The sequence below is a fragment of the Mesorhizobium sp. M0664 genome, from assembly GCF_040320565.1.
GTDB lineage: Bacteria > Pseudomonadota > Alphaproteobacteria > Rhizobiales > Rhizobiaceae > Mesorhizobium.
Window position 1 is genome coordinate 1 of sequence record NZ_JAMYPW010000022.1, and the last position, 57,671, is coordinate 57,671.

Consider the following 57,671-nt stretch of genomic DNA (forward strand, 5'->3'; position numbering starts at 1 on the left):
ACCTCCATCGAGGTGGATGTTGAATCAGCACAAAACGCACCCGTCACATCACAATCGATTCATCGATCACAGGACGTGCTCTAGCCTGCCGGCAGCGCAACCGACCTGCGGGTAATCATGAGTTCAAATGCCGACCTGATCGTCACCAATGCCCGTGTGCTGACCATGGACGAAGGCAATCCGACAGCCGAAGCGGTGGCGATAAAGGACGGCAACATCCTGGCGGTTGGCGATCGCCGGACGATCGAGGCGCTGAAAGGGCCGGCCACGAAGATCATCGATGCGCAAGGCGGTTCGGTGGTGCCGGGCTTCATCGAAGCACATATGCACCTTTTCGGCGGCGCCGCCGAACTGGACAATCTGCACCTTCAGGGCGTGCATGGCTTCGATGCGCTGAGCGACGCGATCCGCGCCTACGCTGCGGCACGGCCGAACGCCAAATTGCTGCTTGGGGCCGGCGTCGACTATACCATCCTTTCCAAGGAAGAGCCGGTCACCCGCCATCATCTCGACCGCATCATCGCCGACCGGCCGTTCGCCATGTCGGCTTCCGATCACCACACGATGTGGGCCAACACCAAGGCGCTGAAGCTGGCCGGCATCCTGCACGGCAAGCAACTCGGCCCCGGCAACGAGATCGTCATGGGCGCCGACGGCCTCGCGGCCGGCGAATTGCGTGAGGGCGAGGCGTTTGGGCCGATCCTCGAGCTTTCCGGGCAGAACCGCGTGCGGCTCGGCCTTGCGACAGGCGGCGAGCCCGAACCGTACCCCTCCGCAGCCGAAGTCGCGGCCGATCGCGACCTGATGCATCGCGGTCTGGAATGGTGCGCCCGCCACGGCATCACCTCGATCCAGAACATGGACGGCAATCTCTACCAGCTCGAACTGCTTGCCGGTTTGGAGCAGGAAGGGCGGCTGCTCTGCCGCACCAAGATACCTTTTCATTTCAAGAACTTCATGACGCTCGACAAGCTGGAAAAGGCATCGAGCATGGCCAACTCCTATCGATCGGAATGGCTGTCGTCCGGCATGGTCAAGATGTTTTACGACGGCGTGCTGGAAGGCTGGACCGCGGTCATGGTCGACGACTATGCCGACCGGCCGGGCTGGCGCGGTGAGCCGCTGTTCACGCCAGAGCATTTCGCCGAGGTGGCAGTGGAGGCCGACCGGCGCGGCCTGCAGATCGCCGTGCATTCGATAGGCGACGGCGCTGTGCGCGCGGTCCTCGACGGTTACGAGGCGGCGCGGCGGAAGAACGGCAGGCGCGACAGCCGGCACCGGGTCGAGCACATCGAGGTCACCACTGCCGCCGACGTGCCGCGCTTTGCCGAACTCGGCGTCGTCGCCTCGATGCAGCCGCCGCACCCGCCCGGCGCCATGGACTTCCCGCTGGAGCCGACGCTCTCGCGCATTGGCCGCGAAAGATGGCCGCTCAGCTATGCCTGGCGGACGCTGAAGCAGGCGGGCGCGCATGTCGTTTTCGCTTCCGACTGGCCGGTGTCGCGGGTCGACCCGATCCTGGGCATTCAGGCGGCGGTGCTGCGCAAACCTTGGGCAGAGGGCGATCCCGACCAGAGCTTCTCGCTGCTGGAAGCGCTTGCGGGCTATACGGTCGAAGGGGCCTATGCCGAATTCATGGAACACCGTAAGGGCCGGCTGAAACCAGGCTATCTGGCCGATCTGGTGGTGCTGTCGGCCGATATCGAGGCAACTGAACCGGCTTCCTTGCACAAGGTGCGTTCGGTCAGCACCATCTGCGGCGGCAAGATCACTTACCGGGGTTGATGATGGCGCTGACTATGGCATGGGGCTTGCGTTCTGAACCGAGATCCAGATGCATGGTTGCCAAGCCGACCGGCATATGCTGACAATCGAATGGGAACTGGATCCGCCATCAAGAGCGGACATGAAAATGGGGTAATGCGTGCCGGATCAACCGGGTAAGAGTGCAATCGAGGTCCGCAGCGTCCGCAAGGTGTTCGGTACCGGGGACGCACAAGTCGCCGCTCTCGACACGGTTTCGGTGTCGATCCGCGAGAACGAGTTCTTCACGCTGCTGGGGCCGTCGGGCTGCGGAAAGACGACGCTGCTCAGGCTGATCGCCGGCTTCGATTTTCCCAGCGAAGGCGAAATCCTGCTGCACGGCCACGACATCGCGCCGCTGCCGCCGTTCAAGCGGCCGGTCAACACCGTCTTCCAGTCCTATGCGCTGTTCCCGCACATGACAGTGGCCGAGAATATCGGCTTCGGGCTGGAGATGCTGGGCAAGCCGAAGACCGAAATCAAGGCGCGCGTCGCCGAGATGCTGAAGTTGGTCAAGATGGAGGCGCTGAGTGCCCGCCGCACCAGCCAGATCTCCGGCGGCCAGCAGCAGCGCGTCGCACTGGCCCGCGCGCTGGCGCCGCAGCCGAAAGTGCTGTTGCTCGACGAGCCGCTGTCGGCACTCGACTACAAGCTGCGCAAGGAAATGCAGATCGAACTGAAACGGCTGCAGCACCAGACCGGCATCACCTTCATCTTCGTCACCCATGACCAGGAAGAAGCGCTGACCATGTCCGACCGCATCGCCGTGATGTCGGCCGGCAAGATCCTGCAGGTCGGCACGCCCTGGGACATCTATGACAAGCCGGCCGAGCGCTTCGTCGCCGACTTCATCGGCGAAACCAATTTCCTGACCGCGGCCATCACCGGCATCGGCAACGGCAAGGCGCGCGCGACACTAAAATCCGGCGCGACGATCGACGCGACGGTGGCTGAGGGCTTCCAGCCGAAGGAGAATGCGACGCTGGTGGTCAGGCCGGAACACGCCAAGCTGACCGGCGGCAAGGGCGATCTTTCCGGAACCGTCGAAAACATCGTCTATTTCGGCACCGACACGCATATTCATGTCCAACTGGACAGCGGCGAAGCCTTCACCGTGCGCCAGCAGAACACGCGCAGCGCAGGCTGCGGTTTCGAGCGGGGCGACAAGGTCGGCGTCTCGATCGGCAACGACGCCGCGCAAGTGCTGAGGGATTGATGGCAGTCACGTTTTCCCAAGCTGCATTGTTCGAAGCAGAGGCGGAGAAGGCCAGCGCCAGGCGCCACCGCCTGCTTTCGTTACCAGCTTTGATAATCATCGGCATTTTCGGCGTGCTGCCGCTTCTCATCATCCTCATCTATTCATTTCTTGCCGCAGCACCTTACGGCGGCGTGCAGTGGAAGTTCTCGACAGACGCCTATCTGAACTTCCTGTTCCAGCGCGATATTTTCGACGACACGCTGCAGTTTACGCCGGATTTTCTGATTATCTATCTGCGCTCGTTCGTCTTCGCCGTGGTGACGACGGTCATCTGCCTGCTGCTCGGCTTTCCGACAGCCTATTTCATGGCCACGCGACCGCCGGCGCAGCGCAACTGGTGGGTGCTGCTGATCACCATCCCGTTCTGGTCGAACCTGCTGGTGCGCACGCTCGCCATCATGTTCATCATCCGCGACGAGGGCCTCATCAACAACGCACTGATGGCTCTGGGGGTGATCGAGAAACCTATCACCATGCTCTACACCAACTTCGCCATCCAGCTCGGCCTGTTGTACTCGTTCCTGCCGTTCATGGTGCTGCCGCTCTATTCCAGCCTGGAGAAGCTGGATTTCCGGCTGGTCGAGGCCGCCTACGATCTCTATGCGACCCGTCGGCAGGTGCTATGGCGGGTGATCATCCCGCTGTCGCTGCCCGGCATCATCGCCGGCTGCCTGCTTGTGTTCATTCCGGCCCTCGGCGCCTATGTGACGCCGCTGATCCTCGGCGGCGGTATCCACCTGATGATCGGCGATCTCATCGCCCAGCAATTCGGCTCCGGGCGCAACTGGCCGCTCGGCTGCGCGCAGGCGCTGATCCTGATGGCAGCGGTGCTGGTCGCGCTCTACTTCTATGTCCGCAACACGTCGGGGAAGATGAGGCATGGCTGACCCCCGCAGCGCCGATATCAAGGACCAACCGGGCTTCCGCTCGATCGCCATCATCTGCCTTTGCGTGCTCTACGCGCCGATCCTGATCCTGATGATCTTTTCGCTGAACACCGGGTCGCTGGTCACTCGTTGGGAAGGCATCGGCTTTAGTTGGTATGGCAGTGCGCTGCTCAACGAGGAATTCCACAACGCCGCCAAGAACACGCTGATCATCTCGGTGAGCGCCACCATCATCTCGACGATCGCGGCGACGCTGGCGGCGATCGGCATGACCCGGGTGAAGCCGTGGCGCGGGCTGTCGGCCGCCTTCATGGTCATCAACCTGCCGCTGATGGTGCCGGAAATCATTACGGCGGTGGCAACGCTCTCGTTCTTTGCGCTGATCGCGGGCACTCTCGGGCTCAATTTCGGCATCGGCAATCTGATCCTCGCCCACACCGTCTTTTGCATTCCTTTCGCCTATATGCCGATCCGGGCGCGTCTCGAGGACATGGATCTGACGCTCGAAGCTGCCGCGGCCGATCTCTATGCCACGCCCTGGCATGCTTTCCGGCGCATAACGCTGCCATTGCTGGTTCCCGGCATCCTGTCGGGTGGGGCGCTCGCCTTCATCGTCTCCTTCGACGATTTCACCATCACGCAGCTGGTCGCCGGCCCCGGGCAGACGACGCTGCCCCTCTACATCTGGAACCAGATCAGGCGGCCGATGACGCCGGAGATCAATGCCATCTCCACCATCCTGCTGCTGGTGTCGATCCTGTTCGTCTCGATATCGTTCCTGATCGCGCGCCGCCGCGCCAAGTGAGTCAATGGGAAGGCAAAGGAGACTGTGATGTCTAGGAAACTGATGGCTGCCGTTTCGACGGCAGCACTTTTATGGGCAGTACCTGCACTCGCCGATGGTGAGCTGCACATCTACAATTGGGGTGATTACACCAACCCCAAGCTGATCGAGAAATTCGAAAAACAATACAACGTCAAGGTGACGCTGGACGACTACGATTCCAACGAGACCATGCTGTCGAAGGTGCGCGCCGGCAATTCCGGCTACGACATCGTCGTCCCGTCCGACTACACCGTGAAGATCATGATCGATGAGGGCCTGCTCGAAAAGACCGAGCCCAATGCGATGCCGAACGGCAAGAACCTCGACCCGCGCTTCGTCGACATCTACTGGGATAGTGGCCGTCACTACACCGTGCCGTGGCAGTTCGGCACCACCGCGTTCGAAGTCAACACCGACAAATACAAGGGCGACATCGACACGCTGGCAATCCTGTTCGACCCGCCGGACGAGTTGAAAGGCCAGATCAACATGCTCGACGATGTCAACACCGTGATGCACGCGGCCGAGCGCTATGCCGGCGTGCCGCGTTGCGGCGCCGACAAGGCCAATCTGAAGAAGGTCAACGACATTCTCATGGCCGCCAAGCCGTCATGGAAGACCTTCAGCTACGACACCATCACCAAGATCACCTCGGGCGATGTGATCGTCACGGAGGCGTGGAACGGCGCAACCTATCGTGCGCGCCAGAAAATTCCGGCGATCAAATACGCCTATCCCAAGGAAGGCATCGAAGGCTGGATGGACAATGTGGCCGTGTTGAAGGGCGCGAAGAACCTTGAAAATGCGAAGCTGTTCCAGGACTTCGTCATGGCTCCGGAAAACGCGGCGCTGATTTCGGAATTCGCCGGCTACGACAACGGCATTACCGGCAGTCACAAGTTCCTGTCGCCGGATTTCGCCAGCGCGCCGGAAATCAATCCACCGGCTGGTGCGCCGACTGCGGAATTCGTGCCACCTTGCCCACCGGAAGTGGTCGAGATCTACAACAAGATCTGGACCAATCTGCGCAAATAGGCTCGACGTGGGATCGATCGAAGGGAGGCTTCGGCCTCCCTTCTTTGCGACAAGGGGATTGGATGAAATCTTATCGCAACAGCGAACCGGCGCCGCCGATCATGCAGGGTTCGCCGCCGCGGATGGTGCCGCCGAAGCTCGACTGGGACCGGCCGCCATGGAATCGTTGGGCGTTCCAGCACATCCGCGAATTTCTGCCGACCGTCGAAGTCTGGCGCGGCAATGGCCATCGGCATCGCTTCGAGCGCGCCGAGGTCGATCTCGACGCGCTGTCGGTGAATGACAGCATGGGGCAGCCGACGACGCTCGCCGGACTGCTCGATGAGACCTATACGGACGGGTTTCTCGTGCTCAAGGACGGCAAGGTCGCCTATGAGCGCTATTTCAACGGCATGGCCGAACGGACGCTGCATCTATCACAGTCGATGGCGAAGTCTGTCACGGCCTCGGTGTTCGGCATACTGGTCGGGCGCGGGCTGATCGATCCGGCCTTGCCGGTGACGGCCTATCTGCCGGAGCTGGAAGCGACCGGCTGGGCAGGCGCCAGCGTGCAGCATGTGCTCGACATGACGAGCGGGGTGCGCTTTTCCGAGGAATACACCGACCCCTATTCCGATATCGGCCAGGTCGATGTCGCCACCAGCTGGAAGCCGGTGCCGCCGGGCAGCGATCCGGCCTTCCGCTGGCCATCGCATATGTTCGAACTGATCCTGGGGGTCAAGGAAAAGAGCCGGCCGCACGGCGCTGCCTTCGAATACCGCTCGATCGAGACCGACGTGCTTGCCTTCATCATGGAACGGGTGAGCGGCAAACGGCTGGCGCAGCTGGTTTCGGACGAACTCTGGCAAAAACTCGGCGCCGATGAAAGTGCCTGCTTTACCGTCGACAGCGCCGGTTATGCGGTCGCCGACGGGGGCTTCAACGCCACGCTGCGCGACTATGGCCGCTTCGGCCAGCTGATCCTCGACAATGGGGGCGGCATCGTGCCGGCCGACTGGATCGAGGCGACGCGCAATGGCAGGCATGGACCGGATTTCAGTCCCAGCCTGCCGGAAGGCAGCTACCGCAACCAGTTCTGGATCGAGGACCCGCGCTCGCGCGCGCTGATGTGCCGGGGCGTGTTCGGGCAGCTGATCCACATCGACTGGAATATGAAAATGGTCGTGGTGAAGCTTTCGAGCTATCCGGATTTTACCAACGTCGCCTATTCGGTGGCCACTCTGAAAGCCGTGCACGCCATTGCCGCGGCGCTCGCCTAGAACGCCAAAGACCCGGAAGGAAGCGCCTATGGCTGGCAAGACCGCGTTCGAGACCAGGTATGGCTTTGCCCGCAATGAGGTTCTGCTCGGCAACTGGCGGGAAAGCCCGTTCAGCCGGTGGTCGTTCCAGAATGTCGGCGAGCTGGTGCCGAGCGCTGCCGTGGCGGCAAGGCCGGGCAGCAGCGAGGCGCCGGCGCAGGATTTCGGCGGGCTACTTGGCGAAAAGGTCGCTCTTGCAGGCGGCGCGGAGACGGTCGCGGCTTTTCTCAGGCGCTCCGATACCGACGCGCTGACGATCATGAAACGCGGCAAATTCGTCGGCGACTGGTTCGCGCCGCATATGGAGTTTGGGGCGCGCCACATCGTCTTTTCGATCAGCAAGTCGCTGACCGCCATTGTTGCCGGCATATTGGAAGGCGAGGGGATTTTCGATCCGCAGGCACCGGTAAGCCGCTATCTGCCCGAAGCCGCCGGCTCGGCCTATGGCGATGCGCGTGTGCGGCACGTGCTCGACATGAGTGTCAGCCTCGATTTCGAAGAGGCCTATCTCGATCCGGAAAGCGCCTTCGCCCGCTACCGCCGCGCCATGCTGTGGAATCCGGGCGGGGGCATCGAGAGCCTGGCCACTTTCCTCATGACGCTGCAGGGCCTGGCCGAGCCGCATGGCCGGACGTTCCGCTACCGCTCGCCCAATTCCGACCTGCTCGGCATCCTGCTCGAACGTGCGTCGGGCCGGCGCTTCGCCGATCTGATGCGCGAAAAATTATGGGAGCCTCTCGGCGCCGTCAGCGACGCCTCGGTGACAGTCGACACGGAAGGCACGGCGCGCACTGCCGGCGGCATTTCGGTGACGCCGCGCGACCTTGCACGCGTCGGCGAGATGATGTGGCAAGGCGGCGTGGCCAATGGCCGCCGCGTCGTCCCGGAAGCCTGGATGCGTGACACGACCGAAACTGGCGGTGACGCCGGGGCCTGGCGGCGCGGCACGATGGCGTTCCTGTTTCAGCGTGGCCGCTATCGCAACAAATGGTACCAGACGGGCGCGGCAAGCGGCGCCTTCTGCGGCATCGGCATCCACGGCCAGTGGCTTTACGTCAATCCGAAGGCCGAAATGGTAATCGCAAAGATGTCGTCGCAGCCGGTACCGGTCGACGATCCGCTCGATCTGGATATGATTTCTTTCTTCGAGGCGCTGAGCCGGATGGTCTGATCCATCCAGACGCCCCGACCTTTCCTGTGGACCTCTCGCCGGGTTGAAAATGGCGCAGTTGGCGCGGCAGTGCTCTGCGCCTATGGTCGCTGCTCGTTTCGACTAGCGACAGGTACGACATGGCAGCCGACATCAAGCGCATCGCAACCATCATAGCCGCCGAGATCGCCGCCCGGCCCGAGCAGGCCGCGGCGGCGATCGGCTTGCTCGATGACGGTGCGACCGTGCCGTTCGTGGCGCGCTACCGCAAGGAGGTCACCGGCGGCCTCGACGACACGCAGCTGCGCGACCTCGCCGAGCGGCTCGCCTATCTGCGCGAACTCGACGCGCGCCGCGACACCATCCTTGGTTCGATCCGCGAGCAGGGCAAGCTGACCGAGGAGCTCGAAGCAAAGATCGCTGCAGCCGCTACCAAGGCCGAACTCGAAGACATCTACCTGCCTTACAAGCCGAAGCGCCGGACCAAGTCCGAGATCGCACGCGAGCGCGGGCTCGGGCCTCTGGCGGAAGCTATTCTCGCCGACCGTACGGCTGTACCCGCCGAGCTGGCGCTGGCCTACATCAGCGAGGACGTGGCCGACGCCAAGGCGGCGCTCGAGGGTGCGCGCGACATCCTGTCCGAACAGTTCGCCGAGAATGCCGACCTGGTCGGCAGATTGCGGACCTACATGAAGGAACGCGCCTTCCTGCGCTCGCGCGTCGTCGACGGCAAGCAGGAGGCCGGCGCGAAATTTTCCGACTATTTCGACCATGTCGAGCGCTGGGCCAACGTGCCGAGTCATCGCGCGCTGGCCATGTTGCGCGGCCGCAACGAGGAGGTTCTGTCGCTCGACATCGAAGTCGATGCCGATGACGCCTCTCCGGTGAAACCGGTTGAGCGGATGATCGCCGACGCCTACGCCATCGGCCGCCAGTTGCCGGGAGACCGCTGGCTGATGGAGGTCGCGGGCTGGACCTGGCGCATAAAGCTGTCGCTGCACCTGACGCTCGATCTGATGCGCGATCTGCGCGAGCGGGCCGAAGAAGAAGCCATCCATGTCTTCGCCCGCAATCTCAAGGATTTGCTGCTTGCCGCGCCCGCCGGCTCGCGGCCGACGATGGGGCTCGATCCGGGCATTCGCACCGGCGTCAAGGTGGCGGTGGTGGACGGCACCGGCAAGCTGCTGGCGACGACAACGGTCTATCCGTTCCCGCCGAAGAACGACGTGCGCGGCACGCAGGCCGAACTGGCCAAGCTCATCCGGCTGCACGAGGTCGAGCTGATCTCGATCGGCAATGGTACCGGCAGCCGCGAGACCGAAAGGCTGGTGGCCGACATGCTGGCTGATATGCCTGCCGGGTCCGGGCCGAAGCCGCTCAAGGTGATCGTCAGCGAAGCCGGTGCCTCGGTCTATTCCGCCTCGGCAGCGGCGGCAGCTGAATTTCCAGGCCTCGACGTGTCGCTGCGCGGGGCGGTGTCAATCGCGCGGCGCCTGCAGGATCCGCTCGCCGAACTGGTCAAGATCGAGCCCAAGTCGATCGGCGTCGGCCAGTACCAGCACGACGTCGATCAGTACCGCCTCGGCCGCTCGCTGGAAGCCGTGGTCGAGGATGCGGTCAACGCCGTCGGCGTCGATCTCAACACGGCGTCCGCACCGCTTCTGGCGCGCGTTTCGGGTCTCGGCGCATCGCTGGCCGAGGCGATCGTTGCGCATCGCGATGCCTCCGGCCCGTTCGCCAGCCGCCGCGAACTGTTGAAGGTCTCCCGCCTTGGACCCCGCGCGTTCGAGCAATGCGCCGGCTTCCTGCGCATTCCAAACGGCAGCGAACCCCTCGATGCCTCGGCCGTGCATCCGGAGGCCTATGGCGTTGCCAAGAAGATCGTCGCGGCCTGCGGGCGCGACGTCCGCTCGCTGATGGGCGACAGCGCCGCACTCAAGGCGCTCGATCCGCGCGTCTTCGTCGATGAGCGCTTCGGCCTGCCGACGGTGCGCGACATCCTGGCGGAGCTGGAAAAGCCCGGCCGCGATCCGCGCCCCGGCTTCAAGACCGCGACCTTTGCCGACGGCATCGACGACATCAAGGATCTGAAGCCCGGCATGCAGCTTGAAGGCACCGTCACCAATGTCGCGGCCTTCGGCGCCTTCGTCGATATCGGCGTGCACCAGGACGGATTGGTGCACGTCTCGCAACTGGCCGATCGGTTCATCAAGGACGCGCATGAGGTGGTCAAGGCCGGCGACGTGGTCAAGGTGCGTGTCGTCGATGTCGATATCAAGCGCAAGCGCATCGGCCTGTCGATGCGCAAGGATGGTGGCGGTGGCGCACCGAAGCCGCGCGACAATGGCGGCAGGCCGGTGCCGCGCGCGCCCGCGCCCCAACGCCAGCCGGAGCGGCCGGTGCAGCAGGGCGCGTTCGGCGCCGCTTTGGCCGATGCGTTGAAGCGGAAGTAATTTCGCGAGCCGGGCTGCGCCGCCAGGTCAGACGGCGGCGCTCGACATTGATGATCCATCACCAATGCTCATGGATCGGCGAAGCTATTTCGTTTGATTTTTTCAGGACGGGAGCCGATAAGCCGCGCGTTTCAAAATTTCTGTTTCGATGCATGTCGTTATCCCCAAGCTGCGGAACACCCTCGGGTCAGGCCCGCGGGCAAGCTTTGGGCGACATGCATGAGTTTGGGAGACCGAGAGCCATGGCCGCCGACAAGAACGCATTCGTCTGGGATGATCCTTTCCTGATCGAGGACCAGCTTTCGGAGGACGAGCGCATGGTGCGCGATGGCGCCGCGGCGTTTGCCGCCGACAAGCTCGCTCCGAAGATCGAGGAAGCCTATCTCGAGGAGAAGACCGACGCCGGGATCTTTCGCGAGATGGGCGAGGCCGGACTGCTCGGCATCACCATCCCCGAGGAATATGGCGGGCTCGGCGCCAACTACGTCACCTACGGGCTGGTCGCGCGGGAAGTGGAACGGATCGACTCGGGCTATCGCTCGATGATGAGCGTGCAGTCGTCGCTGGTGATGTATCCGATCCATGCCTATGGCTCGGAAGAGCAGCGCAAAAAATACCTGCCGAAGCTGGCGTCGGGCGAATGGATCGGCTGCTTCGGCCTGACCGAGCCGGATGCCGGCTCCGATCCGGGCGGCATGAAGACGCGGGCCGAAAAGACCGCGAGCGGCTACAGGATCTCCGGCTCGAAGATGTGGATTTCCAACGCGCCGATCGCCGACGTGTTCGTCGTCTGGGCAAAGTTGTCCGACGAAAGTGGGGGCGCGCATGACAACCAGATTCGCGGCTTTGTCCTGGAAAAGGGCATGAACGGGCTATCGGCGCCGAAGATCGGCGGCAAGCTGTCGCTGCGAGCCTCGATTACCGGCGAAGTGGTGATGGAAGGCGTCGAGGTCGGCGAGGACGCGTTGCTGCCCAATGTCTCGGGTCTCAAGGGACCGTTCGGCTGCCTCAACCGGGCGCGCTACGGAATTTCCTGGGGCGCCATGGGCGCGGCCGAGGATTGCTGGCACCGCGCCCGCCAGTATGGCCTCGACCGCAAGCAGTTCGGCAAGCCGCTGGCCGGTACGCAGCTTTTCCAGAAGAAGCTCGCCGACATGCAGACCGAGATCGCGCTCGGCCTGCAGGGCAGCCTGCGCGTCGGGCGGCTGATGGATGAAGGCAAGATGGCGCCGGAGATGATCTCGCTCGTCAAGCGCAACAATTGCGGCAAGGCGCTCGACATCGCCCGCCAGGCCCGCGACATGCATGGCGGCAATGGCATCCAGATCGGTTATCACGTCATGCGCCACGCCCAGAACCTGGAAACCGTCAACACCTACGAGGGCACGCATGACGTGCATGCGCTGATCCTCGGACGGGCGCAGACCGGGTTGCAGGCATTCTTTTAGGGTTCAGGCTCCGCTTCCAGGATGCCCGTGCCTGGTATCTCCCCTCGCAAAGCGGGAGATCGGCAACTTTCGTCGACCATGCCACATTTTGTTCTTGCTTTGTGCCGGCAGTTATGCTACTAATCTGGGTATGGTGCTAATTGGCTCCAACGACCCGCCCGCCGAGGCGGGTTTTTTCTTTTCCGCTCTTTTCGACGAAGCATCGCGTGTGCTGCCGATCATCGATATCGGCGGGAAGCGCCCGGTGCTGACCCGCCGGACTTCGGCTCTGCAGCGTTGCAACGTCTTGCCGCCACACTGCGGAATCCCGGGGTCGGCGCTCCGTTTCGTGAAGCTGTGAAAGCTGCTTGATTTAGGTGCAGCGCAACATCTCTGCTTGGAGAATGGTCAGCATTCGTGTCAGGGTTCAGCGAACTCCTTTTGAAACGCCGACTTCAGGGGCACCATGGCAATTCTGGCAGCCGTCTATCACCTGACCCACTACAAATACGACCGGCCGGTCGTCTTGGGCCCGCAAGTCATAAGGTTGCAGCCTGCGCCGCATTCCCGCACCAAGGTGCTCAGCCATTCGCTGAAGGTCGGGCCGGCAAATCACTTCGTCAATCTGCAGCAGGACCCCTACGGCAATTTCCTGGCCCGCTTCGTCTTTCCCGAGCCGGTGACGGAGTTGAAGATCGAGGTCGATCTCGTTGCCGACATGACGGTCTACAATCCGTTCGATTTCTTCGTCGAACCGTCGGCCGAGACGTTTCCATTCGAATACCCCGAAGAGATCCGGGACGATCTGACCATCTACCGAACGCCGGAACCGGCGGGGCCGCTGTTGGAGGCATTCCTGAAAACCATCGCGCGCCACCCGACCAACACCGTCAATTTTGTCGTCGACCTCAATGCGCGGCTGCAGCGCGAGATCGCCTATATCGTGCGCATGGAAACCGGCGTCTTCTCGCCCGAGGAAACGCTGGCCGCCGGCAAGGGGTCGTGCCGCGATTCGAGCTGGCTCCTGGTGCAGATACTGAGGAACCTCGGCATCGCCGCGCGTTTCGTCTCCGGCTACCTGATCCAGCTCAAACCCGACCTCGTTGCGCTCGACGGGCCGCCCGGCACGGCGACCGATTTCACCGACCTCCATGCCTGGTGCGAGGTGTATCTGCCGGGCGCCGGCTGGATCGGCTTCGACCCGACCTCCGGCCTGCTCACCGGCGAAAGCCATGTGCCGCTCGCGGCAACGCCCCATTTCCGCAATGCCGCGCCGATCTCCGGCATGGCGAGCTTCGCCAATGTCGAATTCGGCTTCGACATGCGGGTAGACCGCATCGCCGAGCGTCCGCGCATTACCAAGCCGTTCTCCGACGAGAGCTGGCAGGCGCTGGACGCGCTGGGGGTCCAGGTCGATGCTGCGCTCCGGGCCGGCGATGTGCGGCTGACCATGGGCGGCGAGCCGACCTTCGTCTCGATCGACGATTTCGAGGCTGCAGAGTGGAACACCGCCGCCGTCGGGCCGACCAAGCGGGAAAAGGCCGATGCCCTGATCCGCCGGCTGCGCGAACGCTTCGCGCCGGGCGGCTTCCTGCATTACGGGCAAGGCAAGTGGTACCCCGGCGAAAGCCTGCCACGCTGGACCTTCTCGCTCTACTGGCGCACCGACGGCGAGCCGGTGTGGAGCGACCCGTCGCTGATCGCGCATGAAAAGAGCGAGGCGGATGTCGGACCGAAGCAGGCCGAAGGCCTGCTGACGGCGATCGCCGACGAACTCGGCATCGACAAGACGATGGTCAGCGAAGCCTATGAGGATCCCGCCGAATGGCTGCTCAAGGAAGGCAAGCTGCCGGACAACGTCGATCCTTCCAATTCGAAGCTGGAGGACCCCGAGGAGCGCAGCCGCATGGCGCGGGTGTTCGAACGCGGGCTGACCAAGCCGTCGGGCTATGTGCTGCCTGTCCAGCGCTGGAACAGCCAGGCGTCCGGACCGCGCTGGCGCTCGGAGAAGTGGAAGACGCGGCGCGGCAGGCTGTTCCTGGTGCCCGGCGATTCGCCGGTCGGCTACCGCCTGCCGCTCGGCACGCTGCCCTATGTGCCGCCGGCGCAGTTCCCCTACATAGTCCCGGTCGATCCATCGCTGCCGCGCGGACCATTGCCGGCGCGCGAGGCGATCTTGCCCGGTTCTGCTTCTCCGGCCGAACTGGAGGGCGCCGACGAGATGGCACGACGCCAGCAGGCGGTATCCTTTACGGCCGTTACCGGCCAGCAGGACCGCGTCGAACAGGAGATCACCGAGATCGGCGGCGCCGGGCGCCCGGCGCTTTCGGTCGAGCCGCGCGACGGACGGCTTTGTGTGTTCATGCCGCCGGTCGAGGCGCTGGAGGATTATCTCGAACTGGTGGCGGCGGCTGAGAACGCGGCAAGGGCGATCGGCCTGCCGGTGCATATAGAAGGCTACGGCCCGCCGCACGATCCGCGCCTCAATGTCATCCGTGTCGCACCCGATCCCGGCGTCATCGAGGTCAATATCCACCCCGCTGCGAATTGGCAGGATTGCGTGGCGACGACCACGGCGATCTACGAAGAGGCGCGGCAGACGCGGCTTGGCGCCGACAAGTTCATGATCGACGGCCGCCACACCGGCACCGGCGGCGGCAACCACGTCGTCGTCGGCGGCGCAACGCCCAATGACAGTCCGTTCCTGCGCCGCCCCGACCTGTTGAAGAGCCTGGTGCTGCAATGGCAGCGGCATCCGTCGCTGTCCTATCTGTTCTCCGGCCTGTTCATCGGCCCGACCAGCCAGGCGCCGCGCTTCGACGAGGCGCGCCACGATTCGCTTTACGAACTCGAAATCGCGATGGCGCAGGTGCCGCATCCGGACAAGGGCGCGGCACCCCTGCCGTGGCTGGTCGACCGGCTGTTCCGCAATCTTCTGACAGACGTGACCGGCAATACCCATCGCTCGGAAATCTGCATCGACAAGCTGTTTTCGCCGGACGGGCCGACCGGCCGGCTCGGGCTGGTCGAATTCCGCGGCTTCGAGATGCCGCCCAACGCGCGCATGAGCCTGGCGCAGCAATTGCTGGTGCGCGCCATCATCGCCCGGGCCTGGAAGAACCCGCTCGACGGCCGCTTCGTGCGCTGGGGCACTTCGCTGCACGACCGTTTCATGCTGCCGCATTATGTATGGGCGGATTTTCTCGATGTGCTGGACGACCTCAAGCTGAACGGCTTTGCGTTCCGTCCGGAATGGTTCGATGCCCAGCTCGAATTCCGCTTCCCGTTCTGCGGCGACGTCCAGCATGCCGGCGTCAAGCTGGAGCTCAGGCAGGCGCTCGAGCCGTGGCACGTGATGGGCGAGCAAGGCGCGATCGGCGGCACCGTACGGTTTGTCGATTCCTCCGTCGAAAGGCTGCAGGTGAAGACCGAGGGGCTCAACCCGGAGCGTCACGCCGTCGTCTGCAACGGCCGCGTCGTGCCGATGAAGGTGACCGACAACCGCGAGATCGCGGTGGCCGGCGTGCGCTTCAAGGCCTGGCAGCCGGCGTCCGGCCTGCATCCGGCGCTGCCGGTCAACACCCCGCTGGTCTTCGACATCTATGACCGCTGGTCGGGCCGCGCAGTCGGCGGCTGCGTCTACCATGTCGCACATCCCGGCGGGCGCAGCTATGACACCTTCCCGGTCAATGGCAACGAAGCGGAGGCGCGGCGGCTCGCTCGCTTCGAGCCGCGTGGCCATACGCCGTCCAGCTATGTGCTGCGCAACGAAGAAGCCTCTGAAGATTTCCCGATGACCCTTGACCTTCGGCGGCCGCAAAGACTCTGATCAGCCATGGCGAAGGGGAATCACAAAAGGCTGCGCAGCAAGCCGCAGACCCACAGTCTGCTGGAGCACTACCAGCCGATCGACGGCGTCGTCGACGAGATGGTCGATGCGTCGGGCAATCCGCGGCCGGCCTGGCGGCACTTCATCGAGTCGCTGGAGGACCTGGGGCCGGAAAAGCTTGCCCAGCGCTTCGCCCGCGCCGACCAGTACCTGCGCGACGCCGGCGTCTACTACCGCGTCTATGACAAAGCCGGCGCCAACGAGCGGGAATGGCCGCTGGCGCATGTGCCGCTGCTGATCGAGGAGCAGGAATGGGCTGACATCAGCGCCGGCCTGGTCCAGCGCGCCGATCTGTTCGAGGAGACCATCGCCGACATTTACGGGCCGAACCGGCTGGTCGAGAAAGGCATTCTGCCGGCCGGATTGATCGCGGCCAGCCCGGAATATTTGCGGCCGGTCGTCGGCACCAGGCCGGCGAGCGGCCATTTCCTGCATTTCTGCGCCTTCGAGCTCGGTCGTGGCCCGGACGGCCGCTGGTGGGTGCTTGGCGACCGCACACAGGCGCCGTCGGGCGCCGGCTTTGCGCTGGAAAACCGCGTCGCCACCACAAGGGCGCTGTCCGACATCTACGGCGAAATGCATGTGCACCGCCTGGCCGGCTTCTTCCGTCGCTTCCGCGACGCGCTGATCGGCATGGCCAGGCAAGCCGGCGGCCGTGTCGCCATCCTGACGCCGGGACCGCTGAACGAAACCTATTACGAACATGCCTATATCGCCCGCTATCTCGGCATCATGCTGCTCGAGGGCGAGGACCTGACCGTCTCCGGCGGCAGGCTGATGGTGCGCACGGTTTCGGGGCTGATGCCGGTGAGCGTCTTGTGGCGGCGGCTCGACGCCGCCTTCGCCGATCCGCTTGAATTGCGGCCGGACTCGCAGATCGGCACGCCGGGGCTGGTCGAGGCGGTTCGGCAAGGGGCGGTTTCGGCCGTCAATGCACTGGGCTCCGGCCTGATGGAGACGCGCGCGTTGCTCGCCTTCCTGCCCAAGATTTCGCGCGCCCTGCGCAACGAGGAACTGCTGCTGCCGACGGTCGCGACATGGTGGTGCGGGCAGGAGACGGAGCGTGAACATGTGCTCGCCAACATCGATAGCATGGTGATCGGCCCGGCGCTGTCGACGCGGCTTGCCTTCGAGGACGACGGCTCGACCAAGCTCGGGTCGGCGCTGTCGGTCGAGGAACGGGCCGAACTGGTCGCCAGGATCGAACGGGACGGCGGCGACTTCGTCGGCCAGGAAGCGGTGACGCTGTCGACCACGCCTGTCTATGTCGGCGGTTGGCTGGAGCCGCGGCCGGCAAGCCTGCGCGTCTATCTGGCGCGGACGCCGGAAGGCTGGACCGTGATGCCGGGCGGGTTTGCCCGTGTCGGCTTTTCGCTCGACCCGACGGCCATCGCCATGCAGCGCGGCGGCCAGGCGGCGGATGTCTGGGTGGTCAGCGACAGGCCGGTCGAGCGCGAGACACTGCTGCCGCAGGAGCACGACAGCTTCACCCGAACCCTGCCGGGCAGCCTGCCCAGCCGCGCGGCTGAGAACCTGACATGGCTCGGCCGCTATATCGAGCGATCGGAAGACACGGTGCGCATCCTGCGCGCCTACCATGTGCGGCTGGCCGAGACATCCGATCCCGAGATGCCGCTGCTCGCCGATATCAGCGACTATCTCGCGCCGTTCGGCATCGACGTCGAGACGGCAATCCCATTGGGGCTCATCGGCACGCTGGACAGCGCCGTTTACAGCGCCGGGCAGATCCGCGACCGCTTCTCGCCCGATGGCTGGCTGGCATTGAAGGATCTGTCGAAGACCATCCATCAATTTGCCGCGACCGTGGCGCCGGGCGACGACGCGACAAGGGCAATGACGGTCATCCTGCGCAAGCTGGCCGGGTTTTCCGGCCTGCTGCACGAGAACATGTACCGCTTTGCCGGCTGGCGTTTCCTGGAAATCGGCCGCAGGCTCGAACGCGGCATCCAGATCGCCCGCACGCTCGCCCGGCTGACCGGAGCCCAGGCGCCGGAAGGTGCGCTCGACATGATGCTGGAGATCGGCGACAGCGTCATGACCCACCGTCGGCAGTATCCGGTGCAGGCGGGGCGGCGCACCGTGGTCGACCTTCTGGCGCTCGATCCGCTCAACCCGCGCTCAATCCTTTTCCAGCTCGAACGGCTGAAGGCCGAAATCGCGCTGCTGCCCGCTGTCGGCGCTGAAGGCCATATGTCGCCGGCGGCCAAGGAAATCCTGCAGCTCAACACGTCGATCGCCATCAAGGAGCCCTCGGACATGACGGCCAAGGCCCTCGGCGATCTCGCCAATGAAATCGGCGGGCTCTACAACAGCCTCGCCAAAGCCTATTTCGGGTAGAGACAGCATGCTCTACGACATCAGGCTTCACCTGCGTTACGACTATGATGCGGCGGCCGGCGGTGGCCGCCATCAGGTGCGCGTGCTGCCGCCGACCATCCCTGGCGTGCAGCGCGTCATCGCCGCTTCACTGTCTTTTGTGCCGGCGCCCAGCGAACGTTCCGACTTTTCCGACTTTTTCGGCAACAGTGTCACCTCGATCGCCTTTCGTGACGCGCATGATGCGCTCGACATCAGGATGAGCGCGCGTGTTTCAGTGTCGCGGCCCGAACCCGGGCTCGACGTATCGCCGGACATACGCCGGCTGAGGGAAGAACTCGGCGCAGTGCACTCGCTGGCGCCGGCTTCGCCGCATCACTTTCTGGCCGCCAGCGATCATGCCGGCATCGACGCGGCAATCACTGCCTATGCGAAAGGCAGTGCCGGCGGTTCGACAGTCGGCACGGCCATGGCTCTGTGCAACCGCATTCACCGCGATTTCACCTATGACGGCGAGGCGACCACCGTGCAGACGCGGGCCAGCGACGCCTTTGGCCTGAAGCGCGGCGTCTGCCAGGATTTCTCCCACATCATGATCGCCGGCCTGCGCGGCCTCGGTATTCCCGCGGGCTATGTCAGCGGGTTCCTGCGCACCATCCCGCCGCGCGGGAAGCCGCGGCTCGAAGGCGCCGACGCCATGCACGCCTGGGTCAAGGTGTGGTGCGGGCGCGATGCCGGCTGGCAGGAATTCGATCCGACCAATGGCATGCGGGCTAGCAACGACCATATCACGGTCGGCTACGGCCGCGATTACTCCGATGTGGCGCCGATCGTCGGCGTGCTGAAAACCACCGGTGGACAGGTCGGCGAGCAGGCGGTCGACGTCGTTCCGGTCGTGCTCGAAAAGGCGTGACGACGCACGTCTTCGACGCACGGCGACGTCGATAGGCTGTTCTGGGACCAAGAGATCAAGAGGCGTTGGAACCCGCAGCCGGCAAGCGGCTTATCTACGGAAATTCCGTGGAGAGGACATGCTGGACAAATCCGGGTCGTCGTCTGGCCAATCGGCTGTGAGGAAAGCTGCACCAAAAAACGCGGTGCCGCACAACGGAGCGCTGGAGAACGGCGCGCAAGCCTCGGCCGTTCGGGCCTCGCTCAACTATGTCACCGACACTGAACCCGGTATTCGCCGGCTGCGTTCGGGCAAGGGGTTCTCGTACAAAGGACCCGACGGGCGGATTGTCGACGGGGAGGCGCTGGCACGCATCAAGGCGCTCGCCATTCCACCGGCCTGGACGGATGTGTGGATCTCGCCGGATGCCGACGGTCACATCCAGGCGACCGGTCGGGACCAGCGCGGCCGCAAACAATACCGCTATCACCCGCACTGGGCGGAGGAGCGTGACGGCGTCAAATATTCGAGCCTGATTGCCTTCGCCGAAAGCCTGCCCGAACTGCGGCGGCAGATCGACGTCGATTTGCGCCGTCACGGCCTGCCGCTGGAACGCGTCGTTGCGGCTATCGTCTGGCTGCTCGACAACACGATGATCCGTGTCGGCAATGCCGCCTATGCCCGCGACAACAAGAGTTTTGGGCTGACCACGCTGCGTGACCGCCATGTCTACATCAAGGGCTCGAGCCTGCGCTTTGCCTTCATCGGTAAATCCGGCAAGGAATGGAGATTGAAACTTGTCGATCGCCGGATTGCCAAGGTCGTGCGTGGAGCGCAGGACCTGCCGGGCCAAAAACTGTTCCAGTATCTCGACGAGGACGGAAACAGGCATCCGGTGCGCTCAGACGACGTCAACCGCTATATCAGGGAAAATGCCGGAGCGGAGTTCAGCTCCAAGCACTTCAGAACCTGGGGTGGCACCATCCATGCGGCGTCGCTGTTTGCGCAAACCGAACGTCCGGAAAGCCAGGCGCAGCAAAAGCGGGTGATGAACAATGTCATCGACAAGGTTGCCGAGCGGCTCGGCAATACGCGCGCGGTTTGTCGCCAATGCTACATCCATCCGGAAGTGTTCCGCGCCTGGCCCGAAGGACGGCTGCTGGACGAAATGGCGGATGCCAACCAAGGCAAGCGCTCGATCGCCGGGCTCGACGACGAGGAGGCCTTGGTCTTGAGATGGCTGAAGGCGAGGGAATGACGCCGGACGGAGCGTATTTTTTTGTCGACGCCATGTCGGCATCGGTCCTAGTGTTTCGTCCTTTGACAGAGAAAAGGACGACCCATGCTCTACGCGATCCTCTGCTATGCTTCCGAAGACGTCGTCTGCTCCTGGAGCAAGGAGCAGGACGACGCCGTCATGGAAAAGCTTATCGGTGTGCAGGAAAAATATGCCCAGGCGGGCCGGCTTGGCCCGGTGGCGCGGCTCTTGCCGACGACCGCGGCGACGACGCTGAGGAAGGTCAAGGGCGAATCGATCGTCATCGACGGCCCGTTTGCCGAAACCAAGGAACAGTTCCTCGGCTTTTACACGCTCGAATGCGCCGACCTCGATGAGGCCGTCGACTTCGCGCGCGAGCTTTCCGAGGTCAACCCGAGCGGCGGCTCCTACGAAATCCGGCCGGTCTCGCTGTTCAATCCCGCCAAGGTTTCCGCATGACCGAACTCGCCTGGATCAGCACGGCAATCAGCACCGCTCGCCCGCAGGCGATGGGGGCATTGCTGCGCTACTTCCGCGACCTCGACGCGGCGGAGGAAGCATTCCAGGACGCCTGCCTGAGGGCACTGAACAACTGGCCGAAAAACGGTCCGCCGCGCGATCCGGCAGCCTGGCTGATCTTCGTCGGCCGCAACAGCGGCATCGATGCGGTGCGCAAGCGCGCCAAGCAGGCGCCGCTGCCGGAGGAGGACCAGATCTCCGATCTGGAGGATGCCGAGAGCGACGTCGCCGAGCGGCTGGACGGGGCGCATTACCGCGACGATATTTTGCGGCTGCTGTTTATCTGCTGCCATCCCGACCTGCCGGCCACACAGCAGATCGCGGTGGCGTTGCGCATCGTCTCCGGCCTGACGGTCAAGCAGATCGCCCGCGCCTTCCTCGTCGGTGAAAGCGCCATGGAGCAGCGTATCACGCGCGCCAAGGCGCGTATCGCCGACGCCGGGGTGCCGTTCGAGACGCCGGGAGCGGTCGAGCGCTCCGAACGGCTCGCCGCCGTCGCCGCCATGGTCTACTTGATCTTCAACGAAGGCTATTCCAGCAACAGCGGCGAGGCTTCGGCGCGTGCGCCGCTTTGCGAAGAGGCGATCCGGCTGGCCCGGCTGCTGCTCAGGCTGTTCCAGACCGAGCCGGAGATCATGGGGCTGACGGCGCTGTTGCTGCTGCAGCATGCACGCTCGCCGGCTCGCTTCGACGAGAACGGCGAGATCGTGCTGCTCGAAGACCAGGACCGCAGCCTGTGGAGCCGCAAGATGATCGATGAAGGCCTGGCGCTGGTTGACAAGGCGTTGCGCCATCGCAAGCCCGGTCCCTACCAGGTGCAAGCGGCGATCGCCGCACTGCATGCGCGGGCGGAAAAGCCCGAGGACACGGACTGGAACGAGATCGACCTGCTCTACGGACTGCTCGAGCAGATGCAGCCGTCGCCGGTGGTGACGCTCAACCGCGCCGTCGCGGTCTCCAAGGTGCGTGGACCGGAAGCCGCACTCGCCATGATCGAGCCGCTGGAGGGAAGGCTTTCCGGCTATTTCCATTTCTTCGGCCTCAAGGGCGGACTGCTGATGCAGCTTGGCCGCGGCGAGGAGGCGCGTGTCGCTTTCGACCGCGCTATCGCGCTCGCCAACACGGCCGCCGAGGCAGCGCATATCCGCATGCATATCGACCGGCTGATGAAAGAAAGCGCCGTGCGGGAAACCGCCAAGACGGCACACTGATTCGCTCTATCTGGCTGGTTCAACAGTCGGACGCCGGCTTGGACCATGCCGGGGTGGCGATTTCTCCCTGAAACGCGTAATGCCACGCCATGACAGCGCCTGGTGTGCCGACCGGCAGGGAGTGGGTATGGCGCAAGGCTTGGACCGACGCCATATGAGCGACGGGATCTGAAAGGGATGAAAATGACGATTGCGAAGGAAACGGCCGGGCTTCTGGCGAAACTGGGCGTTGCCGAGCGCGCGCTTACGGGCGGCGATCTTATCGTGCGCAGCCCGGTGACCGGCGAGCAGATCGCCGCGCTGAAGACCATCTCGCCGGCCGATGCGGCAACGACCATCGACAATGCCCACAAAGCTTTCCTGGCGTGGCGGCAGGTGCCAGCTCCCAAGCGTGGCGAACTGGTGCGGCTGCTCGGCGAGGAATTGCGCACACACAAGGCCGAGCTTGGCCGGTTGGTATCGATCGAAGTCGGCAAGATCCCATCCGAAGGTCTTGGCGAAGTGCAGGAGATGATCGACATCTGCGATTTCGCCGTCGGTCTTTCCCGGCAATTGTACGGCCTGACCATCGCCACCGAGCGTCCCGGCCATCGCATGATGGAGACCTGGCATCCGCTCGGTGTCGTAGGCGTCATCTCGGCCTTCAACTTTCCGGTCGCGGTGTGGTCGTGGAACGCAGCACTTGCGCTGGTCTGCGGCGACGCGGTGGTGTGGAAGCCGTCGGAGAAGACACCGCTGACGGCGCTCGCCTGTGAGGCGATTTTTGCACGCGCGGTAAAGCGTTTCGGTGCTGACGCGCCGCAGGGACTGGCGCCCGTGCTGATCGGCGATCGCGCCGTCGGCGAGATCCTGGTCGATCATCCCAGGGTGCCGCTGGTCTCGGCCACCGGCTCGACGCGCATGGGCAGGGATGTCGGCCCACGGCTGGCGAAGCGCTTTGCCCGTGCCGTGCTGGAGCTCGGCGGCAACAATGCCGGCATCGTCTGCCCGACGGCCGATCTGGACATGGCGCTCCGCGCTATCGCCTTCGGCGCCATGGGCACGGCCGGCCAGCGCTGCACGACGCTCAGGCGCCTGTTCGTGCATGAGAGCGTCTATGACCAGCTCGTTCCGCGCCTGAAGAAGGCTTATGAGAGCGTCTCGGTCGGCAATCCGCTGGAGACAAGCGCTCTGGTTGGCCCGCTGATCGACAAGGCTGCCTACGAGAATATGCAGAAGGCGCTGGAGGAGGCGGCTTCGCATGGCGGTAAGATAACCGGCGGAATGCGGGTCGAGAACGGTCACCCCGACGCCTACTATGTGCGTCCGGCGCTGGTCGAAATGCCGCGGCAGGTTTCGCCCGTGACAGAGGAAACCTTCGCGCCCATCCTCTATGTGATGAAATATTCGGAATTCGACACCGCGCTAGAAGAACACAATGCGGTGGGAGCGGGGCTGTCATCCTCGATCTTTACCCGCGACCTGCAGGAATCCGAGCGCTTTCTTAGCGTCGACGGATCGGACTGCGGTATCGCCAACGTCAATATAGGCACGTCAGGGGCCGAGATCGGCGGTGCCTTCGGTGGCGAGAAGGAAACCGGCGGCGGCCGCGAGAGCGGCTCCGATGCCTGGAAGGCCTATATGCGGCGCGCCACCAATACGGTGAATTATTCCAAGGCGCTGCCGCTTGCGCAGGGCGTGTCGTTCGACATCGATTGAAAAGCCAGACCTCCGTCGCGGCGGCGCGAAAGCCGCCACGACGGCGTTCGGCTCGCGGTTCAGCTGGCTTGCGAAGTTACAACACAGTTGTCGAAGGCTGCATCGATGATGGCGAGCTTGACCGCCTGGGCGGTCATGTATTCCTGATAGAACTCGCTCGACACCCACATGACCGAGTGACCGCGCTGGCCCAACCAGCCGACGCTGCCGAGTTCTTCGGCATCGCCCAATTTGCGTGACAGGTGGGTCCGGGAAAGCTTGAGCCAGTTCGCGAAATCTCCGATTGAGACGACACCGGTCGGGATTCGGCCCAGGTCGGCATGATCGGGGTCGACGCCGGACATCAGCCAATCCATGACGATGCCGCCATTGTCGAGCCAGGTGAATAAGGAAAAGGTCTGTCTCGGCTCCCGCACGGCATGCGACGAAAGCAGGCCGTCGGCCACCAGCGGCTGCAGTTTGGCGAGCATGTCCGGTTGTGCGACGAATGCAGCCAGTCGAAATCCGCTGTCCAGGCTGTCCAGCGTTCTGAGATGAGCCATGACCCAGCCGGCAACCGTCTCCAGAGTGCCCGCGGTCGGCTCAAAGGGGCGGATGCGCCCATATTTGATCGGCAGATGCCGGATGAAGCCGTAATGCAGCATCTCCTTCAGAAAGGCGTCGGCGGTGTTGCGGCTGGCCACCGAATGCCGGCAGATGTCGTCCATGAACCGTGCGGACGTAAGTCCCTTGCGATGATCGTCCGGCTCTCGATTGAAATACAAGGCAAGGCCGATATGGGCCATCAGCCAACGTTGTTGGGTGGCGAATACGGAGGCCAGCCGCGGGTTCGCTTCATAGGTCTGGAGAAGCGTCCGCGACTGAGCCTGGACATGGCGACGCAGCGCCGGATGGCGGGCAATGTCTTCAGAAACCAGCGCCATCCCCGCCGAGCCCAACCAAATTTGCAACTGGAAATACGATCACAATTTCAGCCTTCGCGGGTCGTGTCCAGAGCCGGCGCATCAGGATACGAGCCGAATCCCGCCGGCTGGTAGCTGAATTCCGCCACTTGATCGCCGAGGCTGATCTCGCGAGGCGCTGATCTCCCTGCAGAAGGCTAGCCCGCTCGAACCCGCCAATGATGGCCTCGCCCCGTCCAGCCCGTGCTCCCGCCGATGGCGACGCGGAACCAACACAAGCTTTGCTCGTTGAAGAACGCTGATTTGGACTGAGACTGTGAGGAACTACAAAATGGAGAATGGCCTTTTCGCCACGCCGCCTGCACCGTTACGGAAAACAGAGTCGGTTTGGCTACGGGCGCTCAAATGGCTGTTGCGCCGGGTGCGCAGCGCCTCCGACAGCTCCGGAACCATGTTGAAGCCAATCCTTTCCGGACCTGAGGATGATAGCGGGCCTACTCCGCCTCGACGCGCTTGAGGCTGATTGCACTGCGATCCTGACGCCAAAATAACCGGTCGCATGTCTTTTCATCACTGCCGCGACGGCGACAGCCATGACCGCTTCGAAGGCCTGCGACGGCGATGTGTTCGCCTGATGCAGCGGCGGGAGCGGCAGTGCCGCGTAACGGCGGGAACCATCGGGCGTGCTTGGCTATTAGATACAGGCGGCTGCTGGTCTGCCGGGCCAGGAGCCATAGCTATGATCATTAATCCCCCACCGGAAAGCGCCATCCCGGCATCCGTTCCGTCGGTCGATCCAAAAGCCGCCCCGACGCCTCGCAATGCCGAAGCGGAGGTCTTTTATATCGAGGCGATCCGCGAGCTTGTCACGACCGGCATCCCCTTTCTCGTCGCCGGCACCTATGCCGTAAGCGCCTATACCGGGATCACCCGCCTGACCAAGGATCTCGATATTTTCTGCAAGGCCGGCGACTGCCCGCGCATCCTCGTCCATTTCAAGCGGATCGGTTACGCCGTCGTGGTCGAGGACGACCGGTGGCTCGGCAAAGTGTTCAAGGGCACGCATTTTTTCGACGTCATTTTCGCCTCGATGAACGGCACAATGCCCGTCGACGACCTGTGGCTGGAGCACGCCCGTCAGGGCGAATTGCTGGGCAGCCAGGTGCGGATCATCGGCCCAACCGAGCTTATCTGGTCCAAAAGCTTCATCCAGGACCGCCGCCGCCACGATGGCGCCGACGTCGCGCACACCATCCTCAAGGCGCACGACCAGATCGATTGGCAAAGGCTGCTTTCCTACATGGAAGTCCATTGGGAAGTCTTGCTGATGCATCTCTTGAACTTCCGATGGATCTATCCGACGGAGCGAGACCGTGTGCCGGCGTGGCTGCTCGACGAATTGCTCGACCGGCTGGCCAAACAGCGCGAACTGCCGCCTTCCCGGATGCGGATCTGCCGCGGGCGCATGCTTTCACGAACCGACTATGAGATCGACGTCAAGGAATGGGGCTTTGCCGACGTCGGCGGTGAAGGAGAACATAGCAATGGCTGACGAGCTCGAAACTGCTTCGCCGAAGGCGGAAAACGGCAGCGCACTCAAAGTCGCCGCCATTGGCGATCTGCATGTCGGCAAGGAGGACCAGGCCTCGTACCGCGATCTTTTCGGCGAGATGTCGCGTGCAGCCCAGGTTCTCGTGCTGACGGGCGACCTTACCAATCTCGGCAAGCCTCGGGAGGCCGAAATCCTTGCCGAGGAACTGCGTGCCTGCACGATCCCGGTCGTCGCCGTACTTGGCAACCACGACTATGAGTCAGGCGCCGTCGAGCAGGTCACCGACATTCTGCGCCAGGCGGGCGTTCACCTGCTCGACGGCGAGGCGATAGAGATTCACGAGGTCGGGTTCGTTGGGGTCAAGGGTTTCGTTGGCGGTTTTGGGTCGCGCATGCTCGGCTCCTTCGGCGAACCGGCGATCAAGTCAATGGTGGCGGAAAGCGTGAACGAAGCGATGCGGCTTGAAAACGCAATGCGGCAGGTCCGCGCCAAACGCACGCTTGTCGTTCTGCACTACGCGCCTGTCGTCGAGACGGTCGAAGGCGAGCCGCTGGAGATCTTCCCGTTTCTCGGTTCGTCACGCCTGGCCGAGACAATAGACCGGTTCCAGGTCAGCGCGGTGGTGCATGGCCATGCGCATCGCGGCGCCTACGAGGGCCGCACACCGGGCGGGGCGTCGGTCTATAACGTTGCCATGCATGTGGCCAAGCCGACCGGCCGCCCCTACGCTGTGCTCGAAATCTAATAGGCTAGATGTTGAACGCCCGCTTCGGCGGAATATCGTTTTCATCCGGATTGGGAATGGGGTCCTCGTCGGGGAGCCTGTCGGGGTCCGGCTCACGCACGGGCTTGGGATCGGGGATGGGAGGCGGCGGCACCGGGGTCGGCATTGGCTCGGGTGTGGGAATAGTGGCCATCGTGATCATCTCCTCTTGGCGCAGAACAACGCAATGGGTCAGCTGGTTCCCGCCTTCTGGTCAGCCCATCTCCGGATTCGCCTGTCTGCTGCCCGACTTGCTTGATCGCAGCAGCAGAGCAAGCGGAACGAGCAGGGCGGTTGCCACCGCGCAGTAGCGGAAGACATCGACATAGGCGAGCAGCGTGGCCTGGCGGGCGATCAACTGGCCAAGCCAGCCGATCGCCTGCTGCTTCGCCTCGACCATCGGCGAACCCTGGGCGACGAAATGCTCGGTCGCCTGCCGAAGCGCCTGCTGATAGGCGGGCGACGACTGCACGGTGTTGCCGACCAGATTCGATTGATGGATCTGGGAGCTTTGCGCAATGACGGTGTTGGACAGCGAGACGCCGATGCTGCCGCCGATATTGCGTGCAACGTTGATCAGCGCCGATGCCTGGTTGGTCTTCTGCGGGGGCAGGCCGACATAGGCCGCGGTCGAGATGGGAATGAACAGGAACGGCAGCCCGACCATCAGGAAAACACGGGCAAAGGCAAAGAAGCGGAAGCTGGCGTCCGGGGTGAGCGAGGTCATATGCCAGAGGGCCACTGCGACCACCGACATGCCCATCATGATCAGGTATTTGGGCTGCACGATGCTGCCTACAAATCCGGACACCGGCATCAAGATCAGCATGGCGATGCCGCCCGGCATCATCGAAAGGCCCGAGAGCGTCGCGGTGTAGGCAAATGTCGTCTGCTGCAGCTGCGGCACGATCTGGGTGGTGCTGAACAGGATAGCACCGACCGCCATCATGACCAGGAAGGCCGTGCCGAACTGGCGCGTGAACAATAGACGCATGTCGACGACCGGATCGCTGCGACTGAGCTCCCATGGGATAAGCAGCAGGAACGCGATCGCGGAAATCACTGCGAAAGTGGTGATGAAATCCGAGGCGAACCAATCGTAGCGCTGGCCCCGGTCGAGGAAAATCTCCAGGCACCCCAAGGCCGTCGCCACCAGGACGAACCCGATCCCGTCGATCTTCAGGCCGCCCTTCAGCCGTTCCTTGCGTTCGCGTTCGAGTACGTCCGGTTCGACCAACAGCCATTGCACCAGGGCCAGCGACAGGATGCCGAACGGCACGTTGATGAAGAAGATCCAGTGCCAGGAGAAATGGTCGGTCAGCCAGCCGCCGATCGTCGGCCCGACCGTCGGTGCGACGATGACGGCAATGCCGTAAAGCGCGAAGGCCTGCGAGCGCTTTTCAGGCGGAAAAGTGTCGGCAAGGATCGATTGCTCGCTTGGCGCCATGCCGCCGCCGCCGAGGCCCTGAAGGACCCTGAACAGGATGAGCAGTTCCAGGTTGGGCGCCAGTCCGCACAGCAGCGACGCGACGGTGAAGGTCGCAACGCAGAGCATGTAGTAGCGCTTTCGGCCGATGACGCTTGCCAGCCAGCCGCTGACCGGAATGATCACCGAGTTGGCAACGAGATAGGTGGTAATCACCCAGGTGCTTTCATCCATTCCGGCCGCCAGGCTGCCGGCGATGTTGCGCAGGGCGACATTGGCGATCGAGGTGTCCAGCACCAGCATGAAAGTGGCGATGGAGACGACGACGGCGATGAGCCACGGATTGTGTGTCCCGGCGGCGGATCGGCTTTCGCCCTGATTTCTGGCGGTTTCGCCGTTCATCGCACCTTGACCGTCGGCACCACCGACAGGCCTGGCCCGAGAAGCACATCCGGCGGCTTGTCGAAGACGATCTTGACCGGCACGCGCTGCACCACCTTGACGTAATTGCCGGTGGCATTTTCGGCCGGCAGGAGGCTGAAGGCGGTGCCGCTGCCGGCCTGGATGCTGTCGACGCGGCCATGAAAGGACTTGCCCGGGTAGGCGTCGATGTCGATATCGACCGGCTGTCCCTGCCGCATCAGATCGAGCTGCGTCTCCTTGAAATTGGCCTTCACCCAGACCTCGTCGGGAACGAACATCATCAATACCTGGCCGGGTTGGGCGTAGGTGCCCTTAGCGGCGGAAATGCTCGTTGCGCGCCCGGCTGCGGGTGCTGTGATAGTCGTGCGCGACAGCGTCGTGCGGGCTTGCTCCTGGCTGGCCTTTGCCTGCTCGAGCTGCGCCTCGGCGCTCCTGGCCTGTGCCTGCAAGACCGAAACCTGGCTTTTTGCGGAGGCGACATTGGCCTCGGCGCTGTCCAGCGCGGCCTGGTCCTGACGCAGCGTCGATGCCGCCTGCTGCGCCTGCTGCTGCGTTGCTGTGCCCCTGGCCAGGAGTTCGCGATTGCGTTGATCCTCGGCCTTGGCGAAATCCAGCGCTGCCTTGGCCTGTGCAACCTGCCTCTGGGCAGCGTTTACCTTTGCGTTTTGAGCCTCGATCTGGGCGGCGACATTGACGATTTCGGCCTCGGCCGCGGTGACGCCGGCGTCGGCCTGCTTCAGGTTTGCCTGATAGTCGCTGTCGTCGATACGCAGGAGGACATCGCCCGCCTGTACATCCTGATTGTCGGTAACCGCCAGCTCGGTAAGGCGGCCGGCTATTTGCGCACCGATCGTCACTGTGCGCGCATCTATGAAGGCGTCGTCGGTCGATTCGTACTGGCGAGCGTTCAGCCACCAGATCGCGATGCCTGCCGCGACGAGCAACAGCGCAAGCGCGATGGCTGCGGCCGCATAGGGATGGCGCCTGGGAAAGCCGAGCAGACCGGCCTTTCGTTGCGAGGCATTCCCGTCGGGTTTTTCCTGCCGGGGCTCTGCCGATCGCTCACGAGATTCTCGAACCGGGGCCGGTTGCTCCCGGGTTTCATTTACAGGCTCGACGTCTTGCTCGACGCGTTGAGGCTTCGTGTCCAACGGAATTGCTTTCAAGACTGATATTGCAGCCGCCGAAGCGGACGCAAAGCCAAACGGCAAGCTTCCGCAAAAGTTCCTGTCCGGAAACGGGTTCGGTTAACGGGTCGACATCGAACACAGGCGGGGGCGCGTCGGAATTCGAGCGCCGCTTCACCGGGCAGGTGATCTGTACGCCTCATGTTGCGGCGGTCCGGCCTTGTCAGCGCTCCGTGGCGCGATAATTGCTCATGTAGGCGTGGGCGAATTCACCTGTCGACAGGAGCCGACCATGAAACATCAAACACTCGACCAACTGCAGGCCGTCGCGGAAGTTGAGTCCTTCGCGGCGTATCCGGCGATGACTCGAACCCAGCGGATTGAACGTTGGGCGGAACTTCTCGAACAAAATCCGACGCGATGCCTTGGGGCGCTTCCAGGCACCGAATATATGAACAGGGAAGCGCGTGACAGATCGCGTGGCGCTGGGACGCCGCTCACTGTCGCCTTCGAGGATCCGGTTCTGCGTGCCATGGGCCTCAGCGATGATACCTATGGTGAGGCAAAGCGCTTCTTCGAACTGAGCGACCGGCAGTTGCACCAAATCGTCTGCCATTGCCATGTCGGCGCTACGATGCAAGCGAGATGGGCCGCTGCCAGGGTGCGCGGGATAGTTCGCGGCAACAGATTTGTTGCCTGGATGAAGGGCTTGATCGTGCATTGAGGCGGTACGGGGAACGGCGGAACACGCGTTCTTTCCGCGTCGTGGAGAGCGCTTCCGAACTTGGAGGGGCTCGTGCGCCGTCGGGCCGCGCAGATTGTGAAACTCCTCGACGCTTGGCTGCGCCTTGTCGCGGCCATGCGTCCGTCTTTGATGTGAGAATTTGAGCTGGCCCGCCGCAGGTGAGGGCCTTCGTCTGGCCGGCGGCCGAGCGCCGTCCAGGCCTGCCTGCGCGGCTACTAACGACACAAATGATTCTGCGATCGGGGAAGATCCTGCGACCTGGCTAACTAGCGATCGATTTCTCCGAACACGATGTCGAGCGAGCCGATGATCGCGGCAACATCGGCGATCATATGGCCTCGGGACAGGAAATCCATCGCCTGCAGGTGGGCGAAGGAAGGTGCGCGGATCTTGCATCGGTAGGGAACGTTGCCCCCGTCCGACACGAGGTAGACGCCGAATTCACCCTTCGGCGCCTCGACGGCGGCATAGACTTCACCGCTCGGCACGCGAATGCCTTCGGTATAAAGTTTGAAGTGGTGGATCGTCGCTTCCATCGAGCGCTTCATCGTGGCACGCGGCGGCGGCGTGATCTTGTGGTTCGGAATCGCGACCGGTCCCTGGCCTTCGGGTGAGCGCAACTTTTCCAGGCATTGCCGCATGATCCGGACCGACTGGCGCATTTCCTCCATGCGTACGAGATAGCGGTCGTAGCAGTCGCCATGCTTGCCGACCGGAATATCGAAATCCATCTCCGAATAGCATTCGTATGGCTGCGCCTTGCGCAGGTCCCAGGACGCGCCCGATCCGCGTACCATCACCCCGGAAAAGCCCCAGGCCCAGGCATCATCGAGGCCGATCACCCCGACATCGACATTGCGCTGCTTGAAGATGCGGTTCTCGGTCAACAGCTCTTCGAGATTGTGGCAGACCTTGAGGAACGGATCGCAGAACTTCCAGATGTCGTCGAGGAGTTCCGGCGGCAGATCCTGATGCACGCCGCCGACCCTGAAATAATTCGCGTGCATGCGGGCGCCGGACGCGCGCTCATAAAAGACCATCAGCTTCTCGCGCTCGGCGAAACCCCAGAGCGGCGGCGTCAACGCGCCGATGTCCATGGCTTGCGTGGTGACGTTGAGGAGGTGCGATAACAGCCGGCCTATTTCGCAGAAAAGCACGCGGATGAGCTGTCCGCGTTTCGGCACCGATATTTCGAGGAGCTTCTCGGCGGCGAGACAGAATGCATGCTCCTGGTTCATCGGCGCGACGTAGTCGAGCCGGTCGAAATAGGGCAAGGCCTGCAGGTAGTTCTTGTACTCGATGAGCTTTTCGGTGCCGCGATGCAGCAGGCCGATGTGGGGATCGGCGCGTTCCACGATCTCGCCGTCGAGTTCGAGCACCAGCCGCAGGACGCCGTGAGCGGAGGGATGTTGTGGCCCGAAATTGATGGTGAAGTTGCGAACTGCAGCCTCGGCCATGACAGTCCTCCGCGATCGGGCGGCCTTCGTTTCCGTGCCGGAGCCGGCTTGTCCGCTTTCAGCCGCTCACGTCGTCGTCTGGATGATCAGCGTCAGCGTGCCGTCGCCGTCGATATTGGCCGCCACGACCTGCGTGGAATTAAGCCCGTTCGCCGCCAGCGCCGATGCCGCCTGCGGCGATGCGTCGATCGAACTTTGCAGGATGCGCAAATCCTCGGCGCTGGTCTGGGTGACGACGGCCTCCGCCTGTGCCTTGATGTCAGGAGGCAGATCCTCCATCGCCACGATTGTCACTGCGGTGAAATTCTGGGCGGAGAAGGCTTGGTCAGGTGTAGTCTGGTCGGGAGTGGTCCCTTCGGGCGTGGCTTGCTCTGGCAGGGTTTGCGGGGCCGTCGGCGGGACAGGGGCAAGCTCTGGTCCCACGGATTGCGCATAGACCGGCGAGGCAAGGGCCAGTGCCGAAAGTGTGGCAATTGTCGTCGATAGGCGCATAGCCGTTCCTTCCGTTTGCTCAGCGGACGATCAATTCGGTGACGACAAAACCATCGTGTCGAAATATGGTTCCGTGACCGAGGTGATGTCTTGCCGAAAGCCGTGATTGGCGCGGAAAGCAGGGCGCGAAATCCGGCGTTGCCTGTCTCAGGCAGCGGTGTGGCTGCGATCGGGCTGCGGCCAGCGCTGCAACGCCTCACGGCCCTGAGCGGTCAGTTCATAGATCCCGCGATCGGTGCGCGCGAACCAGCGATACACATTGTGCAGCAGGATCTTAGGCGCGTTCGGCAGGTTGGGCTTCAAGTCACGCGGCCGCTTTGGGCCGTCGGCGAGGGCTGCGGCGCATGCCAGCGCCTGCTGGCGATAAGCGGTCATGATCGGCGCACGCGAGCCGCCGCCGGCGACAGGATCGCCCTGCCGACGCCGATGTTCATCGATCAGCTTCGAGCGGCGCCGGGGATCGCGACGCGGAGCCAATGCCGTCGGGCTGAGCAGCACCTGAACCTCGCCGTTCGGTCGCACGCCAAGCAGGCCAAAGCCGAGCCGACGGCAGAGATTGCGGTATCTCACATCGCTCTCACGGCCCTTGCCACGGGCCGACATGCATGCCGCTAGCCAGACCTCGTCGCTCGCCGCCATACGGTCGACGCCCTGGAGCACCAGTTCGAGGTTGAACTTCAGCTTCAGCTCGCAGATGACGACGATCGGCGGAGAGTCGGCACTCAGCGCCAGCAGATCGCAGCCGCCGATCTCGCCCTTGACCATGAAACCCAGGCCTTCCAGGAAGGCCTTGACCGGGCTGTAGAGTGACGTTTCGAGCATGGGCCTTTGTCGGCTGCGAATCATCCCGCCGATCGGCGGTTCAGCGCGATGATCGCTCCTTGCCGTTGAACAGGAGGTAAACGACGGCCAAACAAGTGGTCAGAGCCGTGCCATGGCCGCTTGCCAATTTGGTATGCTGGTATAATGTGTACCTGAGGTAGCATGCTCCGCGTAGCTGCGCTGTGCTGGACATCCGGGCGCCCGAGACATCGTCCATGGCATCGTCATTTGAGCGGCGGCTCCCCTGCGTTCTCTAATCCGCCAACCGGCGGCAATGTGCATACAAGTCAATGGGATGACGATCGGCAGGGCCATCGTTGGAATTCAGGAGTAACGGACACATGACAACGATTGCGCTGTTTGGTGCGGGCGGCAAAATGGGTTACCGTCTGTCGACCAATTTTCGCGGATCTCCCTATACGATACGCCATGTCGAGGTCAGCGACGCCGGCCGCGAGCGGCTTAAGTCGGGCCTCGGCATCGATGCCGTCAGCGCCGATGAGGCGCTTGATGGCGCCGATGTGGTGATCCTGGCGGTGCCGGACACGCATATCGGCAAGGTCGCGGCGAACATCGAGAGCAAGCTTGCATCAGGCACGATGGTCGTCGTGCTCGACGCCGCGGCACCTTTCGCCGGGCATTTGCCGAAGCGGTCGGACCTGACGTATTTCGTCACTCACCCGTGCCATCCGCCGATCTTCAACGATGAGACCGACATGGCGGCGAAGAAGGACTATTTCGGCGGCGTCAAGGCCAAGCAACACATGGTCAGCGCCTTGATGCAGGGACCGGAGGAGGATTTCGCCAAGGGTGAGGCGATCGCCAAGATCATCTGGGCCCCGGTCATGCGCTCGCATCGCGTCACCGTCGATCAGATGGCGCTGCTCGAGCCCGGCCTTTCGGAAACGGTATGCGCCTCGCTGCTCGTCGTCATGAAGGAGGCCGTTGACGAGGTGGTGGCGCGCGGGGTCGACAAGCAGGCGGCGCTCGACTTCCTGCTTGGTCATATGAACGTGCTTGGCGCCGTCATCTTCGGCGAGACCAAAGGCGTGTTCTCCGACGCCTGCAACAAGGCGATAGAGTTCGGCAAGCCGGTGCTGATGCGCGACGACTGGAAGCGGGTGTTCGAGCCGGAGGAGATTGCCGCGAGCATTCAGCGCATCACTTGAGGGCAGCAACGCGTTCTCCGGAACATGTCACCTGAAATTGTCATTGACTCATTATACCAGTTGGCTTAGCTGTTCGATGGATCGGACCGTCAAGCTTCGCAGCAGGATCAGGCGCTGGATGAGTGGAGGATAGGGGGAGCGATCCGTCGAGGTGAAGCCGGCCAAGGGCTTGTGAATCTGACGCGACCCGCCGCCTACGACCGGCTAACGAAATCGAATGCATATAGCCTTGGGATAAGGCACGGATTTTCAACGGGAGGAATACATGAAACTGACACGCAGAATGACGCTTGCGGCTTTTGCCGGCATGCTGGCGCTTGGCACCGCCGCACCCGCCTATGCGGCGGATTTGATCGCCATCATCACGCCCTCGCATGACAATCCGTTCTTCAAGGCGGAAGCTGTCGGCGCGGAGGCGAAGGCCAAGGAACTCGGGTACGAGGCGTTGGTGCTCGTCCATGACGACGACGCCAACAAGCAGTCCGAATTGATCGACACGGCGATTGGCCGCGGCGCCAAGGCGATCATCCTCGACAATGCCGGCGCCGACGCCACCGTCGCCGCGGTGCAGAAGGCCAAGGACGCAGGCGTTCCTTCCTTCCTGATCGATCGCGAGATCAATGCCGCCGGCGTTGCCGTCGCGCAGATCGTCTCCAACAATTATCAGGGCGCCCAGCTCGGCGCGCAGGAATTCGTCAAGCTGATGGGCGAGAAGGGTAATTTCGTCGAGCTCGTCGGCAAGGAATCCGACACCAATGCCGGCATCCGCTCCAAGGGTTACCACGACGTCATCGACGACTATCCGGACCTGAAGATGGTGGCGCAGCAGTCGGCCAATTGGAGCCAGACCGAGGCCTATTCAAAGATGGAATCGATCCTCCAGGCCAATCCCGATATCAAGGGCGTGATCTCCGGCAACGACACGATGGCGATGGGCGCTCATGCGGCACTTGCCGCTGCCGGCCGCAAGGACGTCATCGTCGTCGGCTTCGACGGGTCGAACGACGTGCGCGACTCGATCACCTCCGGCGGCATCAAGGCGACAGTCCTGCAGCCGGCCTTCGCGCAGGCGCAGATGGCGGTCGAGCAGGCCAACGACTTCATCAAGAACAAGAAGTCCCCGGCTGAGGAAAAGCAGCTGATGGACTGCGTCCTGGTCAATGGCGACAATGCCGCCAAGCTGGAGACGTTCGCGCTCACCAACTGAGCCGGCGTAACATCAAGCAGCAAGGGACGAGCCTCCGGTTCGTCCCTTGCTTCCATTTCGCCCTTGCCTCCATTTCTCTGGGTGCTCCTGACCGCCATGCCGAACGAGCCGACATGTTCAACACGCTGACCCGGCCGATCTTTGTCGCGTTGTTCCTCGCAGCAATAGGCAGCCTGACCGCCTGCAAGATCCTGCCGACGCCGTCGGCGGAAAACGGCGGCACTGGCTCCGCATTCGATCCCGACAAGATGGTCGAGGACATCTGGGCGGCGAAAGTCATACCCTATCTGCAGCAGAAGGCCGGGCCGTTTGCCGAGGTTCACACCTTGGCCAAGACCGATCCCGCCGCTGCCGGCGCCAAATACGGCAACCCGAAGAAGCAGGCGAATTCGCCATGGACCTTCGCCGTTCGGCTCGAGGGCAAGGTCGTGGCAGCCAACACACAGTCACGCGCGGCGACGATGGACGTCGATGCCGACGGCGACGGCAAGGCGGACGCGCGGGTGCAGATCGGACCCGCAATGCGCGGAACCGCGCTGCGCGACAGCCTCGACTTCATCCAGTTCAACGATTTCACCAACCAGATCGACTTCGCCCAGTTCGGCAAGGCTTTCAACGCCTATGCCGACAAGACCGTGCTTTCCAAGCTGCCGCGCGAGGCACTCGAGGGCCGCAGCGTCGAGGTACTTGGCGCCTATACGCCGGGCAGTGGCCAGGACCTGCCGCTGGTGACGCCGGCGGAGGCAAAGATCGGGCCGAAGTCATGAGCGGCGATCAAGATGTCATCCTGAAGCTGGAGGACGTCTCGAAAGTCTATTCCGGCACCGTCGCGGTCAAGCGGGCGAATTTCGAGGTGCGCAAAGGCGCGGTCAACGTGCTGGTCGGCGAAAACGGAGCCGGCAAATCGACGCTGATGAAGATCATCGCCGGCGTCGAGCAACCGACGCTCGGGCGCATCCTGCTGGACGGCGAGGAGGTTTCATTCTCGTCTTCCGGGGATGCCGTGAGCCGCGGCATCGGCATGGTTTTCCAGGAGCTGAATCTGTTCGGCAATCTGACTGTCGCCGAAAATATTTTCGCCACCCGCGAGATCACCAACCGCTTCCGCAAGATCGACCGCAAGGAGCAGGAGCGCCGCGCGGCGGAGTTCCTTGAACGCCTGGAAGCCGGCATCCGGCCCGACATGCTGGTCGAGGATCTGCGCATCGGCCAGCAGCAGCTGGTCGAGATCGCCAAGGCGGTTTCGCTCGATGCGCGCATCCTGATCATGGATGAACCGACCTCGGCGCTCAGCGCGGCGGAAGTCGAGATCCTGTTCAAGGTGATTGCCGACCTCAAGGCACGCGGCGTGGCAATCGTCTACATCTCGCACCGGCTCGAGGAACTGATCCGCATCGGCGACACCATCACGGTGCTGCGCGACGGCCGCATCACCGGCCAGGCGGAGATGAAAGACGTCGACACCCAGTGGATCGTGCGGCAGATGATCGGCTCGGACGCCAAGGACTTCGCCAAGGCCGACGGCCATGTGCCGGGCGAGGAAATATTCCGCGCCGAGGATATCTGCCTGCCGCGCGTCACCGGCGGGCTTGCGGTCGACCACGTCTCGCTGTCGCTGCGCGCCGGCGAAATCCTCGGCATCTATGGCCTGATGGGCGCCGGACGCAGCGAGCTGTTCGATTGCATCATGGGCCGCCACGGCCATTCGACGGGCACGATATTCATTGCCGGCAAAAAAGTGCACGAGCGCGACACGACGCGGCGCATCCGGCGCGGCCTGGCGCTGATCCCCGAAGACCGCCAGCGCGAAGGGCTGGTGTCGATCCTCTCCGTCGCCAGCAATCTGACGCTGGCCAGCCTGTCGCGGTTCGTGCGCCTGTTCCACATTCGCGGTGCCGCCGAAAGACAGGCGGTGGCCCGGACGGTGCGCGAACTGGCGATCAAGGTCGCCGATCCGGCGCAGGAAGTCTCGTCCCTGTCAGGCGGCAACCAGCAGAAGGTGGTGATCGGCAAGGCGCTGCTCACCGGGCCGAAGGTGCTGTTGATGGACGAGCCCAGCCGCGGCATCGACGTCGGCGCCAAGGCCGACGTGTTCCGCACCATGCGCAAGCTGTCGCGCGACGGCCTAGGGATTCTGTTTGCCACCTCCGATCTCGACGAAGTGATGGCGTTGTCCGACCGCATCGCGGTGATGAGCAATGGAAAACTGACCGGCATGTTCGACCGCGCCGAGGCGACGGAGGCCGCACTCGTCGCTGCCTCCGCCTTCGGCCACGGACCGGTCCCGCACGGAGAGCAAGACGCATGACTGACATCCCAGCCAAGGCGGCGGTCAACTCCATGTCGGGCGGCTCGGTCCTGCTGACGCTGATGAAGGCGAGGACGTTCATCGCGCTGATCGCCGTGCTGTTATTCTTCTCGATAGCCGCCCCCAATTTCCTATCGGCCGCCAATCTTATCCTGATGTCGAAGCATGTGGCGCTGAACGCATTCCTCGCAATGGGCATGACCTTCGTCATCATCACCGGCGGCATCGACCTGTCGGTCGGCTCGATCGTCGGCCTGTGCGGCATGGTGGCCGGCTATCTCGTGCTCAACGGCATCGACCTGCAGGTCGGCTATACCATCTATTTCAACGTCTTCGAGATCGCGCTGATCACGCTTGCCGTCGGCATATTGATCGGCGCCGTCAACGGCTTGCTGATCACCAGGCTCAACGTTGCGCCGTTCATCGCCACGCTCGGCGTGCTCTATGTCGCGCGCGGCCTGGCGCTGCTGTCGTCCGACGGGCGCACCTTCCCCAATCTCGTCGGCAAGCCGGAGCTCGGCACTACCGGATTCGGCTTTCTCGGCGCCGGCCGGTTGCTCGGCCTGCCGGTCGCGCTCTGGATTTTGCTCGTCGTTGCGCTAGGGGCGGCCTATCTCGCCAAATACACCCCGCTCGGCCGCCACATCTTCGCGGTTGGTGGCAATGAACGGGCGGCGCGGATTTCGGGCGTCCGCGTCAATATGGTGAAGATGTTCGTCTACATGTTCTCCGGCTTCTGCGCGGCGATCGTCGGGCTGATCATCTCGTCCGAACTAATGGCCTCGCATCCGGCGACCGGAGAGAGCTTCGAGCTCAACGCCATTGCCGCGGCGGTGCTCGGCGGCACCTCGATGTCGGGCGGTCGCGGCACGATCGGCGGCACCATTGTCGGCGCCTTCGTAATCGGCATCCTTTCGGACGGGCTGGTGATGATGGGAGTGAGTTCGTTCTGGCAGATGGTGATCAAGGGCCTCGTCATCATCGTCGCCGTCGTCGTCGACCAGGCACAGCGCCGGCTGCAGAGCCGTGTCACGCTGATGCAGATGGCAAAGGCCGGCTGACATGGCGGAACTGCGTGGAGCGCTGATCGGCTGCGGCTTCTTTGCCATCAACCAGATGCATGCCTGGCGCGACATAGAGGGCGCCTCGATCACCGCCATCTGCGACCGCGATCCGGACCGGCTACGGATCATTGGCGACCAGTTCGGGGTCGCACGGCGCTATACCGACGCGGCGGCGCTGTTTGCCGGCGAAAGGCTGGATTTCGTCGACATCGCCACCACCGCACCAAGCCACAGAATGCTCGTGGAGATGGCGGCGCAGCACGGCGTTTCGGCAATCTGCCAAAAACCGTTTGCGCCGACGCTTGCCGACGCCAAGGCGATGGTAAAGGCCTGTGCTGACGCCGGCGTGCCGCTGATGGTGCATGAGAATTTTCGCTGGCAGTCTCCGATCCAGGCGGTGCGTACCGTGCTCGACAGCGGCGAAATCGGCACCCCCTTTTTCGGACGGATCTCGTTCCGCTCTGCCTATGACGTGTTTTCCGGCCAGCCTTATCTGGCGACGGGAAAGCGCTTCATCATCGAGGATCTGGGTATCCACATCCTCGATATCGCCCGCTTCCTGCTGGGCGACGTCTCGACCGTCACTGCGCGAACGGCGCGCATCAATCCCGGCATTGCCGGCGAGGACGTTGCGACGATGCTGATGGACCACACGGGCGGCGCCACTTCCGTGGTCGACTGCAGCTACGCGAGCAAGCTCGCTACCGAGCCGTTTCCGGAGACGCTGATCGAGATCGACGGCAGCGACGGCACGATCCGGCTGGCGCAGGGCTACCGGCTCACCGTCACCGGCAGGAGCGGGACAGCTGTGAGCGACGTCTCGCCACCGCTGCTGGCCTGGGCATCACGGCCGTGGCACAACATCCAGGAAAGCGTCGTCGCCATTCAAAAGCATTGGGTCGACTGCCTGACCAAGGGAACCGAGCCCGCGACCTCGGGCGCGGACAACCTCAAGACATTAGCGCTGGTCGAGGCTGCGTACGCTGGCGCCGCAAGCCGGGAGCCGGTGCAACTCGACGCCTTGCTGAAATGACAGCCGACGCCTTCCTCCTCTACGGCACACGTGCCGTTGAAGCCGAACCGGTCAGGCTGCGCGCCGGCGCGCTGACGGCGGACTTCGTCAACGGCAATCTGCGCACCATCCGGCATGGCGGCACCGAGGTTCTGCGCGCCGTCGCCTTCATCGTCAGGGATCGCGACTGGGGCACCTACGAGCCGGCGCTCACCGATTTAATCATCGACCAGGGCGATGACGCTTTCTTCGTCAGCTATTCGGCAGGTTGCTTCGGACCAGAGGGAAGCCGGCTCGACTTCCGTGCGACCATCAAGGGCTCGGCCGATGGCCAGCTGATCTTCGACGTGAGCGCTCTTCCCGACAACGATTTCGAGACCAATCGCTGCGGCTTCTGCATCCTGCATCCAATTGCCGGGCTGGCCGGCAGCCCGGTCACGGTCGAGCATACCGATGGCAGCGTTGTCGCGACGCGGCTTCCAGAGCTGATCGATCCCTGGCAGCCTTTCAAGGATCTGCGGGCGATCACCCATGAGGTCCGGCCGGGCGTCACCGCCGAATGCCGGATGCAAGGCGACATTTTCGAGATGGAGGACCAGCGCAACTGGTCGGATGCCTCCTACAAGACCTATGTCCGGCCGCTCGCGCTGCCATGGCCCTATGTGCTGCCTGCCGGCAAGACCTTCAGCCAGACCACTAGTTTGCGGATAGAGGGTCGCGGGAAAGTGCCGACCGCTGCGGCAATCGCGGACCCAGTTCGCGTCACGCTCGGCCAAGCCGGACCGGCGCTGCCGGATGTTGGCGTGATCATCTACCCGGATGAGGTCGAGGCGGCGCTGGGCAAGCTACCGATGCTGTGCGAGCTTGGTCCGCAGCAATTGATGTTCCACTACGACCCGACGCGTGGCCATGGGCTCGACGCCTTGCGATCCTACGCCCGGCTCGCCGCCGCCTATCCGGTCCGGACAACGCTCGAATGTGTCATTGCCGGCGACGGCGATCTCGACGCCGAGCTTTCAGGCGTCGCCGACAGGGTGCGCCAGGCCGGGCTCAAGCTTTCGGCCATTGCCGTCTCGCCCTCAGTCGACCGGCAGTCGACGCCGCCGGGCAGCGCATGGCCGCAATGCCCGCCGCTCGAAGACGTCTACGCCGCGACGCGGCGCGCCTTTCCCGACAGCCGCCTCGGCGGCGGCATGTTCAGCTATTTCACCGAACTCAATCGCAAGCGTGTGCCGGCCGACCCGCTCGATTTCGTCACGCATTGCACCTGCCCGATCGTGCACGCCGCCGACGATCTCAGCGTCATGCAATCGCTGGAGGCGTTACCTTTCATCACGGCGTCAGTACGAACGATCTTCGGAACAATACCTTATCGGATCGGGCCGTCGACCATTGCCATGCGCCAGAACCCTTATGGCGGCGCGACCAAGGCTAATCCCGACGGTCAGCGCATTGCCATGGCCAACCGCGACCCTCGCCATGCCGGGCTGTTCGGGGCCGCATGGACGATCGGCTATGCCGCGCGCGTTGCGCCGGCCGGGCTTGAAATGCTGACGCTCTGCAGCTTCACCGGACCATTCGGCGTGCTGGCCTCGTCGGGCGAACCTGTCAAAGAAGGTACACCCCGGCCGATTTTCCACGCGGTGAAAGGACTTTGCGATCTGGCCGGCTATGCGCATGTGGCGGCGACAACGATCGATGAGACGCGGGTGCTGGCACTGGCCGGCCACTCCCAGACAGGCAAGATCATCGTCTGGCTGGCGAACCTTACTCCGGACGACCTTCCAGTCGATGTTTCCGGGCTCGGTTCCGATCAGGGTTTTCTGAATATCTGGGATGGACGAACGTCACGCCAGATTCAGCGCGACGCGTCGGGCCGAGACCGTCTTGTCATGACGCCCTACGCAATCGTCCGGATTGGCTGAAGTTACGCCGGGGTTCATGAATCGCCGCAGTTCCGCAGCGGTTGCCCGTAGCCGCAGCACTTCCGCTGCCGACTTGTCACCGGACTTGCTTTCGAAACTCGCCAGGCGCCATTCCAGTTGTCTTGGAAAAAAGACGGCTGAACGAAGCGACGTCCTGATATCCCACCCGATAGCAGATTTCTGAGACGCTCAGTTTCGTTTCCTCAAGCATGGACCTTGCCAACTCCAGCCGCCTTTCCTGGATCCATTTTCCCGGCGTTGTCTGGAGTTCGTCGAAAAACCTGCGAGACAGGGTTCGCGAAGACATCGCCAATTCGGTTGCAAGAAATTTCAAATCGATTTCTGACATCTTGTCGTTCGAGAGCTCGCGCAGCTTGTTCTCGAATGGGCTGGCGTCGTTCGAAATTTTGTCGAGAGGAAATTCGTAGGGACTCTGGAATTTGCGCGGCGGAGGAAGAACCAGAAGTTTTCGAATGATCCGCTCTTCCTTCTCGAAGCCCAGATCGATCAGCAAAGCCCTGGCGAGTTCGAGTCCGGAAAACCCGCCTCCACATGTGTAAAGGCGGTCCTGGCGAATGAGCAGGCGGGAAGCGTCCCATCGCACTTGCGGAAACCGGCGGCTTGCCTCGTTCTTCAGCCACCAGGATATCGTTGCGCGCTTGCCGTCCAACAATCCCGAAGTGGCGAGCAGATAACACGCGCCGCAATGTGCTGCGATGATTGCGTCCTGCTGCTGCGCGAGCGCGATCAGCGGTTTTGAATGCTCACTCTCCTCGTCGAGCGAGCGCAGAAGCTCCGGAATCTCGACACCCGGCATGGCAATGAGAATCAGGACATCCATTTTCCGGGATGGTTGAGCCTTTGTCGGGAAGGAAATTCCTGTGCTCGATGCCGACGGCGCGCTCCTTGAAACGAACTCACAGGAGAGAACCTGCGAACGGCAGACGTCATTCACAAGCTGAAACATTTCCACGAGCGTCGAGACGACGGCCGAATAGAAATTCGACGGCAGCCAGATCACAACGTGGAGGCCCCTGTCAGCCATTGCGGTACTCCAGTGTCGTTCTCGGGTGGCAAGCCTAGCATAGTCTTTGCAAGAATTGCCAATCCCAGAACAAGCGCGGCGCCTCCAGGAGGGCCTATGCGGGCTTGCTGACGAAAGCGGGCCGCGGAAATCCATGGCTGGGAAGATGCAAATGCTGAAATCGTTGAATGAAAACAACGCGGCACATACACCGGATTCAGACGGCAACATAAAACTGCGTCGGTCCGGGCTCAGGCTGATCTGTGGTCAGCCAGTAGGCCGAGAAGGTCCGACCGCGACGCCGGTCGGGACCTGCACTTGATTTTCAGTTGCCGGAATTCATCACGTAGAGCGCGCGCGAGCGTTCGAGGTGCTTGATCATCGCCTTCTCGGCGCCATCCGCATCCTTGGCTTCGATGCGTCCGACGATCTCTTCGTGCTCGGTCAGCGTGAACTTTTCCTTGCCGGTCCAGATCAGCATTTCGGTGTGGTATTCCTTTAGCCAGCCTAGCATTGCCTCGCTGACGGCGACATAGATCGGGTTACCGGATATTGCCGCGATCTGTGTGTGGAATTTCATGTCGGCGGATATGAAGGCTTCCGAGTTGCCACGATGGCTGCGCTGCTCGGCGACCGTTTCCCGCAGCCGCTGCACGTCCTCGGCTGTGGCCTTTTCTGCAGCTTCCTTGACCATGCCGCGCTCGAAGAAGATGCGTGCGTTCTTGAGGTGCTCGAGCGTGTCCTTCGACGACGACAGGATGATCTTGGCGGCGCCGTCGACCTGTTTGATGATCGACTTGGCGGTCAGCTGCAGCACTTTCGCCCGCTCGCCATGCGAGATCGCGACGAGGCCCATATTGCTCAACGCCTGCATTGCCTCGCGGATCGCCGGCCTGCCGACCTCGAAGCGCTCCATCAATTCGCGCTCCGATGGCATGTCGTCACCCGGCAGCAATTCGCCGCCGGTGATCAGGCGCTTCAGTCTCAAGAATACTTCGTCGGAAAGCTTGCGCCGGACGATCGGCTCCGAACGGTTCATCGTCGCGAATCACTCCTTTGACCGGCCCCTATCTAGCATTTCCGCCGTGAATTCCGGAACGCCTGCTGCCGGCTCGCCCTTACCGCCAAGCCGGATAGGGCTTGCAATGCTTATGTACTCATTATACCAGATTTCGAGGGCCAAGGAACCTTTTTCGAAACCTCCCCGGCAGGCCGCGCGAATATGATTGTTCTTACCTATCGCATCGAAACGCCCGGCAATATCGAGGCGCTGGCGGCCAAGATTGCAAGCGACCAGTCGACCGGAACCTTCGTCGCGCTGGCCGGCGAGACCGAAGAGCTCAAGGCCAGGGTCGCAGCGCGAGTCCTGGCGATACGGCATCTGCCGGACGCGGACCGGCCGTCCCTTCCCGAAACCGGTTCCGGAGCAAGCCCCGAAGCACGCAACGGCCCGGTCAAGCGCGCCGACATCGATATCGCCTTTCCGCTGGACGCCATCGGCACCGACCTGTCGGCGCTGATGACCATCGCCATCGGCGGCACCTTTTCGATCAAGGGCCTGTCCGGCATCCGTGTCGTCGACATGAAGCTACCCGAGGAGTACCGGGGCGCGCATCCGGGCCCGCAATTCGGCGTCACGGGCAGCCGCAGGCTGACCGGTGTCGCAGATCGTCCGATCATCGGGACCATCGTCAAGCCGGCGCTGGGACTCCGCCCGTACGAGACGGCCGCAATGGTGCAAGAGCTGATTGCGGCCGGCGTCGACTTCATCAAGGACGACGAGAAGCTGATGAGCCCGGCCTATTCGCCGCTGTCGGAGCGGGTGAGGGCAATCATGCCGCTGATCCTCGACCACGAGCAGAAGACCGGTAAGAAGGTCATGTATGCCTTCGGCATTTCACATGCCGATCCCGACGAGATGATGCGAAACCACGATCTGGTGGCAAAGGCCGGCGGCAATTGCGCCGTGGTCAACATCAATTCGATCGGCTTTGGTGGCATGGCTTACCTCCGAAAACGCTCCAGCCTTGTGCTCCATGCCCACCGCAATGGCTGGGACATTCTCACCCGTCATCCCGGCCTTGGCATGGATTTCAAGGTCTGGCAGCAGTTCTGGCGCCTGCTCGGCGTCGACCAGTTCCAGATCAACGGCATCGCCTCAAAATACTGGGAACCCGACTGGTCCTTCGTCGAATCCTTCAAGGCGGTGACCACGCCGATCTTTTCGCCGGCCGATTGCGCATTGCCGGTCGCCGGCTCCGGCCAGTGGGGCGGGCAGGCGCCTGAAACCTTCCAGCGAACCGGCCGGACGGTCGATCTTCTCTATCTCTGCGGCGGTGGCATCGTCAGCCACCCGGACGGGCCGGGCGCCGGCCTGCGCGCCGTGCAGCAGGCCTGGCAGGCGGCGGTCCAGGACATTTCGTTGGCGGATTATGCCTTGAGCCATGTCGAGTTGGCGAGGTCGATCGAGAAGTTCGGCGGCGGCGAGGCGGCCTGACGCCATGCAAAACCTGCTTCTGAGTTACTATGGCGACGACCTGACCGGCTCGACCGACGTTATGGAGGCGCTCGAGCTCGGCGGCGTGCCGACCGTCCTGTTCATGCGCCAGCCGGACGAGGCGCTGCTTTCGCAATTTGCGCATTGCCGCGCCCTTGGGCTGGCCGGCACCAGCCGCAGCGAGACGCCGCAGTGGATGGACACGCATCTGCGAGATGCCTTCGCCTGGCTGAAGACCGTCAACGCCGAGATCTGCCACTACAAGGTCTGCTCGACCTTCGATTCCAGCCCGGCAATCGGCAGCATCGGCCGGGCGATCGAAATCGGCCGCTCGGTTTTCCGGCAAGAGGGCGTGCCGCTGGTGGTCGGCGCGCCGCAGCTGAAGCGCTACACCGCCTTCGGTCATCTGTTCGCGGCCTATCGCGAAAAATATTTCCGCATCGACCGCCATCCCGTGATGAGCCGCCATCCGACCACGCCGATGGACGAATCCGACCTGCTGATCCATCTGTCGCGCCAGACCAGCCTCGCCTCGGGCCTGGTCGACCTGGCGACGCTGCAGTCTGCGTCGCGGTCGAAAGCATTCGACCGGCTTGTGGAGAATGGCTCAGGTATTGTGCTTGTCGATGTCGATAGCCTGGAAACCCAGGCACTTGCCGGCAAGGAGATTTGGCGCGCTCGCAAGCCGGGCGGTTATTTCGTCGTCGGCTCTTCAGGCATCGAATATGCCTTGCTGGTCGAATGGGCAGCGAGCCGGATCGTGGATACCAAATCCGCCTTTTCGCCGCCGGGCGCTGCCGACAGGATCGCCGTGGTCTCGGGGAGCTGCTCGCCGACGACGGAACGACAGATCCGTCATGCTCTGGCCGACGGCTTCGACGGGATCGAGCTCGACCCAGTCGAACTGGTTTCTGAGGCTTCGAACGACGCGATTGCGCGCGCGGTGGCAACCGGCCGCTCCAGCCTACGGGCCGGGCGCAGCGTCATCCTCTACACCGCGCTCGGGCCTGCGGCCGACCGCGGTGCAGAAATCGATCTCCGGGAAGGCGCCCGCCATAAGCTCGGCCACGGCCTTGGCGAGGTTCTCCGCGAACTGACGCTTCAAGAGAAGCTACTGCGCGTGGTCATCGCCGGCGGCGACACGTCGAGCCATGCACTTGGCCAGATGGGCGTCGACGCGCTGACTGTGCGAATGCCGCTGCCGGCATCGCCGGGCTCGCCACTTTGTGTGGCGCATTCAAGCATTAAGGCGATCGATGGGCTGGAAATTGCCCTCAAGGGCGGGCAAGTCGGAACCGACCGCTATTTCTCCACTATTCGCGATGGGGTCGGCGGTTGACAGCGGGGAATGTCAGGTCAAATCGGTGATGCTCGATCGGGATCGAGGATACTAGCCGGCAAACCAGAAATCTCAGGCGTTCAGATCAGCGGCAATGCCACTCATCACGCTATCTGCCCATTGTCCTGCCTGGATGATACTGACGGGCGTAGGCGACACAGGCGTCTACAGTGCTGACACAGAGCGCATCGCGGTTGTTCGGCAGGTTGTTGTCGCCGGCGTAGGCAACCTTGGCAACATGACCGTCAACCATTCGAATTTGCGTGTTGCAATAGCCGCCGGGGGCGACGTTGACGGAACCCCCCAGCGCCGGGACGGGGCCAATGGCCACGGTCGGAACGACAATGTTGAGATTGCCGCGTTGAACGACGCGCTGATAGGTCCAGATCTGGCCGGATTTGCCGACATCGGCAGTGGCGGTAGGAAAGCCGGCGCACATTCGAACGTCCGCCTCGCTAAGGCCGACCATCTCCCTGCGGGCTGCCGCCGCCGTGGCGTCTTCCTTCGCAGTGCTCGACGTGTCGTCGGGCATGACGCAGGAAGACAGGATGGCGGCGCTTGCCGATAGAAGGAGAAGGGCAAGCTTTCGGGTGTGGAAAGATGTCATACCAACTTCGGATTGCACGGGAGCCCCGAATGCCAACCTAGGAAGTGGGCCAATCGAGTCAACCGGCAGAAAATTCACGAAGTCGTTGGTCCGCCATTCCGCCGCACGCATCTGCTGGAAGAGGTTAGGCTGCCGCCGTGACCCTCGCGCCCTATCTTCCGCCTGGGCATCGGATTTCCAAATCCGACCCCTTCTTGTCAGATGTACTGGCGCACGGTGCTGTGACTTTGGTTCGGCCGACGGTGTGCTAGTTTCCAGCCAAATTGCTCCCGGAGACGTCATGCCTATCAAGCTGCAAGAAATCGCCCTCGCTCTTCTGCTGTTGGTTGCCGGAACTGGGGTCGGTCATGCGGAGACGGCCCAGCGGCCGCCGCCCACAGGCGGGGTTCTCTCGCTCCTGCCACCGCCGCAGACTTCCGATCATTCGATCGTCATTGCCGGACGCACGCTCGATTACGAGGCCAAGGCCGGCACGCTGTCATTGCCGTCCGGCAAAGGCGATATCACCGCCGAGATTTTCTATGTCGCCTATGCTCTGCACGCAGGGAAAGAAACGGGACCGGATCCGCGTCGCCCGATCACCTTCGTGTTCAATGGCGGTCCGGGAGCAGCTTCCGCCTATCTCCATCTCGGCGCGCTCGGTCCGCGGGTTCTGGCGACAGCGGCCGATGGAAGTTTCCTGCCGTCGCCGCAGAGGCTGTTCGATAACCCCGACACCTGGCTCGACATGACCGACCTGGTCTTTGTGGACCCTGTCGGAACCGGTTACAGCCGTGAAGCGCCCGGCACGGAAGCACACAGCTTCTGGGGCATCAGCCAGGACGCCGCGTCGATAGGCGCGTTTATCCGGCTCTATCTGGCGCAGACGAACCGTATGGCATCGCCTGTCTTCCTGGCTGGCGAAAGCTATGGCGGCTTTCGAGCAGCATTGCTCGCCAGGAAGCTTCAGGAAGACATCGGCATCAGCCCGAGTGGCGTCGTGCTGATTTCGCCGGCGCTCGAATTCACGCTGGTGCGCCCGGACGAGTTCCAGCCGCTCCACTGGGCGCTGGAACTGCCGTCGCTGGCGGCAGTGCGCCTACACAGCGAAGGTGTTTCCGGCCCCGCCCTGCAGGAGCGGCTGGCGGAAGTCGAACGCTATGCGCTCGGCGATTATCTGGCCGCGCTGGCCGGTGGGCTGGAGCAGGGTGGACGCCTGGCGAGCCAGCGTGTCGCCGCAATCACCGGTCTGCCGCTCGATCTCGTCCAGCGGCACTTTGCACGCATTCCCATAGGGCTGTTCGCCAAGGAGTTTGCACGGGCAAAGGGCAATGTTCTCAGCGCCTATGACGGCAACATCGCGACTGCGGACGTGGCGCCAGAGAGCCTGGGAGTCGAGGGTCCCGATCCGGTGCTCGACCGAAGCGTGCCGGCGCTCACCTCCGCTTTCGTCGGCTATGTGCGTGATGAATTGAACTTCCGCACGGATATCAGCTATCGGCTTCTCAACCGTGAAGTCAGCGGCAATTGGGACTATGGGACGAGCGCGACGCGTCAGGGCTATGCGGGTGTCATGGACGACCTTCAACAAGCGCGCGTGCTAAACCCCAGCCTCGGCGTGCTGATCGTCAACGGCTACAGCGACCTGGTGACGCCGTACATGGGCTCGCGCTACCTGCTTGGTCAAATTCCTTCGCTTGCCGGCGCAAAGCCCATTCGCACCGAGGTGCTGGAGGGCGGGCACATGATGTATCTGAGGCCGGATGGACGGGCGGCACTGAAGCAGGCCGCGTCCGAGCTTTACCGAACGACGCAATGAGACGGTTTGCCCAAAAAAGCGCCGGATACGCTGTTCGCCCTCTCATCAGGCCCTAGTTCCATCGCGATTGATCGGTTACACACCTAGGATGGCGTCTTTCAGCGACGTTCGACAACGGATTAGCCGGCTCTCCAGAATCGCGCCACTGGTGCGGCGTGCTGCCGAGCGGGCCATTCGGAACACCAAGCCACACAGGCTGACAAGCCTTGTTGACCGTTGGAACGCGCTGTCGCTGGCAACGCAGTTCCTGCTCGCGGGCGGTCTATTTTCCCTGTCAGCCATGGTGGTGGTGGGGATTTCCGTCACGAACCATATAGAAACCGTGGTCACGCAGAATTCGGCTTCCGCGACGGCTCTTTACGTGGACAGCGTTATCGCGCCGCTGCTTCCGGATATGCGCAAGAGCGAAGTGCTCGACGAGAGCGTCGCCCACGCGCTCGATGAAACGCTGGGACAAGGGGCACTCGGCACAAGGCTCGAATCCTTCAAGCTCTGGCGTCGCGACGGAACCATCCTGTATTCGACCGACAAGACATTGATCGGCAAGCGCTTTGAACCCAGCGACAATCTCCGGGCGGCATTCGCAGGCCAAATGGTCTCGGAGTTCGACAAGCTGGACGATTCGGACAGCGAGGCCGAAAGGGCCAGCGGCTTGCATCTTCTCGAGATCTACAATCCGGTGCTGCAGCCATGGTCAGGGGAAGTGGTGGCCGTTTCAGAATTCTACGAGGTCGCCACTGATTTTGAAAGAAACCTGCATCAGGCACTCATTCGAACCTGGCTGGACGTTGCCGCCGTCACAGCGGCCTTCTTTCTCGGGCTGTCGGCAATCGTGTTCCGTGGCAGCCGCATGATCAGTTCGCAGAGCCGCTCGTTGAAGCAGCGCATTGCCGAGCTTTCCGATCTGCTTGCGCAAAACAGACTGTTGAGGCTGCGGGTGCAGCGTGCCTCGCAGCGTGCCACCGCACTTAACGAACGCTATCTCAGGCGCATCGGTGCGGACTTGCACGATGGCCCGGCGCAATTGGTTGCTCTCGCGGCGCTGGGGATCGACAGCCCCGTCATTGCCGATCCCGCTACGCCGCAATCGAAGCGTGCACAGGAATTGCTGGCCATCAAAGCACATCTGGACGATGCCATGCGCGAGATCAGGAGCATCAGCAAGGGCCTTGTCCTGCCGCATATCGAGCATGCCGAACTGGGTGAAATTCTCCAGCTTGCCGTACGGGCGCACGAAGAACGAACCGGCGTCAAAGTGATGCTATCGATGACCGGCGGCCATGCGCCATTGTCGCCGGCGGCCAAGATCTGCATCTTCCGCTTCGTCCAGGAGGCGCTGAACAATGGATTCCGTCATGCCGGAGGTGAAGGTCAGTCGGTCGAGAAACATTTCGACGGCGAGCGCGTTTGTATCGAAGTGGCCGACGCCGGCGCCGGCTTTGACCCGCAAATCGTGCGTCCCGAGAGGCTGGGACTCGTAGGGCTGCGCGAGCGTGTGGAAAGCCTCGGGGGCCAGTTTACCGTGACTTCCTCACAGAGTGGCACAGTCGTAAGAATGGCCCTCAACATCGTTGAAATGGGGCAGACATGACAGTAGCCATCAAGCTCGCCATCGTCGACGACCACCCGCTGTTCAGGGAAGGCGTTGTGCGCACGCTCGATCAGATCGGCGGGTTCGAGATCGTCGGTGAAGGAAGCAGCAGAGACGATGCCCTGCGGATAATCGAAGACCAGCGGCCCGACATTCTGCTGATGGACATCTCGGTTCCTGGAGGTGGCCTTGGCGTGATCGGACCGGCCCTTGAGCGGCATCCGGCACTGAAAATTGTGATGCTGACCGTTTCGGAAGAAAACCAGCACGTGATGACCGCGTTGCAGAGCGGGGCCAGGGGCTATGTTCTGAAGGGGGTCGGGTCGAGGACGTTGGCTGCGATCCTGCGCACGGTAGCGTCGGGCGAACGATATGTCTGTCCACAATTGTCGGCGCGCCTGTTGGCCGATCTGTCAGCTCAATCAAAAGAGCCGGCGAAAGCTGACGGACTTGCCGACCTCACCAGCCGTGAAAGGGAGATCCTGACGCTGGTTGCCGCGGGACTGAGCAACAAACGGATCGGGCTTCGGCTGAACCTGCATGAAAAGACGATAAAGCACCACATGACGCGAATCCTGGCCAAGCTCAACGTCAGCAACAGGACCGAAGCCGCCATGACCTTGCGCGATGCGACTGAGCACCGGCATCCGCCTGTTCGCGATCATGCTTGAGCCGAAATTGCCGCACGGCGCGGCCATGTGAACTGGCCCTCAGTCGATCATTTCAAGCAACCTGTCCCGATCGGAACGCGTCGCCAGGCGCCGAATGATGGTGCGGCCCTTGGCGTCCCGCATTTCGTATTGGCCCCTGTCGATGCGTTCGCTGAGTCCATTCGAATGCACCACGCCAATGCTCGGGCCGCTCACCTCGACCCGGTCTCCTGTGGATGCGTTGACAAAGAGTTTTGGCTTGCTATCGGGGTTTACCGTAGGGGCGGGATCAGGGGGATTGTCGTCCTGCGACTTTGCTTTGCCCTTGCCGGCACCAGCATTCGAGTTCGAATTGCCGGAGTTTCCACCCGAATTGCCCGAATTGCCGTTCCCATTCCCGTTCCCGCCATTGCCGTTGCCGTTCCCGCCATCTTTGGCCCAGACAGCCTGCGGGCCGAGCGGCTGCGATGATCCATCGAACAAGACGCGATAGGGGCTTACGACGAGAATGAAGGTCAAGACGACTACAGAAATGCCGACACGACGTCCTCGTGAAGATCCGGTCCTTCGTTTCCGGGTCGTCATCAATGAACTTGTCAGTCGCATGTCGGAACTCCCCTTAATCATACGGCTCTGTCGTACTGCCTCCTGTTCGAAATTCGTGTGATGCTTAAAACAATGGTTTGCGTCCGGAACGTCAAGACCCACCAGTCCCACGATGGTAACTGGTGGGTCTCGCTAGCGCAGGAAGGGACTATTTACTGCGCAAGTCTTTTGCCTTCCTTTGGTTGCGTCTCTCCGCGGTAGCGCAGACTTCCACCGTCAGCCAACAATAAATCCAATGGCCGCGACCCCGAAACACAGGCCAAATAACGGAAAAAGCAGCCAACGTGCCTGGTGAATGCTCGGGTCCATGGCGGCCTCCTGTAACAGTCGGCATCGCAACGGGGCTCCTCGGAACTCAGTTCCTGAAACTCTCGCATTTCGGGCTTTTGCGATAGCAGCCTCGGACCAAAGTTTGGCTGTGCGGGTCCTTGGTCGATAGGCTTACAGACTGAAGTCCCTATGCCAGGAGCCCGCCCTGCATTCGCCGACCTTTGTGTCCAACTGGCAGCTGCGATCCACCGCCCCTTCGAATGCTTTGCGTTTCTGGCTCTATGGCAGCAACGCCGTTGGTCTACTGCCGCATCGTTGAAACGCCACCAATGCAGACCCATATGCGAATTGCGTCGGATGTCTCCTCCCATTGCGTCCGGCGCGTTCCCCTCTGGAGGTTATAGACCTTCACACTTGGCCGGGCTTAACAACCCGGCCTTTTCTTTTGGCATTTGTATAATCGCCTGATGGCCCTAATTTGCGAGACATCGGTAAAATCGATTTGCAAATGCATTCAAGTGCCCATAGCCTGTCACCATGAGCACGATTTCCAAAGTTGCCACGCGAGCGGGCGTGTCGCGCACGACCGTGTCGCATGTCATCAACCATGCGGACCGGGTATCGAAATCGCTGCGTGAGCGCGTACAAGCGGCGATCGACGAACTCGGCTACACCCCGAACCCGCAGGCGCAGAGCCTGCGCACCGGCCGTACCAACATTATCGCGATGCTGATCCCGGACATCCGCAACCCGTTCTATCCGGAGCTGGTGAAAACGGCGCAGTCGACGCTCGAAGTGGTCGGCCTCGACATGCTGATCTTCAACACCGACGTGCCGGGCGGACATTCACAGGATCACGGCCGCGAGTATTTGCGCCAGATCGGGCGCAAGCGGGTCGACGGCGTCATCGTTGCCGACTTCGCGCTGCACGGCATGCACAGCGAACTGCTCAGCCTCGATCTGCCCGCCGTCTTCATCGGCCATCTGCCGAACCATGCTGTCGACAGCGTCCAGCTGGACGATTTCGGCGGCGGCTATCTGATGGGCGAGTATCTGGCGAAGAGGGGCCATCGCCGCATCGCCCATGTCACCGGGCCATCCTTTTTCAAGGAGGCGATGGCGCGTGCCGCCGGTTTCGAAAAAGGGCTCGCCGACAATGGCGTGCCAATCTCCGCCGATCTGCGGTTTGAGGGAAGCTATCTTGCCCCGTCAGGGCGGGAAGCGGTCACCTGGCTCAGGGAGAAGCACGGCGGACACCTGCCGTCGGCGATGTTCTTCGCCAATTATCTGATGGCCTCCGGTGCGCTGACCGAATTCTACGACCATGGGATCAATATCCCTCAGGATATCGCCATCGCAGTCTTCGATGACCTGCCTCAACTGGAATATGTCAGGCCGAAGCTGACCTGTGTCGGCAACAGTCCGACAATGCTTGCCAAGCGCGCCACGGAAATGCTGCTCGAACGGCTGGGTGGCAAAGTCGAGGGCGCGCCGCGCACCGAAGTGATCCCATGCGCGTTGAGCCCATTCGACAGCGCGTGACGCCAGATGCCGGCAAAGGGAACGGAGGTCCCTTCGCCAACGTTCGACCGAACAACATCCAAGGGAGGAATTGATGACTGACAAAACGACCCGCGACCGGCCATTGGCCAGCCTGAATCGCCGTCGGCTGATCCAGGGCGGCGCCACTTTCGCTGCCGCCGGCCTCACAGGCTTCCCGTTCATCAACAGGATGGCCGTGCGCGCTCAGGAAGCGCCGCTGAAATTCTGGCAGTTCTATGCGCCTCGCGGAGACGTGAAGCCGCAGGTCCAGTGGTTCGAAAAGCTGGTGGCCGACTGGAACGACGGCCACGACCAGAAGGTCGAGCTCGAATATGTCGTCAACAGCGAATACATCTCCGGTTCCAAGCTGGCAACGGCCTTCGCGTCGGGCGAGGGTCCTGACATCTTCCTCATCAGCCCCGGCGATTTCCTGCGTTATTACAATGGCGGCGTGCTTGCCGACCTGACGCCGCATATCGAGGATGGCGCCAAAGCCGATTTCCCGGAAAGCGTCATCGCCAACCGCATGGTGGACGGCAAGATCTACGGTGTGCCGATGGAAGTCGAGCCGATGGCCTTCTACTATTCGGTCAAAGCGTTCGAGGATGCAAAGCTCAACGAGAACGACGTGCCGAAGACCTGGGACGAGCTGTTGGCGGTCGCCAAAAAGCTGACGACGCCCAGCCGCTACGGCGTGCTGTTCGAAACGACTCCCGGCTATTACCAGAACTTCACCTGGTATCCGTTCCTGTGGCAGGGCGGCGGCGAATTCCAGGGCAAGGACGGCAAGAGCGCCTTCGATTCGCCGGCCACCGTCCAGGCGCTGAAACTCTGGCAGGATGCCATCAATACCGGCGTGGCGCCGCGTCAAGTGGTCGGCGGTGGTTTCGACATAGTCGCCAATCTCGGGGCAGGGCTGTGCGCCATGCAGAACTGCGGCATCTGGGGCATTTCGGCGATGGACAACAACGCCAAGGATGTGCCCTACGGCATCTTCAAATTGCCGACGCCGGCCAATGGCAAATACGTCACTGTCGGCGGCGGCTGGGCCTTCGTCGCCAATGCCGGGGGCAAGAACCCAGATGCCTCCGCCCAGTTCTGCGCCTGGGCGCTGGCCTCGATGGACCAGGCCTCGATCGACCGTGTCGTCAACTGGTGCACGGTCGCCAAGAGCGACATGCCGCCGCGCAACAGCGCGCTGAAGGCCGGCGCCGATGTCTTCAGCACGGGCAAGTTCGGCACCTTCGCCAAGGAGATCCACCCGGGAACGCGTGCCGAGCCGCGGGTTCCGCCGGAGGCGTACAAGATCATCTCCGACGCCATCCAGTCGGCACAGCTTGGCGGGGTTGATGCCCAGCAGGCGGCGACGACGGCCAGTCAGCAACTCGATGCGTTCCTCGCTTCCTATTCCGGCGCGCCGATCCTTTAGGCCCTTTCCAGCATGGATCAGTTGAAACCGCCAGCCGCGGGCGCGAATTCCGCCCGCGGCCTCACCGCCAAGCAAAGGGAGCGCTGCGCCGCATGGCTGTTCGTCCTGCCCGATGCGGTTGGCCTGCTGGTGTTCGTCGGCGTGCCGATGCTGCTGTCGCTCGCCGTCGGGTTCTTCGAGGTCAACGGCTTCGGCGGCTACAGGTTCGTCGGGTTCGGCAATTACAGGCGCATGTGGGGCGACCCGCTGTTCTGGTCGTCCGTGAAGGTGACGGTAGCCTATGCCGTCATGCTGGTGCCGGCGCTCTACGTCGCCGGACTGGGACTGGCGCTTCTGGTGCAGAAGACCAACCGCTTCAACGCGGTCATGCGCTCGATGTTCTTTGCGCCGCAGATGGTCAGCCTGGTCGTGGTGGCGCTCGTGTGGCAGCTCATGCTGGTCGAAAAGGTCGGCATCGTCAGCCGGCTGGCGCCGCTCGTCGGCCTCGGCGGAATTTCGCTGCTCGGCGATCCAAATCTGGCGCTGTTCACGCTGGTGCTGGTCAGCGTCTGGTTCCTGATGGGTTTCTACATGCTGATCTTCCTCGGCGGGCTCCAGGACATCCCGGCAGAGTACTACGAAGCCGCAAAGATCGACGGTGCCGGGCCGGTGACAAGCTTCTGGTACATTACTTTGCCCCTGCTCAAGCCGACCAGCTTCTTCGTCCTCCTGGTCTCGCTCGTCGCGGCTGTCGCCGGCGGCCAGGTCTTCGACCTGATCTATGTGATGACCAAAGGCGGTCCGGTCAATTCGACCTCGGTGCTGATCATCTACATCTACAAGCAGGCATTCCAGTTCGGCGCGTTCGGCTATGCATCGGCAATGGCATCGCTGCTGGTGCTGGCGCTGATGCTGGTCACGGTCTTCTTCTTCGTGCTGACGCGCGGCGGACGTTTCGAGCATGACTGACGGCCGAACTCATTCCGGCCGTTCGCAGATACGAGCGGCGAGGCTTGCCTGGATGCTGGCGACCGCAGCGCTTGGCCTGATGACGGTGTTCCCGCTTGTCTGGATGCTGGTCATCTCGCTCAAGCCGGCGAGCGACGTCTTCACGCCGAGCCTCATTCCGGAACGGCCGACGCTCGGCAATTTCCTCTATGTGCTGACCGAGGTGCCGTTCCTGCGCTATCTCTTCAATTCGTTCTTTGTGTCGGCCACAGTAACCGTCGCTGCGCTGTTCTTCCATTCGATGGCCGGCTATTCGCTCGCACGGCTGCGTTTTCCGGGCCGCGACACGCTGTTCCTCGCCATGTTCTCGACCTTTCTGGTGTCGCTGCCGGTAATCATCGTGCCGCTGTTCATCCTGACGCGGATGCTGCACATGCTGGACAGCTATGCCGGGCTGATCATTCCGGCGATCTTCAACGCGTTCGGCATCTTTCTGCTCAGGCAATACTACCTGTCGCTGCCCAGGGAACTGGAAGAAGCGGCGATCATGGATGGTGCCGGCTACTGGCGCATCTATTGGAGCATCATCCTGCCGCTCAGCCGGCCGATCCTGTCGGCACTGGCGATCCTGTTCTTCCTCGCCAACTGGAACGCTTTCCTGTGGCCGTTGACGATCACATCGGACCTCAACCTCTGGGTGGTGCAGGTAGCCATTGCGAACTTCAAGAGCCAGTACGCCGCCGCCTGGAATTATGTCATGGCCGCCTCGACCATCGTCGCCGTGCCGATGCTGGTCCTCTTCGTGATCTTCCAGCGCCAGATCATGGAATCCATCAAGACAAGCGGCCTGAAATAACCGCTGAAGCAAGAGGAGAAACACATGGATAATGCCGGCCTGTCGCCGCTTCGCGGGCTCGCCAAATTGCGCGACGCCAAAACCCGCCGGTTCTCAAGCTACGACCGCACCGGCGGCAATGACGACCGGCTGCACATTGAACCCGGCCAGACGGTGGTGATTGCCGAGCATGACGGTGCCGGCATCGTCACGCATATCTG

The 57,671-nt window shown here is 62.8% G+C and carries 47 protein-coding genes (1 of these 47 running past the window's edge); 36 read left to right on the forward strand and 11 right to left on the reverse strand.

The window, feature by feature from the left end; genetic code table 11:
* The first annotated feature begins 117 nt into the window (after positions 1–117).
* The 16 genes from NKI39_RS19745 (at position 118) to amaB (ending at position 23,941) form a co-directional block, all read left to right on the forward strand.
* On the forward strand, positions 118–1,785 hold the full coding sequence (locus NKI39_RS19745) for an amidohydrolase (RefSeq protein WP_352814309.1): 1,668 nt from the start codon (positions 118–120) through the stop codon (positions 1,783–1,785).
* Between the two features lie 139 nt (positions 1,786–1,924).
* Positions 1,925–3,019: an ABC transporter ATP-binding protein gene (locus tag NKI39_RS19750; protein WP_352767160.1), complete on the forward strand. Its 1,095-nt coding sequence runs from the start codon at positions 1,925–1,927 to the stop codon at positions 3,017–3,019.
* On the forward strand, positions 3,019–3,948 hold the full coding sequence (locus NKI39_RS19755) for an ABC transporter permease (RefSeq protein ID WP_352524553.1): 930 nt from the start codon (positions 3,019–3,021) through the stop codon (positions 3,946–3,948). The genes NKI39_RS19750 and NKI39_RS19755 overlap by 1 nt, the downstream gene beginning before the upstream one ends.
* On the forward strand, positions 3,941–4,753 hold the full coding sequence (locus NKI39_RS19760) for an ABC transporter permease (RefSeq protein WP_352833781.1): 813 nt from the start codon (positions 3,941–3,943) through the stop codon (positions 4,751–4,753). The genes NKI39_RS19755 and NKI39_RS19760 overlap by 8 nt, the downstream gene beginning before the upstream one ends.
* A gap of 27 nt (positions 4,754–4,780) precedes the next feature.
* Positions 4,781–5,809 (forward strand): extracellular solute-binding protein, encoded by a 1,029-nt coding sequence (locus tag NKI39_RS19765; RefSeq protein WP_352524551.1) that lies wholly within the window; start codon positions 4,781–4,783, stop codon positions 5,807–5,809.
* 62 nt (positions 5,810–5,871) lie between these two features.
* A complete protein-coding gene (locus tag NKI39_RS19770; RefSeq protein WP_352833783.1) occupies positions 5,872–7,068 on the forward strand; it encodes a serine hydrolase domain-containing protein in 1,197 nt (398 codons plus the stop codon).
* A 28-nt stretch (positions 7,069–7,096) separates the two neighbouring features.
* Positions 7,097–8,278 (forward strand): serine hydrolase domain-containing protein, encoded by a 1,182-nt coding sequence (locus NKI39_RS19775; RefSeq protein ID WP_352833786.1) that lies wholly within the window; start codon positions 7,097–7,099, stop codon positions 8,276–8,278.
* Between the two features lie 119 nt (positions 8,279–8,397).
* Positions 8,398–10,710 (forward strand): Tex family protein, encoded by a 2,313-nt coding sequence (locus NKI39_RS19780; RefSeq protein ID WP_352833789.1) that lies wholly within the window; start codon positions 8,398–8,400, stop codon positions 10,708–10,710.
* 242 nt (positions 10,711–10,952) lie between these two features.
* The gene (locus tag NKI39_RS19785) at positions 10,953–12,158 is read left to right on the forward strand and encodes an acyl-CoA dehydrogenase (RefSeq protein ID WP_352577767.1); all 1,206 of its coding nucleotides are present in this window, start codon (positions 10,953–10,955) and stop codon (positions 12,156–12,158) included.
* Positions 12,159–12,603: 445 nt separating this feature from the next.
* Positions 12,604–15,966, forward strand: coding sequence for a transglutaminase family protein (locus tag NKI39_RS19790; RefSeq protein WP_352833792.1), 3,363 nt, complete (start codon positions 12,604–12,606; stop codon positions 15,964–15,966).
* A gap of 6 nt (positions 15,967–15,972) precedes the next feature.
* Complete coding sequence (locus NKI39_RS19795; RefSeq protein WP_352833795.1) at positions 15,973–18,384, forward strand: circularly permuted type 2 ATP-grasp protein; 2,412 nt, start codon at positions 15,973–15,975, stop codon at positions 18,382–18,384.
* Positions 18,385–18,391: 7 nt separating this feature from the next.
* Complete coding sequence (locus NKI39_RS19800) at positions 18,392–19,276, forward strand: transglutaminase family protein (RefSeq protein ID WP_352833798.1); 885 nt, start codon at positions 18,392–18,394, stop codon at positions 19,274–19,276.
* 118 nt (positions 19,277–19,394) lie between these two features.
* Positions 19,395–20,513 carry a DNA topoisomerase IB gene (locus NKI39_RS19805; RefSeq protein ID WP_352833800.1) on the forward strand — a complete coding sequence of 373 codons (1,119 nt, stop codon included), beginning with the start codon at positions 19,395–19,397 and terminating at the stop codon, positions 20,511–20,513.
* Positions 20,514–20,597: 84 nt separating this feature from the next.
* Positions 20,598–20,972 (forward strand): YciI family protein, encoded by a 375-nt coding sequence (locus tag NKI39_RS19810; protein ID WP_292663532.1) that lies wholly within the window; start codon positions 20,598–20,600, stop codon positions 20,970–20,972.
* Positions 20,969–22,243 carry an RNA polymerase sigma factor gene (locus NKI39_RS19815; RefSeq protein WP_352448164.1) on the forward strand — a complete coding sequence of 425 codons (1,275 nt, stop codon included), beginning with the start codon at positions 20,969–20,971 and terminating at the stop codon, positions 22,241–22,243. The genes NKI39_RS19810 and NKI39_RS19815 overlap by 4 nt, the downstream gene beginning before the upstream one ends.
* A gap of 183 nt (positions 22,244–22,426) precedes the next feature.
* Positions 22,427–23,941, forward strand: coding sequence for an L-piperidine-6-carboxylate dehydrogenase (gene amaB / locus NKI39_RS19820; RefSeq protein ID WP_352833888.1), 1,515 nt, complete (start codon positions 22,427–22,429; stop codon positions 23,939–23,941).
* 59 nt (positions 23,942–24,000) lie between these two features.
* Here the strand turns inward: amaB and NKI39_RS19825 are convergent, their stop codons facing one another.
* Positions 24,001–24,864: a hypothetical protein gene (locus NKI39_RS19825; protein ID WP_352833803.1), complete on the reverse strand. Its 864-nt coding sequence runs from the start codon at positions 24,862–24,864 to the stop codon at positions 24,001–24,003.
* A gap of 718 nt (positions 24,865–25,582) precedes the next feature.
* On the opposite strand from NKI39_RS19825, the gene NKI39_RS19830 reads away from it, so the two are divergent.
* Together NKI39_RS19830 and NKI39_RS19835 are read left to right on the forward strand one after the other, a co-directional pair.
* Complete coding sequence (locus NKI39_RS19830; protein WP_352833805.1) at positions 25,583–26,395, forward strand: hypothetical protein; 813 nt, start codon at positions 25,583–25,585, stop codon at positions 26,393–26,395.
* On the forward strand, positions 26,388–27,140 hold the full coding sequence (locus NKI39_RS19835; RefSeq protein ID WP_352833808.1) for a metallophosphoesterase family protein: 753 nt from the start codon (positions 26,388–26,390) through the stop codon (positions 27,138–27,140). The genes NKI39_RS19830 and NKI39_RS19835 overlap by 8 nt, the downstream gene beginning before the upstream one ends.
* A 4-nt stretch (positions 27,141–27,144) precedes the next feature.
* On the opposite strand, the gene NKI39_RS19840 is transcribed toward NKI39_RS19835, so the two are convergent.
* Genes NKI39_RS19840 through NKI39_RS19850 form a run of 3 tightly spaced genes read right to left on the reverse strand, consistent with a single transcriptional unit; the run spans position 27,145 to position 30,158 of the window.
* Entirely contained in the window at positions 27,145–27,312 is a 168-nt protein-coding gene (locus NKI39_RS19840; protein ID WP_352448160.1) for a hypothetical protein, read from the reverse strand.
* A gap of 60 nt (positions 27,313–27,372) precedes the next feature.
* On the reverse strand, positions 27,373–28,986 hold the full coding sequence (locus tag NKI39_RS19845; RefSeq protein ID WP_352833811.1) for a DHA2 family efflux MFS transporter permease subunit: 1,614 nt from the start codon (positions 28,984–28,986) through the stop codon (positions 27,373–27,375).
* The gene (locus NKI39_RS19850) at positions 28,983–30,158 is read right to left on the reverse strand and encodes an HlyD family secretion protein (protein WP_352833814.1); all 1,176 of its coding nucleotides are present in this window, start codon (positions 30,156–30,158) and stop codon (positions 28,983–28,985) included. The genes NKI39_RS19845 and NKI39_RS19850 overlap by 4 nt, the downstream gene beginning before the upstream one ends.
* A 268-nt stretch (positions 30,159–30,426) precedes the next feature.
* On the opposite strand from NKI39_RS19850, the gene NKI39_RS19855 reads away from it, so the two are divergent.
* Positions 30,427–30,858: a hypothetical protein gene (locus tag NKI39_RS19855; protein ID WP_023675469.1), complete on the forward strand. Its 432-nt coding sequence runs from the start codon at positions 30,427–30,429 to the stop codon at positions 30,856–30,858.
* A 287-nt stretch (positions 30,859–31,145) separates the two neighbouring features.
* On the opposite strand, the gene NKI39_RS19860 is transcribed toward NKI39_RS19855, so the two are convergent.
* The 3 genes from NKI39_RS19860 to NKI39_RS19870 all read right to left on the reverse strand — a co-directional run bounded on the left by NKI39_RS19860 (position 31,146) and on the right by NKI39_RS19870 (position 33,650).
* On the reverse strand, positions 31,146–32,336 hold the full coding sequence (locus tag NKI39_RS19860) for an NADH-quinone oxidoreductase subunit D (protein WP_352833816.1): 1,191 nt from the start codon (positions 32,334–32,336) through the stop codon (positions 31,146–31,148).
* Positions 32,337–32,402: 66 nt separating this feature from the next.
* Positions 32,403–32,828 (reverse strand): hypothetical protein, encoded by a 426-nt coding sequence (locus NKI39_RS19865; RefSeq protein ID WP_023675471.1) that lies wholly within the window; start codon positions 32,826–32,828, stop codon positions 32,403–32,405.
* A 147-nt stretch (positions 32,829–32,975) separates the two neighbouring features.
* Positions 32,976–33,650, reverse strand: coding sequence for a DUF2161 domain-containing phosphodiesterase (locus NKI39_RS19870; protein ID WP_352454118.1), 675 nt, complete (start codon positions 33,648–33,650; stop codon positions 32,976–32,978).
* 341 nt (positions 33,651–33,991) lie between these two features.
* Here NKI39_RS19870 and NKI39_RS19875 point away from each other — a divergent pair, with 341 nt between their 5' ends.
* The 7 genes from NKI39_RS19875 (at position 33,992) to apnL (ending at position 42,335) form a co-directional block, all read left to right on the forward strand.
* Positions 33,992–34,819, forward strand: coding sequence for a phosphogluconate dehydrogenase C-terminal domain-containing protein (locus NKI39_RS19875; RefSeq protein WP_352833819.1), 828 nt, complete (start codon positions 33,992–33,994; stop codon positions 34,817–34,819).
* A gap of 265 nt (positions 34,820–35,084) precedes the next feature.
* A complete protein-coding gene (locus tag NKI39_RS19880) occupies positions 35,085–36,026 on the forward strand; it encodes a D-ribose ABC transporter substrate-binding protein (RefSeq protein WP_352833822.1) in 942 nt (313 codons plus the stop codon).
* 113 nt (positions 36,027–36,139) lie between these two features.
* Positions 36,140–36,793 (forward strand): DUF2291 family protein, encoded by a 654-nt coding sequence (locus NKI39_RS19885; protein ID WP_352833825.1) that lies wholly within the window; start codon positions 36,140–36,142, stop codon positions 36,791–36,793.
* Positions 36,790–38,334 carry a sugar ABC transporter ATP-binding protein gene (locus NKI39_RS19890; RefSeq protein WP_352469590.1) on the forward strand — a complete coding sequence of 515 codons (1,545 nt, stop codon included), beginning with the start codon at positions 36,790–36,792 and terminating at the stop codon, positions 38,332–38,334. The genes NKI39_RS19885 and NKI39_RS19890 overlap by 4 nt, the downstream gene beginning before the upstream one ends.
* A complete protein-coding gene (locus tag NKI39_RS19895) occupies positions 38,331–39,395 on the forward strand; it encodes an ABC transporter permease (RefSeq protein WP_023675478.1) in 1,065 nt (354 codons plus the stop codon). The genes NKI39_RS19890 and NKI39_RS19895 overlap by 4 nt, the downstream gene beginning before the upstream one ends.
* 1 nt (position 39,396) lies before the next feature.
* A complete protein-coding gene (locus tag NKI39_RS19900) occupies positions 39,397–40,431 on the forward strand; it encodes a Gfo/Idh/MocA family protein (protein ID WP_352682593.1) in 1,035 nt (344 codons plus the stop codon).
* Positions 40,428–42,335: a D-apionate lactonase gene (gene apnL / locus NKI39_RS19905; RefSeq protein ID WP_352833828.1), complete on the forward strand. Its 1,908-nt coding sequence runs from the start codon at positions 40,428–40,430 to the stop codon at positions 42,333–42,335. Before NKI39_RS19900 ends, apnL begins: the two co-directional genes overlap by 4 nt.
* A 76-nt stretch (positions 42,336–42,411) precedes the next feature.
* Here apnL and NKI39_RS19910 read toward each other — a convergent pair whose 3' ends face one another.
* Both NKI39_RS19910 and NKI39_RS19915 read right to left on the reverse strand, forming a co-directional pair.
* Entirely contained in the window at positions 42,412–43,380 is a 969-nt protein-coding gene (locus tag NKI39_RS19910) for a GlxA family transcriptional regulator (protein ID WP_352814269.1), read from the reverse strand.
* A 304-nt stretch (positions 43,381–43,684) separates the two neighbouring features.
* The gene (locus NKI39_RS19915) at positions 43,685–44,398 is read right to left on the reverse strand and encodes a transcriptional regulator NanR (RefSeq protein WP_352577753.1); all 714 of its coding nucleotides are present in this window, start codon (positions 44,396–44,398) and stop codon (positions 43,685–43,687) included.
* Positions 44,399–44,581: 183 nt separating this feature from the next.
* Here NKI39_RS19915 and oiaX point away from each other — a divergent pair, with 183 nt between their 5' ends.
* Together oiaX and NKI39_RS19925 are read left to right on the forward strand one after the other, a co-directional pair.
* Entirely contained in the window at positions 44,582–45,856 is a 1,275-nt protein-coding gene (gene oiaX / locus NKI39_RS19920; RefSeq protein ID WP_352833831.1) for a 3-oxo-isoapionate-4-phosphate decarboxylase OiaX, read from the forward strand.
* A gap of 4 nt (positions 45,857–45,860) precedes the next feature.
* Positions 45,861–47,195 carry a four-carbon acid sugar kinase family protein gene (locus NKI39_RS19925; RefSeq protein ID WP_352833833.1) on the forward strand — a complete coding sequence of 445 codons (1,335 nt, stop codon included), beginning with the start codon at positions 45,861–45,863 and terminating at the stop codon, positions 47,193–47,195.
* 109 nt (positions 47,196–47,304) lie between these two features.
* Here the strand turns inward: NKI39_RS19925 and NKI39_RS19930 are convergent, their stop codons facing one another.
* On the reverse strand, positions 47,305–47,802 hold the full coding sequence (locus NKI39_RS19930; protein ID WP_352833836.1) for a hypothetical protein: 498 nt from the start codon (positions 47,800–47,802) through the stop codon (positions 47,305–47,307).
* A 280-nt stretch (positions 47,803–48,082) separates the two neighbouring features.
* On the opposite strand from NKI39_RS19930, the gene NKI39_RS19935 reads away from it, so the two are divergent.
* From NKI39_RS19935 to NKI39_RS19945, 3 genes are all read left to right on the forward strand, one after another.
* On the forward strand, positions 48,083–49,600 hold the full coding sequence (locus NKI39_RS19935; protein ID WP_352833839.1) for a S10 family peptidase: 1,518 nt from the start codon (positions 48,083–48,085) through the stop codon (positions 49,598–49,600).
* Between the two features lie 148 nt (positions 49,601–49,748).
* Entirely contained in the window at positions 49,749–51,191 is a 1,443-nt protein-coding gene (locus NKI39_RS19940) for a sensor histidine kinase (RefSeq protein WP_352833842.1), read from the forward strand.
* Entirely contained in the window at positions 51,188–51,862 is a 675-nt protein-coding gene (locus NKI39_RS19945; RefSeq protein WP_352682605.1) for a LuxR C-terminal-related transcriptional regulator, read from the forward strand. The genes NKI39_RS19940 and NKI39_RS19945 overlap by 4 nt, the downstream gene beginning before the upstream one ends.
* A gap of 39 nt (positions 51,863–51,901) precedes the next feature.
* Here NKI39_RS19945 and NKI39_RS19950 read toward each other — a convergent pair whose 3' ends face one another.
* Positions 51,902–52,360: a hypothetical protein gene (locus tag NKI39_RS19950; protein WP_352833843.1), complete on the reverse strand. Its 459-nt coding sequence runs from the start codon at positions 52,358–52,360 to the stop codon at positions 51,902–51,904.
* Between the two features lie 894 nt (positions 52,361–53,254).
* Here NKI39_RS19950 and NKI39_RS19955 point away from each other — a divergent pair.
* From NKI39_RS19955 to NKI39_RS19975, 5 genes are all read left to right on the forward strand, one after another.
* On the forward strand, positions 53,255–54,259 hold the full coding sequence (locus NKI39_RS19955; RefSeq protein WP_352469815.1) for a LacI family DNA-binding transcriptional regulator: 1,005 nt from the start codon (positions 53,255–53,257) through the stop codon (positions 54,257–54,259).
* A gap of 73 nt (positions 54,260–54,332) precedes the next feature.
* Positions 54,333–55,688, forward strand: a complete 1,356-nt coding sequence (locus NKI39_RS19960; RefSeq protein WP_352833846.1) for an ABC transporter substrate-binding protein — start codon at positions 54,333–54,335, stop codon at positions 55,686–55,688.
* 12 nt (positions 55,689–55,700) lie between these two features.
* Positions 55,701–56,636, forward strand: a complete 936-nt coding sequence (locus NKI39_RS19965; protein WP_352767192.1) for a carbohydrate ABC transporter permease — start codon at positions 55,701–55,703, stop codon at positions 56,634–56,636.
* Positions 56,629–57,471 carry a carbohydrate ABC transporter permease gene (locus NKI39_RS19970; protein WP_352833848.1) on the forward strand — a complete coding sequence of 281 codons (843 nt, stop codon included), beginning with the start codon at positions 56,629–56,631 and terminating at the stop codon, positions 57,469–57,471. The genes NKI39_RS19965 and NKI39_RS19970 overlap by 8 nt, the downstream gene beginning before the upstream one ends.
* A gap of 24 nt (positions 57,472–57,495) precedes the next feature.
* Positions 57,496–57,671, forward strand: the beginning of a protein-coding gene (locus tag NKI39_RS19975) for a glycoside hydrolase family 172 protein (RefSeq protein ID WP_352833851.1). Its footprint extends 1,021 nt past the window's final position; only the first 176 of its 1,197 coding nucleotides appear in the window; it begins with the start codon at positions 57,496–57,498; the stop codon falls past the right edge of the window.

Bases quoted from the DNA above. Each gene is read 5' to 3' on its own strand.
- NKI39_RS19865 (WP_023675471.1), bottom strand. From the start codon at position 32,828: ATGCGCCTATCGACGACAATTGCCACACTTTCGGCACTGGCCCTTGCC.
- NKI39_RS19825 (WP_352833803.1), bottom strand. From the start codon at position 24,864: ATGGCGCTGGTTTCTGAAGACATTGCCCGCCATCCGGCGCTGCGTCGC.
- NKI39_RS19960 (WP_352833846.1), top strand. From the start codon at position 54,333: ATGACTGACAAAACGACCCGCGACCGGCCATTGGCCAGCCTGAATCGC.
- NKI39_RS19860 (WP_352833816.1), bottom strand. From the start codon at position 32,336: ATGGCCGAGGCTGCAGTTCGCAACTTCACCATCAATTTCGGGCCACAA.
- NKI39_RS19890 (WP_352469590.1), top strand. From the start codon at position 36,790: ATGAGCGGCGATCAAGATGTCATCCTGAAGCTGGAGGACGTCTCGAAA.
- NKI39_RS19760 (WP_352833781.1), top strand. From the start codon at position 3,941: ATGGCTGACCCCCGCAGCGCCGATATCAAGGACCAACCGGGCTTCCGC.
- NKI39_RS19875 (WP_352833819.1), top strand. From the start codon at position 33,992: ATGACAACGATTGCGCTGTTTGGTGCGGGCGGCAAAATGGGTTACCGT.
- NKI39_RS19805 (WP_352833800.1), top strand. From the start codon at position 19,395: ATGCTGGACAAATCCGGGTCGTCGTCTGGCCAATCGGCTGTGAGGAAA.
- NKI39_RS19930 (WP_352833836.1), bottom strand. From the start codon at position 47,802: ATGACATCTTTCCACACCCGAAAGCTTGCCCTTCTCCTTCTATCGGCA.
- NKI39_RS19895 (WP_023675478.1), top strand. From the start codon at position 38,331: ATGACTGACATCCCAGCCAAGGCGGCGGTCAACTCCATGTCGGGCGGC.
- NKI39_RS19885 (WP_352833825.1), top strand. From the start codon at position 36,140: ATGTTCAACACGCTGACCCGGCCGATCTTTGTCGCGTTGTTCCTCGCA.
- NKI39_RS19830 (WP_352833805.1), top strand. From the start codon at position 25,583: ATGATCATTAATCCCCCACCGGAAAGCGCCATCCCGGCATCCGTTCCG.
- NKI39_RS19785 (WP_352577767.1), top strand. From the start codon at position 10,953: ATGGCCGCCGACAAGAACGCATTCGTCTGGGATGATCCTTTCCTGATC.
- NKI39_RS19795 (WP_352833795.1), top strand. From the start codon at position 15,973: ATGGCGAAGGGGAATCACAAAAGGCTGCGCAGCAAGCCGCAGACCCAC.
- NKI39_RS19880 (WP_352833822.1), top strand. From the start codon at position 35,085: ATGAAACTGACACGCAGAATGACGCTTGCGGCTTTTGCCGGCATGCTG.
- NKI39_RS19915 (WP_352577753.1), bottom strand. From the start codon at position 44,398: ATGAACCGTTCGGAGCCGATCGTCCGGCGCAAGCTTTCCGACGAAGTA.
- NKI39_RS19845 (WP_352833811.1), bottom strand. From the start codon at position 28,986: ATGAACGGCGAAACCGCCAGAAATCAGGGCGAAAGCCGATCCGCCGCC.
- NKI39_RS19780 (WP_352833789.1), top strand. From the start codon at position 8,398: ATGGCAGCCGACATCAAGCGCATCGCAACCATCATAGCCGCCGAGATC.
- NKI39_RS19765 (WP_352524551.1), top strand. From the start codon at position 4,781: ATGTCTAGGAAACTGATGGCTGCCGTTTCGACGGCAGCACTTTTATGG.
- NKI39_RS19970 (WP_352833848.1), top strand. From the start codon at position 56,629: ATGACTGACGGCCGAACTCATTCCGGCCGTTCGCAGATACGAGCGGCG.
- NKI39_RS19775 (WP_352833786.1), top strand. From the start codon at position 7,097: ATGGCTGGCAAGACCGCGTTCGAGACCAGGTATGGCTTTGCCCGCAAT.
- NKI39_RS19840 (WP_352448160.1), bottom strand. From the start codon at position 27,312: ATGGCCACTATTCCCACACCCGAGCCAATGCCGACCCCGGTGCCGCCG.
- NKI39_RS19900 (WP_352682593.1), top strand. From the start codon at position 39,397: ATGGCGGAACTGCGTGGAGCGCTGATCGGCTGCGGCTTCTTTGCCATC.
- NKI39_RS19755 (WP_352524553.1), top strand. From the start codon at position 3,019: ATGGCAGTCACGTTTTCCCAAGCTGCATTGTTCGAAGCAGAGGCGGAG.
- amaB (WP_352833888.1), top strand. From the start codon at position 22,427: ATGACGATTGCGAAGGAAACGGCCGGGCTTCTGGCGAAACTGGGCGTT.
- NKI39_RS19800 (WP_352833798.1), top strand. From the start codon at position 18,392: ATGCTCTACGACATCAGGCTTCACCTGCGTTACGACTATGATGCGGCG.
- oiaX (WP_352833831.1), top strand. From the start codon at position 44,582: ATGATTGTTCTTACCTATCGCATCGAAACGCCCGGCAATATCGAGGCG.
- NKI39_RS19810 (WP_292663532.1), top strand. From the start codon at position 20,598: ATGCTCTACGCGATCCTCTGCTATGCTTCCGAAGACGTCGTCTGCTCC.
- NKI39_RS19965 (WP_352767192.1), top strand. From the start codon at position 55,701: ATGGATCAGTTGAAACCGCCAGCCGCGGGCGCGAATTCCGCCCGCGGC.
- NKI39_RS19770 (WP_352833783.1), top strand. From the start codon at position 5,872: ATGAAATCTTATCGCAACAGCGAACCGGCGCCGCCGATCATGCAGGGT.
- NKI39_RS19910 (WP_352814269.1), bottom strand. From the start codon at position 43,380: ATGGCTGACAGGGGCCTCCACGTTGTGATCTGGCTGCCGTCGAATTTC.
- NKI39_RS19745 (WP_352814309.1), top strand. From the start codon at position 118: ATGAGTTCAAATGCCGACCTGATCGTCACCAATGCCCGTGTGCTGACC.
- NKI39_RS19790 (WP_352833792.1), top strand. From the start codon at position 12,604: ATGGCAATTCTGGCAGCCGTCTATCACCTGACCCACTACAAATACGAC.
- NKI39_RS19835 (WP_352833808.1), top strand. From the start codon at position 26,388: ATGGCTGACGAGCTCGAAACTGCTTCGCCGAAGGCGGAAAACGGCAGC.
- NKI39_RS19935 (WP_352833839.1), top strand. From the start codon at position 48,083: ATGCCTATCAAGCTGCAAGAAATCGCCCTCGCTCTTCTGCTGTTGGTT.
- apnL (WP_352833828.1), top strand. From the start codon at position 40,428: ATGACAGCCGACGCCTTCCTCCTCTACGGCACACGTGCCGTTGAAGCC.
- NKI39_RS19815 (WP_352448164.1), top strand. From the start codon at position 20,969: ATGACCGAACTCGCCTGGATCAGCACGGCAATCAGCACCGCTCGCCCG.
- NKI39_RS19945 (WP_352682605.1), top strand. From the start codon at position 51,188: ATGACAGTAGCCATCAAGCTCGCCATCGTCGACGACCACCCGCTGTTC.
- NKI39_RS19925 (WP_352833833.1), top strand. From the start codon at position 45,861: ATGCAAAACCTGCTTCTGAGTTACTATGGCGACGACCTGACCGGCTCG.
- NKI39_RS19870 (WP_352454118.1), bottom strand. From the start codon at position 33,650: ATGCTCGAAACGTCACTCTACAGCCCGGTCAAGGCCTTCCTGGAAGGC.
- NKI39_RS19855 (WP_023675469.1), top strand. From the start codon at position 30,427: ATGAAACATCAAACACTCGACCAACTGCAGGCCGTCGCGGAAGTTGAG.
- NKI39_RS19955 (WP_352469815.1), top strand. From the start codon at position 53,255: ATGAGCACGATTTCCAAAGTTGCCACGCGAGCGGGCGTGTCGCGCACG.